Source organism: Enterovibrio coralii, assembly GCF_001559595.1.
GTDB lineage: Bacteria > Pseudomonadota > Gammaproteobacteria > Enterobacterales > Vibrionaceae > Enterovibrio > Enterovibrio coralii.
In genome coordinates, this window is record NZ_LNTY01000015.1 from 1 (window position 1) to 57671 (window position 57671).

Sequence of the window (57671 nt, forward strand, 5' to 3'; positions counted from 1 at the left end):
GCCATCAGTGCCGCCATCAGTGCCGCCATCGGTGTCCGCATTCACAAATGCGACATCTGCGATCTGGAAGCTGCCGTTTTCGGTCAGTACTACTGCGAAGGTTGTAAGGTCTGCAAAGTCAGGCAATGGAATTTCCATTTGTACCCAACCACCCGTCAACGCGGTTCCATCTGTCAGTGCGTAGTCATTCGCTTCTTCTCCATCCGTGACATCTTGGATAGAAACACGAACTTGAGCAACATCTGTCAGTAGTTTAAAGCGAGCGTGAGTGTAAGACGTGGCATCAATTGGATTCAAGGTGCTAGACCAAGCCAATGCGCCCCAACCATCAGTCACTGTCAACTCAAGTACTGGGTCGTAAACATCGCTGTCAGCGTCACCTAGACCCGCGCCGTTCCAAACTTGTACATCATCAAACACAAGGTTAGTGTCCTGACCTGTGTACATGATGTAGCCAGTTTCCGGCGCTGTAGAACCACCGTCTTTGTTAACGTAAGCAACGTCTGCAATGTCTAACGTACCGTTTTGACCCAGTACCATTGCAAAGACTGTCATGTCTGTGAACGAAGGTAATGGCACTTCCATTTGCACCCAGCCGTCAGTCAGGGTTGTGCCCAATGACAATGCATAGTCATTCGCAACTTCATCCTGTGAGAGGCTTTGGATAGACAAACGGATCTGGCTTGCGTCAGTGCGTACTTTGAATTGCGCATGTGTGTAAGACGAGATATCAATTGGATTCGACGTACTCGCCCATGCTGCTGCGCCCCAACCCTCTGAAACTGTTAGTCTCAAAACAGGGTCGTACAGATCGTTATCCACTTCCGCGAGATTCGCATTGTTCCAGACTTGAATGTCTTCAAAAACAATGTTGGTCTGCTGGCCAGTGTAAAGCACATAACCGATTTCAGGTGCAGAGCCGTCTCCGCCATTGCTGTCATTATTCACAAAAGCAATATCGGCGATCTGCAGTGTTCCATTTTCTCCGAGGGTCAGTGCGAACGTCTTCAGATCTGTGTATGAAGGAACTGGAACACTCATTTGAACCCATCCGTTATCAAGTGATGAACCTGATGACAGTTGATATGGGTTTGCAGTGGTTTCATCTGCTTGGTTGATGAAGGTAACTTCAACACTTGCCGCAGACGTTTTTACTTTGAACTCAGCGTGAGTATATGGCGTCAGATCAACTTGTGTCGTATTGAACAACCAAGCTGCTGAGCCCCAACCACCTGTTACGGTTAGTTCTTGAACTGGCGAGTAAGTGCTGTCATTTCCAGCACCGATAGTCGCGCCCTGTCCATCCTGCGACCAAACTTGAATGTCATCGAAGCTATGGACAGTGTCTCGACCGGTAAACATCACATAACCAGTGCCAGACGTATCAGAACCCGTTTCGTAAGGAATAGCGTGAATCGCATCAATGACGTTTTGCTCAACACCACCATTTGACTTAACGATCTGGTTGCCACCACGAGTGATGCCATCGAATGCACCCGCATCAACAAGATCCCAGATGGCATATTTCGCATTACCATCAATGTCGATCAAGCCAAAGTGCTTCTCAGGATCTTCTGTGTTGTCAGGGCCACCTTTCCAAGGTTCATCAAATGCTTGGAAGAAGAACACAGATGCGCCGTAGTCAATCGCCCATTGAGTCATTGCATCAAAATATTGCTTCTGCTTGTACTCATCTGCAGCACCCGTTCCGCCAGCGCCGAAACCAGTGTTCGACACTGTCGACCAACCCGTTTCACCGATGTGGATTTGTTTGGTGCTATCCACAGCCATAACACTGTCTTTGACAGTATCAATCTGCGTCAGTGCTTTGTTGAACGCGCGCTCCATCGCTTTATCAGCTTGTTCTTGACGAGTAAGAGATTGCTCGGCCTCAGGAACTGGCCAGAAATCACTATCATGGAACGTGTCATGGAACGGATAAACATGCACAGACACATAGTCAACCGCTTGAATCAGCGCTTTGATGTCAGCTTCATGTGCTTGGTAGTAACCATTGTTGATTGACCACACCGCCCAGTTTTCTGAGCTGGTAATCCAGATGTTCTCATTAATCGTGCCGTTAGCTTTAAGTGCTTGTAGCTCATTAACGCGATTCAGGATAATACGTGGTTCAACACGGTAGCTCGTTGCCCACTCAACCATTGCCTCATTACCAACGGCAATGACTTTGATGATGTTTGGATATGTCTGAGCAAGCTCTACCGCTTTATCCATCTCATCTTGGTTGTTAGGGCTTTCTTGCGAACTGTCTATTTCAATATCAGAGAATGCGTTCAGTGCTGAGATCCAAACACCCAACATCACATTCATTTCGAAGCTTGAGTCTTCCTGTTGAAGTTCGCTAATCGCTTGAAGTAAGCGCTCGGTATCAACAAAATCCTGCGTGTTGTATGTGCGGAGCATACGAACACCCGCCGCATGCATAATCTTCAGGTCTTCTTTGACCTCAGCAATGCTAGGCGCGTTTTCGTTCGAACGCACATTCGTACGGAAAGCACCGTAGGAAATGGCTGGCAGTTCAGCTGTCCCTAGTACAGGCTGACCTGGTGCATCGCCACCTGTCACGCTTGAAACTGGGAAGTTACCTGTTGCCGCTGGTTGTGGTGCAATTTCAGGTGCTACTGAGTAGTCAGTGCTGCTACCGCCATCGCCACCATCAGTACCGCCATCGCCACCATCAGTGCCGCCGTCGCCACCATCAGTACCGCCATCGCCACCATCAGTGCCGCCGTCGCCACCATCCGTATCGTTGGTCACCAATGCAACATCAGCGATTTGAAGCGTACCATCTTCACCCAGAACAACTGCAAAAATCGTCATGTCTGTAAATGATGGTACCGGTACTTCCATTTGCACCCAGCCATCAGACAGGGCAGTACCCGTTGACAGTTGGTAATCGTTCGCATCTTCCGGCTGTGTCTGACTGCTGACAGCAACACGTACCTGAGACGCATCCGTCTTCACTTTAAATTGAGCGTGCGTGTAAGCAGAGATATCGATTGGATTAGTTTCCGCGTTCCAACCAAATGCACCCCAACCATTCGTTACCGTCAGCTCAAGAACAGGATCGTATGTTCCACCGTTAATGGTGTTGATAGACGCACCATTCCAAGCTTGCAGCTCATCGAAAGTGACTGTTGGTTCTTGGTCGGTGTAGACGATATAACCCGTACCTGAAGAGTCTGAGCCGCCGTCGCCACCATCAGTACCGCCATCGGTGTCCTTGTTTACCAACGCAACATCAGCGATTTGAAGCGTACCGTTTTCAAGCAGAACAACTGCAAAAATCGTCATGTCTGTAAATGCCGGTACAGGCACTTCCATTTGCACCCATCCATCAGACAGGGAAGTACCCGTTGACAGTTGGTAGTCGTTCGCATCTTCCGGTTGAGTTTGGCTGCTAATAGCGACACGTACCTGAGATGCTGCAGTCTTCACTTTAAACTGCGCGTGCGTGTAAGCAGAGATATCGATTGGATTCGCTTCCGCGTTCCATCCAAATGCACCCCAACCATTCGTCACTGTCAACTCAAGAACAGGATCGTATGTTCCACCGTTAATGGTGTTGATAGACGCACCATTCCAAGCTTGCAGCTCATCGAAAGTGACTGTTGGCTCTTGGTCGGTATAGACGATATAACCCGTACCTGAAGAGTCTGAGCCGCCGTCACCACCATCAGTACCGCCATCGGAATCATTGTTCACCAACACAATATCTGCAATTTGAAGCGTACCGTTCTCACTCAGAACGACTGCAAAAATCGTCATATCTGTAAATGCAGGAACCGGAACTTCCATTTGCACCCAGCCATCAGACAGGGCAGTACCTGTTGACAGTTGGTAGTCGTTCGCATCTTCCGGTTGAGTCGCACTGCTGATAGCGACACGTACCTGAGATGCTGCTGTTTTCACTTTAAATTGTGCATGCGTGTAAGCAGAGATATCAATTGGATTCGCTTCCGCATTCCAACCAAAAGCACCCCAACCTTCAGTGACTGTCAATTCAAGAATTGGATCATAAATTCCACCGTTGATGGTGTTGATAGACGCACCATTCCAAGCTTGTAGCTCATCGAAACTGACATTGGCTTCTTGCTCAGTGTGGAGAATATAACCAGAACCTGTTGTGTTTGAGCCGCCATCGCTACCATCAGTACCGCCGTCGCCACCATCAGTGCCGCCGTCACCACCATCAGTACCGCCATCGCCACCGTCTGTGCCGCCATCGGTTTCGTTAGTTACCAATGCAACATCAGCGATTTGAAGCGTGCCGTTTTCACCTAGAACCACGGCAAAAATCGACATATCTGTAAATTCAGGAACAGGCACTTCCATTTGCACCCATCCATCAGACAGGGCAGTGCCCGTTGACAGTTGGTAGTTGTTCGCATCTTCCGGTTGAGTCGCGCTGCTGATAGCGACGCGTACTTCAGACGCAGCTGTCTTAACCTTAAATTGCGCGTGAGTATAAGATGAAATATCAATTGGATTTCCTTCAGCATTCCAGCCAAAAGCACCCCATCCATCTGTCACTGTCAATTCAAGAACCGGATCGTAAGTTCCACCGTTGATTGTCCTGATAGAAGAGCCATTCCAAGCTTGCAGTTCATCGAAAGTCACATTTGCTTGTTGGCCAGTGTAGAGGATATAGCCAGTACCAGAAGAGTTTGGTCCCCCACCAGTGTTGCCATCATCTGGCAAATCAGAGCCAATTTCACCATCGGTGTTGGTGCTGAAAAATACGTTGCGGAATTCGATAATGCCGCCATCGTCCTGGCTGCCTTGCACATACAATGGCGAAGTGATGTCACTGAAATCGAGAATGTTGTCGCCTACCAGCTCACTGATAGGGATCTGGAACGATTTCCATTCAGTCGAGATGGTACGACCGCCACCATTGAGAGACGTACTACCGCTGTTTGTTGAGGCTCCAGCATTGAAAGCAACACCGTTGCTGCTAGTAGGACGCTCATTATTCTCGTTGCCGGGAATCCCTCTTTCTCGGCCAGATTGAAACCCGATAGTGACAGGCGTTGTTACCGTGCCTTTCACATCAAAGTTCATGTAACCATTTTCGAAACCTGACAGATTGAGCGAATTAGCTCTGTCGCCATCAGTCACAACGCCAGCACCCCAACCCCATGGTGCGCTAGTCCCTGCAGTGGGAGGTGTTGTAACCGTGTAAGTTTGTGTTTTTGGAATAGTAGCGGAATACGCTGTCAGCTCAGTACCATTTTGCCAGCCTATTGCTTGGAGGCCAGTACGCAACTGGCCTTCATGGTATACTGTTGCAACCTTATCACCCGTCGGCGTATCCGAAACAGACTTCCCGCCCGCTTCGTCGCCTCCTCCACATCCGCTCAACGCTACTGAAGCCATCAGCAGCAGTTTTGCAAATAGATTCTTCATAATGTCATCCGTTTTTCTAAATCCTTCGGTAACTCCGCGACAACGCAGTGCCGCTAGAATCAAGTACTCCCCAATCGAAGGGAGAAACGTGTTTGGGTTTAAGGTGTCTTCACAAAAAGAAAGCGCTTTCTACACAGTTTCAAAAAATGGCCGATGCCTCGGCTCAATCGTCGAGCATTAGAGCTCGCGTGACTTGTAAAGATATTGTTAATGAGCAAGAACAAACAAGATGGAACCTGTCTCATTTGGAAGAATGACGAGATCTGGCACACAGAGATTTGCAAACAATGTAACTGGTCTTATATATGAACCTTTAAATCCACTTGAGAAACAGGTGATCAAGTCACATTCAAAATCATCAGAAAAGAGGGAAAAGATGCTGCGAAAACTTGAAAAGGTTGCAAACTGTGTAACAAAGTTAGAGGTGATATATTGCAGCCGAAAGACTGCGTAAAGCTTTTAGAATAATTAGTGGGTTTAAATGGCAGGACGCTGCTCTATGCAAAGCAAGCGACCTTCCAAAACCAAAAATGCAATCAAACTCGTCACTTAGGTCGTTTTTGCCTTTTGGGTGTCAGGCAACACACAACCTAGACCTCGAGTATTTTTTTAAATGTCACAAGAAAGCGCTTTCACGAGTGGGAACCTCAAACTTCTTCATGGAGTGAAAATGAAAAAGTCTACATTAGCGATGGCTGTGTTGTGCGGTAGCACCGCGATGACAGGTGTACCGATTGCCAACGCAGACGTGCTCGACACATTGGAGTTCGAGTTTCATGGCTATTTCAGAGCTGGCTATTTTGTAAGCAAGGAGAACGATTACAAAAAAGCGACATTGGTGGTCAAAAGGAACAACTCGGGCGATTAGGACTTGAGTCTGATAACGACGGTAATCTAATTTTCATCACTCGCGCCAATATTTCTGAGGAACAGCAACTCAGTATTCATGTTGGTATTGGTGATACAGAATTTGACGACTTGGTAGGTTTCGTCGAAATGGATGGTGTTTTGCCGACAGGCAAACTGTGGGGCGGTAAACGGAAAATCGGTGAAGAGAATTACATCTTCATGACTGACTTCTTTTATACCGACCTTGAAGGCTATGGGGCCGGTATTCAGGACTACGAAATTGGTGACGCATTTCTTGATGTCGCATACATCTTCAGTGAGCGTAACATCAGTGACAGCAACGACTCCTATGATGATTTTATCACCAACGCATCAACCCAATCTTCAGTGATCAGCGCACAAAACACGCGTTTAGTACCTGAAAACCAACGTGCCTATGTCAATGACAACCAAAACAACCCAATGCACACGTTTCATGTTTCCTATACGTTGGGTGCGTTGACATTGCAAGGTAACTACAAATACCTCCCTGACAACTTTGACCTCGCAGGTAAAGAGTGGGCGGAATACGGTTACGACGCCACTGCCATTTATCACATGCTGGACTTCTTTGGCCTGAAGGGTAATGCCTTCTCTTACGCCATTTTGCAAGCGGGTGAAGGTCTAGGTTCAGGTAACCTTCTTGGCGGCACAATCACTGATTACGCTGCGCTACGTCCAGGTTCACTGACCCAAGGCTACAAGGTTAATGACGATAATTACGGCCCTATCTTTGGCGACCCGTACTACCTGATCACTCATCGTGAAGAAGATGCAAAATCTGTCCGCGCCCTTTTGTGGGGTGGTTACACCATGGATAACGGCATTGGTTTCTTCCCATCAGTGCAAGCGCAATACAACGACGAAGGCACTAACGATGAAGGTGATGATGCAGGATACAACTATTGGGTATCTGTCATGATGCGCAATATTTTCCCGGTCAAAGACAACTTCATTGTTCAGACGGAAGTGGGTTACTACGAAAACGTACAAAACGGCGGTCACTGGCACCAGTCGAAATTTACTGTGGCACCGACTTACGTTTTGTCTGATGGCCTATCCACCGCTGAAATCCGATTCACGGCAACTTACTTGCCGCTGTCTTGGACAACAGGTGAAGAAGGTAATAACCGCATTCCGCTCAAGGACGACATCGTCTTTGGTATTCAGGCTGATGCTTACTGGTAAGAGGTAAAGGAGCGAAGTTGCTCCCTACTTCTATGCTTTGAATAAACAAAAACAATGCAGAAAAGCCAGAAACACCAGGATGTAAGGATACGACAATGAACAATTTCCCTTATCGACGAGCGATCGTAACCACAGCGATTGTGGGAGCTCTCGTCGGCTGTGAATCAAAAAACTACGCGCCCGTAAGCCAAGGGCCAGATACCAGTGCAGACATCGTCAGGCCAGACTCGTCTTGGACACTGGTATGGAACGATGAATTCAGTGGCGATGCCATTGACAAGAGTAAATGGAGCCACGAAGTAAACTGTTACGGTGGTGGTAACAACGAGCGTCAATGCTACACCAAGCGTAAAGTGAACTCGTTTGTTGAAGACGGCAAGCTTCATATCGTTGCCCGCGACTACCAGTTCACTGGCCCATCAGACCCAGAGGGTAAGAGCCGTCATAAAGCGACACTGCCATTCACTTCTGCGCGTCTGCGCACCATGAACAAAGGCGATTGGAAATACGGTCGCTTTGAAGTGCGTGCGAAACTGCCATTTGGTCAAGGCACTTGGCCTGCGATTTGGATGCTTCCGACAGACTATGTCTACGGTGGTTGGGCTGCTTCGGGTGAAATCGATATCGTCGAGGCTGTTAACCTTAAAGCACCAACAGATGAACTGGGTGCGGAGCCGGGTAAGGAAGAAGCACGTATTCACGGTACCATTCACTATGGTCGTGGTTGGCCAGATAACGTCAGCACTGCGGCTGAATACCACTTACCTGACGACGTAAACCCAGCAGATGGCTTCCACACTTATTCGATTGAGTGGGAAGAAGGTGAAATGCGTTGGTACATAGATGATATTCACTATGCCACGCAACGTTCAGACGGTTGGTATAGCCAGTACAAAGAAGGCGGCAAATGGGTTACTGGCCCAAATGATGCACCATTCAATCAACGCTTCCACATGATCTTGAACCTCGCGATTGGTGGTTCTTGGGCTTCAAACGCGAATGAAGGCGGAATCGATCCTGATATCTTCCCGCAAACCATGGAAGTTGATTACGTTCGTGTGTACGAGTGTTCCAAAGATCCCGTCACTGGCAAGGGCTGTGCGACCGTTTCAGACGACGCGCAATTCGTTGCGGGCACGCCGGCTCCTGAAATCATTATTCCGGGTCCAGACTACGCAACCGGTCCAGTGTTCACACTGTATGAAGACAGCTTAGACAAGCACCTTCGTTCAAAAGAATACGATCCACAGTTCAAGGTCTACACCGAAACCAAACAAGTTGACGGGCGCGGCAACGTGCTTGCCATCAAGAAAACAGGCGATACAGGTAACTTCTACTTCGAGACCCCAGAAGTCAACATGGGCGAATGGATGAGCGGCGGTGACCTAGTGTTTGACCTGCTTGTTGAGGAAAGTGCGCCAAATGCTGGCTTGATGGTCAAGATGGACAGTGGCTGGCCTAACACCAGTGACATTGATGTTGCTCTACCGCCAAAAGGCCAATGGAAACAGGTACGTATCAACGTGGCTGATTTGATTGAGAACGGCAACCGATTCGCACCAGGCGCGAAAGCCAACATCGAAAGCATCAAAAACATCTTCGTTATCGAACCTACAGGCCCAATGGTACTGAACATCGACAACGTAAGATTTGAGAAGTAATCCCCTCTCGCAATGTTGCGAACGTAAGTAAAGAAGAGGCGTTTGCCTCTTCTTTTTTTCGTTCTGCATCGGATATTACTTAGACAATCCACACGAATCGTTGATCAGAAATGGCATTTGAACGCCTTTACCTATGATTAATACTGGAAATCCCTTGTGAGTGGTTGATAAAATCGCTGCCACTTCAACAATCGTAAATCAAAGAGAGTGATTCCCCATGGGACGCAGTTTCGAAGTTCGCAAGAATGCAATGGCGAAAACCCAAGGCGCCAAAGTTAAGCTTTACTCTAAGTACGGCAAAGAAATCTACGTTATCGCAAAAAATGGCGGTGGCGACCCTGACACCAACCTGACGCTGAAGCGCATGATCGAGAAAGCGAAGAAAGATCAGGTTCCTTCTCACGTTATCGAAAAAGCGATTGAGAAAGCAGCTGGTGGCGGCGGTGAGAACTATGAAGTTGCGCGCTACGAAGGTTTCGGCCCAGGTGGTTGCTCAGTTATCGTTGATTGTTTGACCGACAACAACAACCGTACCTACATGGAAGTGCGTCAGTGCTTCGTGAAGACACACGCTAAGATTGGTGGCCCAGGTACTGTTGCTCACATGTTTGATCACCAAGCGGTATTCCAATTTGCTGGTGACGATGAAGAAGCCGTTCTGGAAGCACTGATGATGGCTGACGCAGACGTGACTGATATCGAGTGTGAAGACGGTGTTATCACTGTATTCGCACCAACGACTGAATTCTTCAAAGTGAAAAATGCCCTGGCTGAAGCAATGCCAGAAGTGACGCTAGATGTTGAAGAAATCACTTTCGTTCCACAAACAATGACCACCGTTTCTGGCGACGACGTTGCTACTTTCGACAAGTTCATTGACATGCTGAACGATTGCGACGACGTACAAAACGTATACCACAACGCGGAAATCGAAGAGTAATCACTCTTTCACGCGTAAAAATGCCCGGTTCAACCGGGCATTTTCTGTTATAAACAAGACGAATCAATAACTTGATGAGTCTCATGCAATAGGTTGGATTCCATCATGGAACAACAAGATTTTGAAACACTGGTAAAAGCACTGGCTGAAACCAAAGGTCTTCCAGAAGCTCTGGACATGCTGAAAAAGTGTGAAGACGAAGAAGTTGCGGCAGCGGCGGAAGCAATGACTGGTCAATTCTCACTGGCTGAGATCGACGGTGAAAACCGCGTTTACCACGTCACCACCGAAACCAATGACAACGGTGAAGAAGAAGAATTCGTTGAGCACGTGATGAACGTTGGCGACGAAGCTCTGGTTTTCGTAGCTTGGTTCTTCTACACCCAGTTCGAAATCAAAAACCGCGACACTTATGCAGCGGCGGGTCGTACTTACAAGCAACCTAAGAGAAGCTAAGTCCCCGAATGAATATGAAAAAGCCAGGATTAAGTCCTGGCTTTTTTTATACCTTGGCGGAGAGCCAACTGGCTGCTTTTCGGACTTGCGGCAATACCGTCAAGTTCAATATGAAGGCGCAAGGCCATGCGATTTGAAAACTGTCTAACCAAATGGCAGGCCAATCAGAAGAAAAGCCCATTTTGTACCCCGAGATGACGCCAGACATCATCATCGCCATGGTTGCGGTACTAATCGTGGTACTGATCCAAAACTGTTTATTCTTCATTCTTCTCTCGTTTTATTGGCGGTGACTGCTTGATGTGGGTAAGATACTTCACAAGCAATATTGGAAACCAGAAGCAAAATTAGAATGAACCATTCCATATATGGAAACATTGACGACATCTACTTGTTTGCCCAAGTGATCCAAGAAGGCTCTCTATTAGCGGCGGCTAAAAAGCTCTCATTGCCTGTCTCAACCATGTCACGACGGGTATCGGCACTCGAGAAAAGATTGAACATTCGACTGCTAGAAAAACAGGGGCGAGAGTTAGTCGCAACGGAGAACGGTAAGCAAGCTTATGAGCTTTTCTCCAGCAGCTTTGAACAACTGGAAACCGCTTTTGAAACCCTCATTACGGCGCGAAGCGGCGTGTTTGGAAATCTCAAGGTGGTCATGCCTCACAACTTCTATCGAGGTTTTGTCGGCAACGTATTACGCGAATATTTGACCTCCTACCCCAAGGTCAAACTCGATATCGTTCTGAGCCAAGAACAACAGCCACCAGCGACGGATCGCGATTTATTGATGACCTTTGATCTCAAAGGGCTGGATGATTTAATTGCAAGACCGCTTTTCCACGCTCAGCATGGCTTTTTCGCCAGCCCCGATTACCTTCGCCAATTTGGTGAGATAAACATCCCTGAAGACATAGTGAACGCCGACTGGATAGCGGTCGATAAAGCGTGGGACATCAACTTGTTTCGCGACAACCAACTGGAGCAAACAATCTCTGTCCGCCCAAAGCTTGTGGTCAATGACATCGCAGCAGTGATGGATACCGTAAGGATGGGGTTAGGCGTTGCATCGCTGCCACTGAGACATATCGGCGAAGCGGATGGCCTCGTTCGCGTATTGCCTGAATACTTGAGAAGTGATCGAATGGCTTATCTTGTCTATCGCGAACGCAAACATCAGCCACAAGCACTGTCGCTTTTGATCGACGCACTGATTAACGCATCAGAACAAATAGAAGCAGGAGTGCTTATTCATAAAGCGGGTGACGTGTAAACGCCACCCTGTAATTATCGAAGGTTACTCGTCAGCGACTAACTCAACAGAGCATCGTCCAAAACCCTCAATATCGAGCTCGAAGCCGCCTACCCCCAGATCATTCGTTGCCCCCAACAGTACGCGGGATAACCCATCTAAAATTTGCTCTGGCCCCAAGTCCATTTCTACGCATTTATCTGCAATAAAGTCAGAGAGCATTTGTGCTTGTTGTTCTGAAATTCGCTCACCCATCGTCGTATCCTTAGCACGATTAACACACATGTTTTAAATCTATTAATCAGAGCGTTATGCAAAAGAAGATTGCAATAGAGAAAAGTTTTCGCTCTTTTATTTAGCGTAAACGTGGTTACAGAAAATTGCCTGTCGCGGATGAAATAGATGTGCGTGAAAGTGATGATTTTCTGATGCTGTACTCGACAAACGGCGCGAGAGAAAAACTCCGATTGTCAGTCAGAATCTATCGGCAGTAAGATGTACTCTACTTCCTATGGGAACTGACGAAAATGGAATTTCTGCTTATCATCGCCAATGTTGCCGTGATTTGGGTGCTTGCCGTCATCACACCCGGTGCCAACGTATTACTCACCATCAATACCGCATTGAATTACAACCGCCATACGGCATCCTTCTCCGCATTTGGTGTCGCAGTTGCCGTCGCCTTGTGGGGATTATTTGGTGGCTCTGGGCTCATTATTCTGTTTTCTCTCTTTCCCGAAATACTCACTGCAATGAAAGTGCTGGGCGGTGCCTACCTTGTCTATCTTGGACTGCGTCAGCTTAAACAAATTCGTGAGAAGAAAAAGCTTCATATAGACCCACAAGCGTTGAGCTCGCTCCCTTCACCCAAACGTGTTTTCCTGACCGCCTTTTTCACTAGCATCCTAAACGTGAAGACTGGTTTCTTCGTCGTCAGTGTGTTCAGCGTTTCTGTCACGCAACACATTACCTTGCCGCTCATTCTTGCCATCATGTTCACCATGTCCGGGATTACGTTGGTATGGCACCTCTTTTTGTCGTTCGCTTTTTCACGCCATTCCGCAAAATCTGCCTATGAAAAAGCTTCTCGCCTGTTCGATTTTCTCACGGGGGGGTTATTTACACTGTTCGGCATTAAAGTGATGGCGTCGTGAGGTGGTAGACACCTAATTTTGTAGCATTTTAGACGGGCTTCAATTCTCGATAAGTACAATTACAATAACATCTAGCAATCTACTGATTATTAAGTAATAAAAGACTTAGTATTCATCCAACGCGAGTGCGAAATGGACATTAGCGAGAAGATTCATAGCTGTGAAATATTCATTCCCAGTGACCCAACTCTGGTCGCCGAACAAACTCGCTGCCTCGAAATTCTCTATGACTTTAACCACTCCAGGCCGAGCGAAACAGAAAAACGAAAAGCCATTCTGAAGAGGTTTCTCGCTGAAATTGGCGATAACAGTCATATTGAGCCACCACTCCATGCAAATTGGGGAAAACACACGCATTTGGGAAACAATGTATATATCAACTTCAATTTAACGCTGTTGGATGATACCCATATCTACATTGACGATCATGTATCCATCGGGCCCAATGTCACGATAGCCACAGCAGGACACCCTATTGATCCAGAACGCCGTAAGCAAGGTGCTCAATTCAACGTATCCGTTCATATAAAAAGCGGCGCATGGATTGGTGCGAACACAGTGATCGTTCCCGGCGTGACCATAGGAGAAAACACCGTCATAGGTGCGGGCAGCGTTGTAACAAAAGACATTCCATCTGGTGTCGTCGCCGTTGGGAATCCCTGTCGGGTTTTAAGAAAAATAGGCGAGCATGACAACGTGTTTTACTTCAAACAGCGGCGTTTTAAATAAACATCACCGCCTATTCATTAAACAAACTTCGCATCTATTTTTTCATGCCGCAAAGAGTTAGATTCCGCTCAACATTCTGATTTCTAAAGTCCGTTATTATCCCGCCAATATCCAATTATCGGACCCTACCATGACAATCAGAACAAAAATGCATAGCCAAGACGTGTACTTCTGCGACGATGAAAGCTTGGCAGCAGAACAGACCCAATGCCTTGAAATTTTATACGATTTCAACCACACAAGACCCAGTGAAGCCATAAAACGAAGAGAGATTCTTGAGCGTCTTTTGGCTGAAATTGGTAAAGACGTATATATCGAACCGCCACTTCGCGCGAACTGGGGTAAACATACCCATTTTGGTGATTACGTTTATGCCAACTTCAACCTGACATTGGTAGATGACACACACATCTATATTGGCGATCACGTCATGATAGGGCCAAACGTCACCATTGCCACCGCAGGTCACCCGGTCGATCCGGATCTTCGCAGAAAAGTGGCGCAGTTCAACGTACCCGTCCATATCGGCGCAAATGTTTGGATAGGTGCAAACTCAGTGGTGCTTCCCGGAGTCACCATTGGAGAAAACACTGTGATAGGTGCAGGCAGTATCGTCACCAAAGACATTCCTGCCAATGTCGTTGCGGTTGGCAACCCGTGTAGAGTCTTACGCGAAATCGGTGAACACGACAAGGAGTTCTACTTTAAGAACCTGCGTATTCAACGATAAGGTCTTCTGATCTTAGGGATTAATCGGACGATAAGGAGGCGACAATGCCTTTCAACAATAAACATCTATCCGCATTGTTGCTGGCCGTTGTTGCCACATTCAGTCACGCAAATACGCTGGATTTGGACAATCTACAGCCACCAGTCTGGCTTTACCAAGATGGCACTGTCGTCCCACAACACGTACTCGAAAAAATCTCGAGCGAATGCGGCATTGAAGACGCCGCCAATAAGGTGGCGAATGCCAAAAGTGGTGAGTTTGAATCTGCATTCCAAGCATTGCTCACGGCTGCCGAATGCTTCAATGCACATGGATTTGAGCGAGAAGCTAACAAACCACTTTGAAATACAACGTCTTATTTACTTTTCTGGAAATCTTACGTCAATGAGCGACAACTACGATTCACGCACAGCACATCATTACGCTGCCTTTCGTCCACCGCTGCACAGCCTTATTCTGTCTAATGCAATTTCAGGTCGCAGTGATTATTCACTGGGTCTCGACGTTGGATGCGGCACTGGATACTCTAGCCTTGCCCTAAAAAACCATTGTGCCAATGTCATTGGTGTCGAACCAAGCGAGGCAATGCTAACGCTTGCAAAAGCACAGCAGCCTGATGGTATTCGTTATCTCCATGGTGCAGGAGAGGCGATTCCTGTTGAAGATAACACCATTGATATCGTGACCTTTGCGGGCTCGCTTTTCTATGCAAAGTCACAGCAATTAGTGAATGAAATTAAGCGTGTTTGTCTTCCTAACGCAACTGTGGTCGCCTATGACTTTGATGTCGTACTTGATGATGCACTGAACATGCTTGGCGTAGACCTGAAATCATCATCTGGTGATTATGACCACGCCATCAACTTTTCTGACTACGCGGAATTTGCTGAACATGCTGTGGTAGCAGAAACCATCCAACTAAGCGTCAGTGCGCAAGAACTTGCTCACGTATTGCTGTCTTCAACGGGTCGATACGACGCGCTGGCGAATATCTTTGGCGATGATGATCTTCATGAGAAAGTCGCCCGCAGAATAGAACAGGGATACGACGCGCCTAGTTTGCCAGTAAATACCTACTACTCAACATACCAACTTTAACTAACGCCCAAAGATAAAGGCGGCACACTCACTGGTGTTGCCGCCTTTTTTAATTGTTGTCTATGCCGCGTTTAATCATGTTTCAGGTGCTTGAGATAGGTGTAAAAGTCCACATCCTTTTCGTAACCGTTTTTCTCGTAAAGATGCTGTGCTTTTACATTGTCTGTTGCCGTACTCAACATAATAAATGCTGAATCCGTTTCTTGCGCCAATTGGTCGGCGCGCTCAAGCAACAATTGTCCAACACCTTCTTTTCGGAACTTCTCATCCACAAACAAATCATAAAGCAGCCAAGTACGCTTCATTTCTAGCGAACAGTACAGAGGATAAAGCTGCGTAAAGCCCGCAAACTCATTGTCATCCGTCGTGGCAAAATAGATGATGGACTCATCGTTTTTCAGACGTTCTTGGAGGTAAGCCAGAGGATTTTTCCCCGTCCTGTCTACTTCATAAAAATCGAGGTATTTTTCGTATAGTTTGACGATTTCATCCAAGTCGGACATGTCGGCGCGATTGATAGTAAACATAGCGTTTTCCTTTGAACTTCGAACATTCAATGAGTGTGTTCGTTGAACCCTACCCTAAGCACTCTGAAGGTGACGTTCCCTAATACGTATAAGATTTTCTTTGAGGAGGTAACGCCGCCAATAGCGATGATCACTGAAAATGGCATCGCTGTGCGCGCTGAGCCCAGCACCTTAAGATAGCTCAGGGACAAATTTGATTGGCCCCTAATAGTATGCCTATGCCTTAAAAAGTACAGCCAACCGTAAAACGAGCCTGTTTATTCAATATGACACGTGATGGCAAACAATCCGTACAGCTCAAGAAAACATCATCAACCACTTTGCGGCTTCACTCCCAAAACCGTTGATATCACAATGAAAACCACCGATTCCGCAATGGAATATTTCCTCAATAAATCAACGTATTGGTATTCTCAGAGCGAGATGAAACAGGGAGTGAATACCGATATGATGGATAGCGAATACATCAAACATCCGATTAACTGTGAAACCTGTAATGCGCTAACGCCGCACCGTCTTCTTGCCAAAGAGGAAGAAGCAAAGCCAGAACAAGACAAACCGAAAACCCAACTAGAAATGGTTTTCAGCCATCTCTTGTCTTTCTTCACCAGCGACCATTCTCAGCCGATTCAAGTATGGGATGATGATGAAGACGACTACCAATGTGAAAAGTGTGGAACCATCACGAGACAGTAACCGGTAATCAAAATCAGCACAGTTGCTCTTTATCGCCTTCTACTACACTGATTCAAAATCCAGTAGAAGGCGATTTTATGAGTGAGATCCGCAAACAACAGATCCATGATTTACTGAAGATCGGCATTGAGACAGGCGACGCAAAGGTCGTTACCGTCGTCGATGAAACCCGCTACGTACAGCACAACCCAAAAACAAAAGAAGGCGACATCGGCCTTGCTGAACTCTTTGCAAAGCTCGCTCTCACTCACCCTCACGTTCAAATCATTCGCATTTTCTCAGACGGTGATTACGTCTTTGCCCACAACGAATACGATTTCAGCAGCGTCAAAATCTGCTTCGAAGTCTTCAGGTTTGAGGGTGACAAAACCGTCGAACATTGGGACAACCTGCAAGCCAAACAACCGCCTAATCAATCCGGTCGAACCATGGTGGATGGTAAAACTAAAGTCAAAGACCTAGAAAAAACGGAAGATAACCGCGCGTTCATCAATCGGTTCGTGAATGAGGTATTAATAGAAAGGCAGCCCTTTGAACTCTCCAACTTCTTTGATACCGCTCATTATGCGGAACACAGCCCCCACTTTAGTGATGACCTGACGCAACTCCATGCCGCGCTGTCCATGCTCAACGAACACAATGCACCCGTGATTCACTATCAAACCCATCATAAGACATTAGCCGAAGGTAACTTTGTGCTGACGCTCTGTGAAGGACATCGTGGCGGGTCTCATGTTGCTTTCTACGACATGTTCCGTCTGGAAGACGGACTCATTGTTGAGCATTGGGATACGATAGAGGAAATCCCGCCCAAATCGGAATGGCAAAACCACAACGGTAAGTTCTAAACCGCAAGGATTAGGGTATGTTGAGAGAGAAGTACAAAGCCTATATCCGCCCCATGCTTGCCCGCGATCGAAGCGGACATCGCGCGGCGACCGAACTGGAATTGCTATTTGATTTGGTGTTCGTGATTGCCATTTCACTCTCTGCGGAAGGGCTTCACCATGCAACTGCCGAAGCCCATTATCTTGATGGTTTGACCAAATTCCTCATCGCCTTCTTTGCATTGTGGTGGCCATGGAAGCAATTCACTTGGTTTGCATCGGCCTTCGACAATGATGACGCCGCTTATCGCATTTCCACTCTAGTCATGATGTTTGGTGCTTTACTCATCGCGGGCAGCCTTCCCCTCTTTTTCAACAACTTTGACATCCGCCTGATGTCGATTGGCTATGTCGTGCTGCGCATTCCGCAGATTTATCTTTGGTGGCGCGTCGGCAGAGATAACTCAGACTATTGCGTGACCGCACAACGGCACATGGTCGGTATGTTGATACTCCAGCCCTGTTGGCTGATCCTCGCGTTTCTTACCGATTTGGGTAGCGCAGCGTTTGTCACACTTGTTGTCATCGGCATGGTTTTAGAATGTGCAGTCCCGATTTACGCAAACAATGCAAAGTCCATTCCTTGGCACAAACACCATATTGTTGAACGCTATGGGCTACTTAACATCATCGTGCTAGGCGAAATACTGGTCAGTGCTGCATTGGGCGTTCAGAGTATGACAAGCGAAAGAGGGTTAGATCTTGGGCTTGGCATGATTGCCCTTTGCGCAACCATTATCCCGTTCACACTGTGGTGGCTCTACTTCAATGAGGAGGAGCACTTAACGTCCGAGAAAGCACCTCACGTCCTGCTTTGGAGTTATGGTCACTTCTTTATTTTCGCGTCAGGTGCAGCGATTGGCGCAGGATTCTCGGCACTTATTGATGCGCAGGCTGATTCAGCAATGAGTGTCGAAATAGCCGGAAAATGGGTGGTCAGTATTGCTGTCGCTACATATTTGTTTGGCCTTTGGCTAGTAAGAGATAGGCATCTTATTCACCTTACAGCGGGCTTTACCATGCTTGGCTTCGCTGCTCTCATTGCTTTCTCCCCCATCGTACCCTTTGCTCAGTTGCCGATTATCACCGTGTTATTGGTTGCTGTTCTCTTTTTAAGGCTTAACGCACCATCAAAATAACTTTAGTCAAGACAACCGCTTACGCTTAATTCGTAGAAACGAAAATATCTAGCAAGGTCGAGTGCATCAGTTTGATTATTTTGATAATTTGAATGTTCGACGTTCTTACGAGAGTACACACCTTTGCCGTCAAACGTATCTCCCTTTAGCCTGCCCGCACAGAATGCCATTTCGCTGTTCCAACGACGTTCTAAAGGTAACCCCGCGCCGTGTCCTTTTGATGTGACCATCAATTTTCACCCTGACAGAATGACGTCAGATAACCAACCTTTGCTTCTCGCGATCGCGCGGGATGGCTGCTTGAAATCCCAGTTTGAGACGGGAACCAGCAATGGTGGACTTTCCGCCTTTGTCGGCGGCGATCGCTGGTATTGGGAAAGCCGCGTGTTTGATGGCGTATATGATGAAAGTGAGCCGCCACAACGGCCAAAATACGGTGCGCTGAATATTAACGACTTTGAATTTGGTGCATCGCCGCGTTTTGGTTCTTCCCATTTCAGGCTAAAGCCTTCGGTGCTCGCGCGAACCACATTGTGCTATCCAGATAGCTACTACCAACCAAAAGACTTTGCGACCCCCGAGTACGCGCAATCGCTCATTCAATTGCTTGAAAGTGATGATGTCGAGCCGTTAGATGCTTACATCGAAGCGCAAATTCACGACGTCATAGACCTCGAGAAAGACATTGATGCCCTCGTCCTCGATCCGTCATTTAAAGGCACAGAGATTGAAATCTTTGCTTCTAATCTTCCTGTTAAAACCGAATGGCACCGCGGGTTTGCCCTAGATTTACGTTGTTTCGCACTGCCAGAAAACTACAGAGGCCAACACATAGTCGCCTTAGCCAGTGAAATAGCTCAGGACCGTTTACTCACGCCACGAATCATTGGCGCGGCATTGCAATCTGACAATCATGATCCGCAAGACATCAAAAAAGTTTGGCACTACCTGGCAAGATTTGGGTATCAGCAGACGCACCTTAGCACTTAAGTGCGTTACCAAACGTGTCTTCAATGTGTTCGAGCAATGCACGTACTTTGGGAATTTTGGCGCGATGCTGCGGATAAAGCGCATAGATATCGACAGGTTCCATGCCCCACTCTGCGCAAAGCTTAACAAGCGTGCCGTTTTCTCGCTCTGTCGTACACATATAATCAGGTAAGGGTGCAATCCCAAGTCCTTCAATAGCGGCTTGCTTTAGCGTTGCGAAATCATCGGCTCTAAGTCGAGGATTAACTCTCAATGTATGCGGCTGCCCATCACGAATCAGTGTGAGCCGATTGCCAGGCGCGATTCTAGGCATGATAAGAAAATCATCGCTCTCGATAGCTTCCAATGTGCTTGGGCACGCTCGGCGTCCAAGATACCCGCGACTCGCATACAAACTTCTGGTGGCAACGCCAAGTTTTTTGCCCACCAAGCGAGAGTCATCAAGCATGCCGACTCGAATCACCATGTCAAAACCACCTTCAATCAAATCAACCCGCTCATTGACGAAGTTCAAGTCCAAAGACAGGTCGGGATACTTTAACAAGAAAGGGCTAATCGCAGGCTTTAGAATTCTCTGCCCTAAGGTCACTGACGCCCCGACCTTAATGTTCCCTGTGTATTGCGTGAGCACCTCAGAAACAGCCGCCGAAGCAAGTTCCATCTCTTCTTGAATCCGCTTGCAGTGCGACAAATAACGCTTACCCGCTTCCGTCAAATGTTGAGCACGTGTCGAACGCTCCAACAAAGTAACGCCCAATTGCCTTTCAAGACGAGAGACTTTTCGACTGACATTGGCTTTTGGCATTTCTAAACGCTCAGCAGCGAGTGTGAAACTGCCCGATTCAACCACAGCCAAGAACACCATCATGTCATTCAAATCCTGCATGCCAACACTCCATTGTTGTTGAATTTGAAACAGAGTTATCAAAGTATGTGCATTTATTAAACAATAACAGAAATCTATTCTCTCCTTAACAGCGAATAACAAGGAGAGTGACATGCAGACACTACATAGAGATTCCCTACCACTTGGCGGTTTTGCAGGGCTGCGAGAACACCGACTGGTGACGGACAGCCGAGTCTTTGGCTCACGTAAGTCGCCACAAACTTTTGAGGGGCTCGGTAACTTTATTTATCTGGCGGATGCCCGTTTCAACCCAAATGGCGAAACAGGAATGCACCCGCATCACGAAGTGGATGTTATTTCGGTAATGATCGAGGGTCGCGTCTCGCACGAAGGTTCTCTTGAGCACGGTAAGAGCCTCAATGCCGGAGACGTTCAGGTTCAACGGGCTGGCGGTGAAGGATTTTCGCACAATGAAGTGAACCCTGACGCCACAAAAAATCGCATGATCCAGCTTTGGGCACTTCCAGATACGTCAGGTCAACCCGCAGGCTACAAACATTACTCCCCACAAAAATATGGCGTCACGCGAATATACGGTGGTGATGAAAATCAGCCTGAGACGTTTGATAACCAAACGCACATCAACATTGTGAAATTGGCCCAAAGCGAAAAATACCGGCTGAGTCGTGACTCGTTAAGTTATGTCACTGACGGTTCAGCACTTTTCTCAAAAGACGGTGAATATGTTGAAGCGACTGACGGCAGTTTAATTCGAGGGGAACAACTCGACATCGAAGCCAAAACAGACGTTCAGATCATTGTTATCAGCCAGTAGGACGGCACCCCAAACATTAAGGAGAACACCATGAACAAGTTCGCAGAAACACTCACACCCGACAATGCAGTGTTGGCCATGATTGACCACCAGACAGGTCTTCTGGTGAGCTGTAGAGACCAAGACCCACACTTGATGACCGCAAATATTAAAGGTCTTAGCATGATGGCAAAAACAGTGGGTATGCCATCGGTGATCACCGCCAGTATGCCGGAAGGGCCCAATGGTCCCATCATGCCAGAAATCACTGACATTCTTGGCGATAACATCATAAATCGAGCAGGCGAAATCAATGCATGGAAAAGCCCAGAATTTCGTCATGCTATTGAAGCAACGGGTCGCAAGAAAATCATTATGGCGGGTATCGTCACGGATGTTTGTCTGATGTTTCCGGCTATTTCTGCTGTCGCTGAGGGGTATGACGTATACGCCGTCGTAGACGCCTCTGGCACATGGAACAGTGCGGTGGCTGAAGCGTCTATTCACCGTATGACACAAGCAGGGGTAAAAGTCGCCACATGGGCATCGGTTCTCGCTGAAGTTATGGATGATTGGCGCAGTGAACACGGGTTGGCACTTGGCGGTGTTTTGGGTGAGCACACAAGCTATCGCTGGGTGTACAACAGCTTTCTTCAGGCAAACAGTCAGTGATAAATAAATAAGGCCGCGGTGGCGGCCTTATCTCAGAAAAAGGAACTAAGATGAATCAGCCTTCCCCACCTAACCGACATGTACTCGCTTTAGTGACGTTTTTAGCGTTAGTGCCGCTTGTCTATTTCATTCCGGATGCGGTAGCACACGCATTCCCACAAAAACTGATGAATGTCATTATCAGTGTTGGCGTTATCGTTCCAATAATTTCCTATGGAGTCATGCCAGCCTTTTTGCGACTAAGAGCTCTGTGGGTCAATAAGAGAAGTTAAAGGCGTTCAAACCGCCTTTCTATATCAAACTGCCTTTCTATAAATGCAAACTTCCCGTTGTTCTCCGCGCGCTACGAAAGGTTGAGTTTCACAATATGCCGCGCCCAGTTTGAGAATGACAGACTTTGAGCGGTCGTTACCTGCTAGGTGGGAGACTTCTATTTCTTTCAATCCATGGTGTTGTTTGCAATGGGCGATGAGTCCTTTGGCGGCTTCGAGGGCGATCCCTTTGCCCCAACAATCCACAGCAACCCAATAGCCGAGCAGACCAAATCCATCTTCCAATTTAGGGAAACTGACTGCACCCACAATATCGTCTGATGGCTTTAGGGTAATGGCATAGACAAGTCCCGTCCCTTCCTGAAATCGCAAGTGATGGGTATTAATCCATTCGACAGCCATTTCTGGCTCGTACGGGTGCGGGATGTCTGGCACCATCTCCGCGATGGCTTTGTCTCCGGCAAGCGTCGCTACACGTTGACTGTCTTTGACGCTAAAAGGGCGAAGTATAAGTCGTTCTGTCTCAATATTTTCCTGCATGTCTTTTTGCCCTTAACTACGTGGGTTAACACGTAAACACGTAAGCGAGTAGATGCTTAGCACCTTCCTAGCTACTTTTTGAACTTGATATCGACGTTGTTGCGCAGGTACGCAGGAATGGCGAGTTTTTCCTCAAGGCTCGAAAACTTGGACGCGGGCATGTTTTCAATGATTTTGTTCAGCTCCTCGTAGCTAATTCCAACCACACGAGATGCGGTCATTAAGCCATTAATAAAGTGCTTCTTATCGCGTTTTAGGTCCAATTCCGATTCTGGAATCAGACAGTAGGCATCACATTCTTTAGTGAGTAAATCCAGCAGAGCCTTTTGTTGTTCTTCCATGTGCTTATCTCGATATACCGATAAGAATAAATCTATCAACTTACAGAGAGTGTTTGTCTAACATATTGATCTTACGAATTTAAATTCATGACGTGCGTCAAAAAACAGCCTATCCCAACCCTACCCTTGCTCACTAACACGCACGCTAACGCGGCCAAAGCCTGTTCATTCATACAGTTTTTTCATCTAACCTATTGACCTTACGTGCTCAGAACGCTATTACTGTATATGCACACAGTGCTTTAGGAGGTGTATTATGGACGTGAGAGAATTTGATAAGTTGCTTGAGCGTGTTAATCAAAGCCGAAAAGCAGCCTTGAAAGACAATTCATTCATCGAGCAGGCAGAGATGCATGCGAAAGAGTTGGCAAGAATTGAAAGCATGAGAGCTGAGCCAACCAAGAAGCGTAGAAACAAGGTGAAAGCCCCTAAACGCTTCTCAAATGTTTACGAGGGCTTTGCAAGCAATCGTGAATTGGATTTCCACTACTAATTTAATTTTCCCAGCTGCGTATTGCTTGTTCACCGGCTTTGACGCCCAGATGATACGCAGCTTCCAATGTCGCCGGGTCTCGACTCAATCGTTTTAATTTGAAGGATTCCGGCGGACAAATCTGAATAATCTCAACGCCTTCAGGCGGGTTTTCAATCAGAGCCAATGTATCGTTGTAGCGTGTATGTCGCGTCAGCATTGGCTCAATTAACGCGGGATACGCTTTCAACAAACGTTTCGTCAGGCCTGTAAACGCCGGTTTTGATTTTCGGTAATTAGCTGGTCGACTGCGGAGTACCATGATTTTTGTCGCCCCGCGACGAATCGCCTCTGCAACAGGAATGGCATCTCTGACGCCGCCATCAACATAGGTATGCTCACCCAGTTTCACCCCATGTCGATACATAATTGGAAGCGCACTGCTGGCTTTCATGGTCTCAACTAACGCATCAACATCTGGGGTTAAATACTCTGCTTCACCCGTATCTTGACGCGTGACACCAAGGAAGAATGGACGCTCATCCGCCTGAAGCACCTTCTTGTCGATGCCAAGTTCTTTGAGTGTGATATTCCACATCCAGTCGAGATCCATCAGATCCCCACCTGATACAAACTTGCCGAGTGAAAAGAACTCTTTTCTCAGACTGTAATCGAGATAAATCTTGAGGTTCCTACCGGGCATTTTTGCCAAGAAAGCAGCGAGATTACTCGCGCCCGCCGACACACCCCAAAAGCTGTCAAACGGCGAGAACTCCTCGTTCATGAAATGATCGAGCACACCACAAGAGAAGACGCCGCGCATCGCACCGCCTTCCACCACTAGCGCATTTGGGCCAATGCGATCGCTCATGCCTGCTCTCCTGCTTCAATAACAGAACCACGCTCCATGACAGTTGGCTCAAGCTCAACAATCTGCGGTGGATGCTCACCATTACCAATGCGTGCTATCAGCGCATCGACGGCAGCTTTCCCTAAGCGATACTTGGGCTGGTGAACTGTCGTTAGAGATGGCGTCATGTATTTCGCGATATGAATGTCATCGTAGCCCATCACTGATAGGTCGCGCGGCACGGAAATGCCTTGCTCATTCGCCGCATTGATAAGGCCCATCGCCATCATGTCGTTACCAGCGAAAATGGCGCTTGGCAGGTCGCCGTTTTTATTGAACGCGGCGAATGCTTGATAACCGCCTTCACACTCGAAATCCCCTTCCACAACCCATTTGGGATTGATCGGTAGACTCGCCTCTTTCATGGCACGCTTAAAGCCTTGATAACGCATTTGTGCTTGGTGTTTTACCAACGGACCCGTGATACAGCCAATGGCGGTATGGCCTTTGTCGATAAGGTGTTTGGTTGCGAGATAGCCACCGCGAAGAGAGTTATCTTGGATCTTGTCACAAGGCAACGAGATTGGGCCCCAGTCCATGACCACGACAGGTACGCTTTTCAGCTTTTCGAGAATATCGGAGTATTCACCTTCCATTGTTGAACACATCAGAATGAAACCATCGACGCGCTTTTGCATCATGGTGTCAATCGAGGCTTTCATTCGCGTGGCATCCCCTTCTGTATTGCAAAGAATGAGGTTATAGCCTGCGTGGTAGCAACTACGCTCTACCCCTTTTACCACCTCACCAAAGAAAGGGTTGGTTGATGTGGTCACAATCATGCCGAAGGTGTTGGTGCGATTGATTTTGAGGCTACGTGCCAAAGCAGACGGCGCGTAGTAGTTGAGTTCTTTTGCTGCATTGTTTACGCGCTCTGCAATTTCATCACTCACAAAGCGCGTTTTATTGATGACATGGCTGACGGTTGAGGTTGAAACACCGGCTAACTTCGCGATGTCTTTCATTGTTGCCATGTCATCTCCTTATCAGACGCGGTTTTTAGGGTCTATTGCCCTAGGAATGCCTCCACTTCCTCACGAGTAGGAATAGAGGTTTGCGCACCAAAACGGGTAACAGAAATTGCCGCCGCAGCATGTGCAAACTTAATGGCTGATTCTAAAGGCATTCCTTCCATTAGACCAGTAACGAATGCACCGTTGAACGTATCGCCAGCCGCCGTTGTATCTGTCGCTTCCACACGGAATCCCGGAACGATTTTTCCTGCATCATTCTGGCTAACATACACACCTTTCGCACCCAGCGTGATCATCACGGTTTCAATGCCTTTGGCATGAAGTTTCGTCGCCGCTTCGCCTGCTGTCGCTTCGTCTTCCACCTTCACGCCCGTCAGCACTTCGGCTTCGGTTTCGTTTGGCGTGATAATGTCGATGCATGCCAGCAAGCTTTCCGGCAGTTCACGCGCAGGTGCTGGGTTTAAGATGACTTTGGTATTGTGCGCTTTGGCTTCTTTTGCGGCGTATTCAATACCGTCCATTGGCGTTTCAAGTTGCATCAGCAGAAAGTCTGCTTGGCGAATGCGCTCAAGCTCTGGTTCAATCACTTCTGCCGTCAGCTTGGCATTGGCTTCTGCAGAAATACAGATGCTGTTTTCACCGCTATCCGACACTTGAATCATCGCAATGCCCGTTGGGCAATCCGCCTGCATTTTTACGCCACCGATATTGATGCCGTCACATTTGAAACTCTCGCGAATATTAATGCCAAACGGATCATCACCTACACAGGCAATAAAACCAATGTCTGCCTTTAAACGCGCAGCGGCAACGGCCTGATTGGCACCTTTGCCACCAGGGATCACTTGATAATTGCGGCCATGCAGGGTTTCACCTGGACGAGGGAAAGAAGGCACCTGCAATACATGGTCAGCGTTAACGCTCCCTAAAACCACTAACTTATTCATCGAGCTATCCTCAGCCTCTAAAGAGACCTTGTTGTTGTAAATACGGTCCCCGCGCTTCGTTACGTTGTTAGCTTGGGGTGAAAAGCGAATTGATTTAGGCTCTTTATCAAGAATTCCTATCTAAACAGCCTAAAGCAGTCAGCTTTTGGGGCTCCCTCGTACGAGGGAGCCGATTTGCATTATTGAGTAACGACTTTCAGAGGTACAGGGATAGACTTCTCAACTGCCTGACCTTTAAGCATTTTGTCTGCAACTTCAACACCAATCGCACCAATCAGCTCAGGCTGTTGCGCAATGGTCGCCGCTAGCTTGCCACGGTTAACCGCTGCGATGCCGTCCTCGGTGCCATCAAAGCCGACAATCATGATGTCTTTACCTGACGCTTGAACCGCACGAAGCGCACCCAGAGCCATTTCATCGTTCTGCGCGAATACGGCTTGAACATCAGGGTTTGCAGCCAGCATGTTCTCCATCACGTTCAGACCTTTGGTACGGTCGAAATCAGCTGGTTGGCTTGCCAGCAGTTCCATCTCGCCACCGTTCACAACGTTCATGAAACCTTCACCACGCTCACGCGCAGCAGACGTGCCCGCAATACCTTCAAGTTGGATAACCTTGGCTTTCTCACCCACTTTTTCCATGATGAACTTGCCTGCCATCTCGCCGCCAGCAATGTTGTCTGACGCGATATGACTCACGACGTCACCACGCTGCGCACCGCGATCTAGCGTCAACACAGGGATTTCGCTGCGGTTCGCAATACGAATGGCATTCGACACTGCAGCAGAGTCAGTCGGGTTAATCAAAATCGCCTTCACACCACGAATGGTCAGATCTTCCACGTTAGAAAGCTCTTTGCTTGGGTCGTTTTGTGAGTCCAGAACGATGAGGTCATAACCCAGCTCTTTGGCTTTGTTCTCAGCACCTTCTTTCATCGTCACGAAAAATGGGTTGTTCAGTGTAGAGACGACAATCGCCATGGTGTCCTGCGCCTGAGCAGCAACAGACACCGTTGAAGAAAGCAGAGCAGCAGAGATAAGCATGGATAGTTTTTTCATTGTCTTCATCCTTTTGTTTTTGGTGCGCCAATGAAGGGGGAACATTGGCGCGTTCTACACGTTGTTTAGGTTGTTACTTCGTAGGGTTACTTGTTTTTGTTGTCGACCATGACCGCCGCGAGAATCACCGTCGCTTTAGCAATCATTTGGTAGTAAGAGGACACATCAAGCAGGTTCAGAGCATTGTTCAGGAAGCCGATGATCAGTGCACCAATCAGGGTTCCCATGATGCGACCTTTACCACCCATTAGGCTGGTGCCGCCAAGTACAACGGCTGCAATCGCATCCAGTTCATAGCCCATGCCCGCAGTAGGCTGAGCAGAAGAAAGACGAGAGGTCACGATGATGCCCGCCAGTGCAGCCAACAGACCACAAATCGCGTAAGCACCAATCTTCACTTTATCGACATCAATACCTGAAAGACGGGTTGCAGACTCATTGCCGCCCAATGCATAGATGTAACGACCAAAGCGGGTGTGATTCAGCAAGTACCAAACCGCGGCAAACACAATCACCATCAGCCATACAGGCACAGGAATCCCCAGCGCGTAGCCCGTACCGAACCAAGCAAAGGCATCAGCCGTGCCAGTGAAACCAGTAGAGATAGGACGGCCTTCGGTGTACACCATGGTGACACCACGAAGCAGCGTCATGGTGACCAAGGTCGCGATGAACGCCTGCACCTTGCCTTTGGCGATGATGATGCCGGAAATCGCACCCAATACCGCACCTGCGAACAATGCTGTCGGTACTGCCACTAGCACAGGCACTTCCATCGCAATCAGGGTTGCCGCGAATGCGCCACACAAAGCGAGGACAGAACCCACGCTCAAGTCGATACCCGCAGTCAAAATAACCAGCGTCATACCAACCGCGATAATGGCGTTAATCGACGTCTGACGAAGGATGTTCAGGATGTTGTCGACGGTAAAGAAGTTAGGGTTTAAAAACGACACCACAACAATCAGGAACAAGAGTGCAATCAGCGACTTTTGTTCAATCAACCATTCCTTGCTGAACAGCTTTTTGCCTTCTGCTTTTGATGGTGTTACTGCGTTACTATTCATGCTGCATCCTTCTTAACGTTTTTACCTACAGCGCAGGCCAGTAATGTTTCTTGATCGGCGTCTTTTGCATCGAATTCGCCAGTAATTCGGCCTTCATGCATCACCATGATGCGATCGCTCATTCCCAGCACTTCTGGCATGTCAGAAGAAACCAAAATGATGCTCATGCCTTCCGCTTTGAATCGGTTGATCAGTTGGTAAATTTCTTTCTTTGCACCCACGTCAACACCACGCGTTGGTTCGTCGAGGATCAGGACGCGCGGTTTGGTCATCAGCCCTTTTGCAATTGCCACTTTCTGCTGGTTACCGCCAGAAAGGTTGCCAATGAGCTGCTCGCGGGTTGGGGTTTTGATATTGAATAGATTGATGAAGTCATCAACGGCCATCACTTCATCCGCATGACGGATTTGCAGCCCTTTGCTGAGCTTGTCGAGAGAACAAATCGACATGTTCTCTTTGACTGACAGACCAAGGATCAGGCCATCGCCTTTACGGTCTTCAGAGATATACGCGATGCCGTTTAGCAAGCCATCTCGTGGATTAATTGGGTTAACCGCTTTGCCGTTCAGTACGATATCGCCACTTTCACGGGGTAACGCGCCGTAAATCACTTTCATCAGCTCAGTACGACCGGCACCCATCAAGCCTGACACGCCAAGGATTTCGCCGCGCTTTAGCGTAAAGCTCACGTCCTTAACACCAGAGCCAGACACGTTTTTCACGTCAAGACAGATATCGCCATGCGTCACGGCAATGCGTGGGTATTGCTCCTCCAGCTTACGGCCCACCATCATTTCTATCAGGCGGTCTTCATCAATGTCTTTTACCTGACATTCACCAATGAACTTGCCATCGCGAAGCACGGTGATGTCATCACAAATGGTGAAGATTTCTTTTAGGCGGTGAGAGATATAAACGATGCCGCAACCTTCATCACGAAGCTCATTGATGACGTTGAACAGGGATTCAGTTTCAGTGTCCGTCAGCGCATCTGTCGGTTCATCCATGATGATGACCTTGGATTCAAATGACAGTGCTTGGCAATTTCCACCATCTGCTGCTCACCCAAACTCAGTGAGCCCAATGGTGTTTTTGAACTGTGTTTCACATTCAGGCGCGCTAAAAGCTTATCGGCTTCAGCATACATTTTGTCCCAAAGCACGCGGCCAAAGGGGCCTGTAAACTCACGGCTAGGTAGATGTTTTCCGCAATGGTCAGTTCAGGGATCAGGTTCAGTTCCTGATGGATGATACTGATCCCCGCTTGCTGAGAATCGCGTGGGCCTTTGAATGCCGCTGGCTGTCCTTCGTAGTGAATCGAACCGCCATCCAATGGATGAATGCCAGTCAGCACTTTCATCAAGGTGGATTTGCCCGCGCCGTTTTCACCCATCAAGGCCATGACGCGGCCTGGGTAAACATTGAGACTGGCTTTATCGAGGGCTTTCACACCCGGAAACGCTTTTTCAATCTCATTGAGTTGTAATATTGCTTGAGTCATAGGACTACCCTCGTCTCACTCAATCCGTAAATGCCGTTAAAAAACCACGCCCGCTTTGAAAATGACATTGGCGTAAGGGGTACATTCGCCCGTGCGAATCACGGCATGACTGTCGTGGGTGCGCACTTTGAAGTCTTCGTGGGAAACGTATTGGATTGAGATGGATTTGCCGCTGCGAACTTCTTCTTCGAGGATTTCTTGAATCAAGCTTCGTGGCACTCAGGCTTGCTGTTGCAAACTCTTCCGCCAACACAATGCCTTCGATTTGAGATTCAGAGAGTACGACACGCACCGTGTCGAGAAAGCTTGGAACGCCATGTGTCAACGCCAAGTCGATACGTTGTACATGTTGAGGAATTGGTAACCCCGCATCACAAATAACGTACTCGTCTGTGTGTCCAAGGGTAGAAACCAAATGCGCGATCTCTGAATTCAGTAGGGTATTTTTTTTCATTATTTAACCTTCTTACAGCGGCTAATTCTCGATGGCGTTTTTCGTTCACAACTCTTATGGGGTGAATCGAACATACCATCGAAACGTTTCGCTCATTCTTATCGAAACGTTTCGATGCGTCTTTACGAGAATACCGAACTCGTGATTTTGCTCTCGATTTGCAAGGATCATTCGGCGCAAAACATGAACTGTTTCACTTAAATGAGCGAAGTGTCATTAGCAAAGAAAGGAAGTTGTGGCACAAAAAGCCCGTTAATTGAGGTAAGACAGCACCAAGAGTGTTACGCTTGGTGTCATTACGGGTGTTCGTCGCCTAACGCCAAAAAGGCCTGAAAAAACAATATGCAAAACAACTTACAAGCCCAAGTCGTCTCCGGCCTTTATCCATTGACTGAAGAATGGTCACTTCACCTCCCTTCCGAATTTAACGTCACGATGGAAGACGAAGATTTGGTGATTTGGCATGAGGGATTCACCATCTGGTGTTCGGTATGGAGCATTGACCCAGAAGAATCCCCTGAGGAAGCGTTAGAATGGATCGTCGAAGAACGTGCAGACGATGCCTTCGATATCCAAAAAGGCGAAGACAAGGGTTTGGTTTTCTATCGCTACCGTCTGTTCGAAGAAACCAATGACTTTCGCGTTGCTTCGCTCTACAACTTCAGCTTCAGCCATTCCAGCTACGTGCAACTTGGCGTCTATTTCGATGATGAAGCCGCCTTTGAAACGGCGAAGTCCATCTGTCAAAGCCTCTCGTTTAAAAACGCCATGCTACTGCACTGATGCGCGCCTATGTCGGTATCTGTGCCCTAACTGACGCATCCTGAATTTAACCTCACACCAAGAAGATTTAGGCACAGTGCCAAACCCCACTAAATCAGTACCAGTCTCGTATTCACGACACACCTCAACCACTTAACCCCTTTAGGCTCTAGGAAAACCCTGTCTGGTTTTATTGCAAGACAGGGAACAAAAAGCATGTGTGCGTTCTACACGAACTGAGAAACAAAGTTCGGATAGTTGGGTTTCCAGTGAAGGATACGATCACCCTCCAAGAAGCTTGCCATTTCTCTCTTCACCGAGACGGAATGACCCCTACGCGTGCCATTAGAGCCGCTTTCCCACCAACGATGAACATTCCATTGGACTCCACGGTTTAGCGGCCTTCAGTCAAAAGTGTAAACAGTCGGAGGTAACATGCAGACTGACATACCTGAAGGTGCCCGAGCACCCCATTTCTGGGAGGCGATAATCTCCCTACTTTCCCTCGTTGTAGGTATCAGTATTTCAATCGTTTTATACGGACTCGACCCTCAAGTTCCCATGATGCTCGGCGTTGTCGTCGCCAGTGTTGTCGCATTGCGCTGTGGATTTGCGTGGAAAGAGATCCAAGGCGGTATGGTTGCTGGTATTTATAACGCCCTCCCCGCGATGATCATCCTAATGATTGTGGGATCCTTAATCGGCGTTTGGATCCTCGCCGGTGTCGTACCCACACTGATTTTTTACGGCCTCAAAATTCTCGCCCCCGAAATCTTTCTCCCTGCCTGTGTCGTCATTTGTGCCATCACCTCTTTGGCAACGGGAACAAGTTGGGGGACAACAGGGACAATCGGTGTCGCCTTGATGGGTGTAGGCGGCGGCTTGGGTTTCCCTCTCCCCATCGTTGCGGGTGCTGTGCTTTCTGGCGCGTACTTTGGTGACAAGATGTCACCGCTCTCCGACACCACCAATCTTGCGCCCGCCATGGCTGGGACAGATCTCTTCACCCACATCAAACACATGTCCTACACCACCAGTGTCAGCATAGGGCTAACGTTAATCATAGAGATCGTCATAGGCCTTCAATACAGTGCTTCAAGCAGCAACATCGAACGCATCAACACCATACTAACCACGCTAGAGAGTACCTTTTTCATTAACCCCGTTTTGCTCTTGCCGTTAGTGCTTGTGTTATTTGTCTCTTACAAAAAAATGCCTGCGATTCCGGGAATTGCACTGGGTGTTATCGCGGGTGCTATTTGTGCGGCAGGGCTTCAAGGGGCGGATTACAACGCCATCGCAAATGTCGCTTTTGGTGGATACACCTCAGGCACAGGCATTGAAGATGTTGACTCACTACTGTCTCGTGGTGGTATGGACTCGATGATGTACACCATCAGTTTGATCATCGTGGCCATGATGTTTGGTGGCGTCATGGAGCGAACCAACCAACTCAAAGTCATCGCTGACAAGGTTTTGGCCGCCGCGAAATCCACCGGCTCTTTGATTGTATCGACGGTACTCACAGGGATTGGCGCAAACCTCATCTTGTGTGACCAATACATGGCAATTGTCATGAGTGCACGAAGCTACGCCGAAGCCTACCGAGAGCGGGGACTGGCCCCAGAAAACCTCTCTCGTGCCGTGGAAGACTCCGCCACGGTGACGGCAAACCTGGTTCCTTGGAACTCTGGTGGTGCTTATCAAGCAGCCACACTGGGCGTCGCAACCCTCGCTTATCTGCCATTTAATTTCTTCTGTTGGCTCTCACCACTGGTCACCATCTTGTTTGGTGTCATGGGTTGGACCATTTGGAAAACCGGTGATGACGAGCCGCGCGAAGCGAGCGTCGAACGAAATCTTTAAACTCCTTCCTAAAATCCCCGCGTTGGTTGTGAATGCAACCAACGCTTTATTGACCCAAACAACCTGAATGTGCAGGATTCAACGCGCCTCTTCTGGTTGTTTGGATATATTCACTTTCTCTCATATTCGCATTGCTAACCTATTGCGAAAGCTTTGTGAGAATTCCGAGAGGTTTTGTCGCTAGATTCTCCTTTATGTCGCCACGCTAACCATTTTGAGGTTGCTTGGCTCCGTTGACACAAGGAGAGTAAATTGTGACCGTTTCGCTCAATTCCGTATTATTTCCTCCGTCACCTTCTGAGCAACCTTCCTCGCAAGGCTGCGTTTTCAATCTTGCGCCCTTGTCGGGACTTTCAACTGAAGACAGACGCAAGTTCGTGACATATGGTCGAGGTCGTTCAGAGACACCTGCATTCAGCACCTTGACGCAAGCATTCGAGTATCACGCTGAACGCTCTCCTCACGCCATCGCTGCCATGCATGGCAATCGTGCCATCTCCTATGGCGAATTGAATCAACAAGCAGAAAAGCTCGCAACCTTGCTGCTGAAAGTCGGAATAAAGCAGGGAGATTCGGTTGGCATCTTTCTCACTCGCTCAACACAGATGCTTGCGGGCATGTTGGCGTGTTTAAAGATTGGTGCGAACTATGTTCCTCAACACGCGGGCGTCGCACCCAGTGAGCAACTAGAGCACATTGTTGACGTGGCGAGAGTCAAAGTCATCTTTACCCTTTCTAAGCACAGAAAAGATCTCCCTAAATTTGAGGGTGTCGTGCTTTTAGAACTAGATACCTTGATGAAATCCTTTGAGTTCCGCTCATTGGCGATTGAAGGTAAGCGGACAACCAAACCCGATGATCTGAGCTTTATTCTTTTCACCTCAGGCACCACAGGCAAGCCAAACGGCGTTCAGGTAACTCATCGTAACGTGTGCAATATTGTGCTGACTGCTCCGGGGAATCTCGGTGTCCGACCGGGCATGCGCGTCGCGCAAATTCTCAGCATCGCGTTTGATATGTCTGCATGGGAAATCTACGTTGCACTTTGCCATGGTGCGACATTGCTGATCCGTGACAGCGTCATTGAGCACACAGCCAGTAACGCCGATGTCATTATCGCTACACCGTCGGTGCTGGGGCAGATTGACCCTGATAAGTGTCACGATGTAAAAGTGGCTGCTGTTGCTGGTGAGCCCTGCCCTCGCCCATTGGCAGAAAAGTGGGCGGCGCAGTGTCGTTTTTATAACTCTTGTGGCCCGACTGAAACGACCATAATCAACACCGCAAAATGGTTTGAACCTGGCGGTGCGTTAACGATTGGCAAGCCGACGCCAAATAACACCGTTATATCCTCAACGAGCGGTTCGAACCTTGTGAGATTGGCGAAGTCGGTGAAATGTGGGCAGGCGGTGATTGCGTGACCAAAGGCTATCTCGCCAATGCTAACTTGAGCCAAGAAAGATACCGCCCCGATCCTTTCCTTGGGGACGGACATGTGATGTTCCGAACCCGTGATTTGGGACGCTGGACGGAAGACGGCGAGCTCGAACATTATGGCCGTACCGACGATCAGGTGAAGGTAAAAGGCTTTCGCGTTGAACTCGATTCAGTCTCCGCGGTATTGGAGTCCATGCAAACCTGCCGACTCGCCGTGACGCTGAAAGTCGACAACGAACACCTCGCTTCTTTTGTCGTTCCCGCAACCGTTGACGAACACGCTGCCATAAACCATGTCAGTGCTTCACTGCCCTACTATGCCGTGCCTGTCAGCGTGATGGCGTTTGACCAATTGCCACTAACACCACGCGGTAAGATTGACAAGAGAAAGCTGCTAGAGATTTATCATCAAAGCCAAGAAAACGCTGAAACAGCTAGCCCTGACATTCATACCGGAAATAAGGGGCAAGCATCATGATGGCACCGTATTCCGAGGCAGAACTGCCAGAAAAACAAAAGTTTCTTCAGCGCGTTTGGAAGAATCCTGCTCTGGAACACTATGTGCGTTTGGTGTTGTTGGTCTCGACCGTCAACCTCGGTTGGCTGATTTATGGGATAACCGAAGGAGACTGGTTCGCATCGTCAAACATCGACCTGACGGCACTCAGCAGCATGGTGATTGCCAACTTCTTTGTCGCCATCATTGTTAGGCAACAATACACCATCAATTTGCTGTTTTGGTTGGCAACACGGGCTCCTGTCACTTGGCCACTCTCCATTCGCTGGCATTTGGGCAAGGTGTATCACCATGGCGGACTGCACAGTGGCTGCGCCATAAACGGCACCTTGTGGTTCGCGTTGTTCACAGGTGGTTTGATCTACCAATACACGCATGCCGCTGCCACCATTTCGTCCACCAGCTTGGTCGCGACGATCGCCATCATCGTTTTGTTGATCGTGATGCTCGCAATGGCAATGCCTAACATTCGCAAGAAGTTTCACAATGCCTTTGAAGCCACGCACCGATTTGCAGGCTGGTCAGTGCTGATTCTTTTCTGGGTGCAGACTGTTTCAATCGCACAAGACACACATCCAGAATTAGGAGCATGGTCGCTGTTTTCTGAGACACCTGCATTTTGCTTCTCTCAATCATGACCTTCAGCATCCTGCTTCCTTGGCTGAGATTACGCCGCGTGCCTGTGGAGATTAAGACACCGTCCAATCATGTCGCGCTACTGAAGTTTAACTATGGCGTCACGCCCTTCGCTGGCTCCTCGATGGCAATCAGCCGTTCACCTCTGATGGAGTGGCATCACTTCGCCAACGTACCTTCGCCAACAGAGCCGGGATATAGATTAACGGTCTCTCGCGCTGGTGATTGGACAGGCCGTTTGATTGACGACAAGCCTTCACATTTATGGGTGAAGGGCATTCCGACCGCAGGCGTTGCCAACATCGAAGTCTTGTTCAAACGCGTGGTTTATATCGCCACAGGCAGCGGTATTGGTCCGTGCATACCTCATCTACTCGCCAAAAAGTTGCCCATGCTGCTGGTCTGGTCAACCCGAGACCCACGCAAAACCTATGGCGATGAACTGGTTGATGAAATTCTAGAAGCACAACCAGATGCCTTGATTTGGGATACCGACAAAGATGGCAAACCTGACATGGTGCAATTGGCGTATGCCGCTTACAAAGCGTTTGATGCAGAAGCCGTAATTTGTATCTCCAACCAAAAACTCACTCGACAAGTCGTTTATGGCATGGAAAGTCGCGGTATTCCTGCCTTTGGCGCGATTTGGGATTCGTGAAGGAGTAAGGAAATGATGATTCAAACAGAAAAAACACAGGGCGTAGTGATTTTCCGTCTGCACAGACCCAACAAACGCAATGCGCTTTGTTCGGAATTGATGGTTGAACTCACCACAAAACTCAACGCCTACGACAACGACCCTGACGTGGGGTGCTTTGTTATCACTGGCTCAGAGCAGGTCTTCGCGGCGGGTGCCGACATCAGTGAAATGGCTGACATGTCTTATCAGGAAATGGTAGCGACTGATTACTTTTCTGGCTGGGAGGCATTAAGTCGCGTCAGAACACCGATAATTGCTGCGGTAACGGGTTATGCGTTGGGCGGCGGCTGTGAGCTCGCATGATGTGCGACACCATCTTTGCCGCAGAATCCGCGCTATTCGGGCAACCAGAACTGACCATTGGTGTCATTCCGGGCATGGGTGGTTCTCAAAGGCTGACCCAATTGGTCGGAAAATCAAAGGCCATCGACATGATCCTGACGGGAAGGATGATGGACGCGACAGAAGCAGAGCGAGCAGGTTTGGTGTCACGCGTGGTGCCAGACGAGCAACTGATGCAAGAAACCATTGAGGCTGCGAAAACCATAGCAAGCTACAGCAAACCAGCGGTTATCCTTGCCAAAGAGTGCGTTCTCAACGCTGAAAAGCTGTCCGTTGAAGATGGAGTTAGGTTTGAACGTCGCGCTTTTCATGGTTTGTTCGCAACCGAAGACCAGAAGGAAGGCATGCACGCGTTTATGGAGAAACGAAAACCCCATTTTACCGGACATTGAATGGTTAAATTTGAGAGGGAAACATTGCTTTCCCTCCCCTTTCCCCGCTGGATCCCGCGCTATTCCAGTAATTGCTAATTTGTTCCATCAAAGTGTCTAAATTTAGACAACTTACTGCATAGCCTTTTCTTAAAATTACCCTTCTGCGCCGTCGCGCCCACCAAATATAAGCAGATAGAACCCGCTGTAAGCGCGTGATGAATGAAGGGATAACAAGAATGAACGACGTCAATTCGCCCGCCGAGAACGAAGACAGCCAGCCACCTCAGGTTGAAGCAGCAAACAGCGCACGTCGTGTCACCTATTACCTCATTGCGGCGGCATTGGTACTTTGGCTCTACACCCTGTGGGCGGACAGATTCACGCCCATGACCAATCATGGTCGCATCAACGGTCAACTCATTCGAATCACACCTCAAGTATCAGGCCCAATATCGAACATCTCCGTGCTAAATAATGCCGAGGTGCGACAGGGCCAATCACTTTTAGACATTGAACCTCTGCCTTTTCAGCTGGAAGTCGATGCAGCCAAAGTCTCTTTGCAGCAGGCCGCACAGTCGGTAAAGTCTGATTCAGCCGCGATTGAAGCAGCCAAAGCCAACCAAGTAGCTGCGAGAGTTAAGCTGGTCAACGCGACGCAACATGCGCAAAGAAACAGAACTCTCGCGAGACGTAACGTCATCAGCAAAGCCACATTGGATGACAGTATCGCAGCACAAAACAGTGCAAAAGCAGCACTGGCTCAAGCCACCGCAGATTTAGTGAAAGCTCAACAAGCTTTGGGGCCGAAAGGTGAAAACAACCCGCAGGTGAAATCCGCGCTCAATCGGCTAGACCAAGCCCTGCTTAACCTCTCCTATACCAAACTCGATGCGCCCGCTTCTGGTGTTATCACCAACATGACCTTGGCGACAGGCGACTATGCCTCTCAAGGCAAGCCACTTCTCACCTACATCAACAACCATCACTTATGGTTGACCGCGATGGTGCGTGAAAGCTCGTTAGTGTATATCGATAAAGGCACGGTGGTAAAAGTGGTGTTGGATGCTTATCCCGGCCAGATATTCCACGGAGAAGTGACCTCAATTGGCTGGGGAAGCAGTGGTAACGGCAATTTGCAAATTGATGCGAACAACGGGCTGTTTGACTCTCCCAATGGCTTGCAACACGCACAGCGATTCCCTGTGAACATTCGCTTTTTCGACCTCCCTAAAGACGTCAATCTAAGATACGGCGGTCGTGCAACCATCAGTTTCTATCCCGGTCAGGCTCCTCTAGGTGAAAGACTATTGGACGTGTGGACATGGGTCTGGAGCTACCTCAGCTATGTTTCATAGCCGTGGCAATGGCATACTGCGTATCGCGTTGTTCCCGATACTGTTGTTGTTCTGGCAGTACGTGTTTGGCACATCCCTGCCTTTGATTGCGCCAGCCATCTGTGCTGTATTCCTAAGTTCCTCGGTAAAAGCACCGCCGTTAAAGATGGTCTTACTCATGGCCATCATGCTGTTCCTTGCGGCATGGCTTCAGGCATTTTTGAGTAACTTCCTCATCGACCAGCCCATCATCTATTACAGTTGCTTATACATCGTTTTCTATTGGTGCATCGAACGTTCTCGTTCTAATCCGCAAGATTTGCTCGCCACCATGCTTTTACTGTCGACAACCTTGGTCGCCGTCTTTACGCAGCAAAAAGGGTTAGATGTCAGCCAAATCCCCCTCGCGCTGCTTAAAGAAATTCTGCTGGCCGGTTTAGTATCTTATCTGGCATTTTTCCTTTTTCCGGGCGGTCATCCCATTGCAGACACCTCCCCGCCCCCTGCGTTTGGCGCGGTTCACACTGAAATCTGGCACATCGTGTTTAAAGCCTCGGTTGTTCTTGTCGTGCTCATCAGTGCGATTCATCTGAAGTTGGTGCAAAGCACCATAGTGACACTGACAGTGGCCCTGATTCTAAAAGACCCTAACCCTGCGAGCGGCAAACAATATGGATTGAGACGGCTGTTAGCACCTATGCTGGTTTTTTGTTTTCCATGCCCGTATTACTTGCCAGTGCATTGGAAACCAACTTGATTGGACAGCTTAGCGCAGCACTTAGCTGTGCCCTTCTCATGGGGGTTTATGCGTCGAAGCGAATGGCCAGTTTCAGTGCAATACAGCTTCTGTACTCAGGCTTTGTTGTTCTTGTCTACTATGGCCTGACACAGGGTGCTGGCAGTGCGTTTGTTGACGATGGTAAACGCCTACTTTCCATCCTCGGCGCAGTGTTACTGGGTTCTCTGGTTTTAGTGATTTTACAGCCAAAACAGCCCCTTCGAGACTGATGTGATATTCATCTTCTAAATAGATTGAAGAGGCTGTAAATTTGTCGGTACGTTCTCACTTTGATATTTTTTGAGATGACCAATCATCATGTGCTATAGATAATAATATCGTTAGCTTGAATTATTCGGTTTCAGGTTGGTATTTATGGACATCATTAACGAAATGAACCACTGGATCACGCTCGATTATAAAATCGCTTTTTTCTTCCCTGCATAATCATATTTAACGCAGTTTCTCGCGTTAGATACATTCTCTTATATTCGCAAAATAAATGTATGGCTTATTAAAGCCACGGGTTTCTTTTGCCAAAAACAATCAAATACTCACTTTAAGAAATTTACATTTCTGACGGAGATTGTTCGCGCTTAATTATTTGCGAACGAACCTTGCCGTCCGAAATAAGGAAAAGGCATACAAATGGAAAACTTTAAACATATCCCTGAACCGTTCCGTATTCGTGTTATTGAACCAGTAAAACGTACTACTCGCGCTTATCGTGAAGAAGCCATCGTTAGAGCGGGCATGAACCCATTCTTGTTAGACAGTGAAGACGTCTTTATCGACCTGCTGACGGACAGTGGCACAGGTGCAATCACTCAGGACATGCAAGCGGCTATGCTACGCGGCGATGAAGCTTACAGCGGCAGCCGCAGCTACTATGCCCTATCAAATGCAGTCAAAGATATCTTCGGTTATGACCTGACAATTCCTACTCACCAAGGCCGTGGCGCAGAACAGATCTATATTCCTGTTCTGATCAAAAAACGCGAAAAAGAAAAAGGCTTGGACAGAAACAAAATGGTGGCACTGTCTAACTACTTCTTCGACACCACCCAAGGGCACACCCAAGTGAACTGTTGTGTCGCGAAAAACGTGTACACCAAAGAAGCGTTTGATACTTCAGTCACCGCTGATTTCAAAGGCAACTTCGACTTAGAAAAGCTGGAATCTGCAATCTTGGAAGCGGGTCCAGCAAACGTGCCATACATTGTCAGCACCATCACCTGTAACTCTGCAGGTGGTCAGCCGGTTTCGATTGCCAACCTAAAAGCGGTTTATGAGATTGCCAAGAAGTACGACATTCCGGTGATCATGGACTCCGCTCGCTTTGCCGAGAACGCCTACTTTGTTCAACAACGCGAAGAAGCGTACAAAGACTGGACCATTGCCGACATCACCCGTGAAGCCTACAAGTATGCTGACGGCCTCGCGATGTCAGCGAAGAAAGATGCCATGGTGCAAATGGGCGGCCTGCTGTGCTTCAAAGACGACACCATGATGGACATTTACCAAGAATGTCGCACCCTGTGTGTGGTTCAAGAAGGATTCCCAACCTATGGCGGTCTGGAAGGCGGTGCCATGGAACGTTTGGCCGTTGGTCTGTATGACGCATGCGCCAAGAGTGGTTGGAATACCGTATCAAGCAAGTTCAATACTTGGTTGATGGTTTGGAAGCGATTGGCGTTATCTGCCAGCAAGCCGGTGGTCACGCCGCATTTGTTGATGCAGGAAAACTCCTTCCGCACATTCCTGCGGGCCAATTCCCTGCGCATGCGTTGGCTTGTGAGCTCTACAAAGTCGCCGGCATTCGTGCAGTAGAAATCGGCTCTCTACTTCAAGGCCGTGATCCACAAACCGGCGAGCAGTACCCATGCCCTGCAGAATTGCTGCGCCTTACCATTCCACGCGCTACGTACACCCAATCTCATATGGACTTCATCATCGAAGCCTTTGAGGAAGTGAAGAAGAATGCAAATAACGTGAAAGGCTTAGAGTTTACTTACGAGCCAGCGGTACTTCGACACTTCACCGCACGTTTGAAAGAGGTTGAGGTTTCTCCGGTTATAACTAAAAAAAAGCCTACGGCTAAGCCTGAATTAGAACCTACTTTGTAAACAACTTTAAGAGCGCAATTTATATTGCGCTCTTTTTTTACTTTTATTCACACCTAATCAATCTGAAATTAAATAATTTCAGATCGTATGGCTGTGTCCAATATTGTGAAATCGGAGAGTTACTATTATGGAAAAAAGCCCTTCGTTAGTCGGGGGAGCCTGTATCATTGCCAGCGTTTGTGTTGGTGCTGGTATGTTAGGTCTCCCAAGTTCAGGAGCGGGAGCCTGGACGGTCTGGTCAATTCTTGCAATTACTGCCACGATGATAGTGATGACTATTTCTGGCTGGATGTTGCTTGAATCTTTTAAGCATTATGATCTTAAAGTCTCTTTTAATTCCGTCACCAAAGATCTCCTTGGCAGCAAAGTAAACCTTTTTAATAACATCACAGTGTATTTTGTTGGCGGTATTTTGCTATACGCTACATTACTTCTTCAGGTTTAATTCTTCAGGAAATTACAGGCCTAAGCAGTAAACTAACGTCTATCGTTTTTGTCTTCGTTTTCTCCTTGTTTGTTTGGCACTCAACACGCGCTGTTGACCGCATCTCCATTGTGCTTATTGCTTTTATGGTACTGAGCTTCGTATTTGGTGTTTCAGGCATGGCGATCAACGTAGATCCAAGCGTGCTGTTCGACGCAGCAAATGAAGATCGCAAGTATGCGCCCTATGCCATGGCAATGTTGCCCGTTGCGCTAACATCGTTCGGTTATCACCATTCGGTCTCTTCCATGCGTGCTTATTACGGTGAGGAGCGCAAAGCCAAATACGCCATCCTTGGCGGCACGGTTATCGCTCTCGCGCTTTACTGCCTATGGCTCATCAGTATTTTTGGCAACTTGCCTCGTCATGAATTTGGCCCTGTTATCGAGCAAGGCGGCAATGTAGATGTACTGCTGAAAGAGTTGGATGCGGTAATTGCTTCAGAAAGTGTATCTAAAGCGATCAATGCCTTCTCTATGGCTGCGATACTTTCGTCTTTCATTGGTGTCGGTTTGGGTGTGTTTGACTTCCTCGCAGACTTTTTCAAGTTTGAAGACACGCGCCAAGGCCGCACCAAATGTTGGTTGGTAACCTTCCTTCCACCATTGGTGATGTCATTGCTGTTTCCATTCGGCTTTATTGTCGCGATCGGTTACGCAGGTGCAGCGGCAACCGTGTGGGCATGCATTATCCCGGCTCTGCTAGCGCTGAAATCTCGTTCAATGGCAGGTGGCGACCAAGGCTTTAGAGCACCGGGTGGCAATGCAATGATAGGTGCGGTGATTCTGTTCGGTGTGCTGACAGCACTGTTCCACTTCCTTGCCATGGCTGGAATGTTGCCTGCCTTCTTAGGGTGAACGTAATCAGCTATTAACGATAAGGCCGCGTTCGCGGCCTTATGTTTTATCCTTGGGTGGCGTTGCATCTTTGGGCTCTTCATTGGTCGCTTCACCCAGTGCATTGAATGAGGGCAAACCACCCTTTCCTTCCGCTTTTTCCTTCGCGTAAACATGCAACTCGTCAGGCACTGCTGCGTTTCCTTCATCAACCAGTTGGGCTTCTTCAGCGTGTACATGGGGCAGATTGGACTTTAGTGGTGGCGCATCGTCTTCCCATTGCTGAGGAACCGTATGTATTTGCGCGACTTCATGTGCGATACCCGAAAGCTCGAACGTGGCCATGTACTGGTTTCCATCAGACACGTCGGTTTTCAGCGAGCTTTGGTGGAGGCTCAGAATTGCTTCAACAATCTTGGTTCCCATCCCCAATGAGCCTGAAATGCTGTTGGTATCTATGCTGTTCTCAACACTAAATACCACACGCGTTGCGCCTTGCCGTTTTCCCTCAATCAAAATCTGGCTTTCCGCAGGGCTGTGGCGAATCGCGTTTTCAATCAAGTTGTCGAACACGCGGTTTATCAACTGGCTATCTGCATGATGGTTGCGCCCGCATCAGACAACACAATCATTTCAATATGCTTTTGACGAAGCGATAGCTCAAAGCGCTTTTTAACGTCGGACAGCAGCTCAGCCACATCGATTTCCTGATACGACAACACCACCTTTGCAGAGGGCGAACGCGCCGCTTCCAACTGGTCTTTTAAGTGTTGTTGCAGTCGCAAGGCATTGTGGTAGGCCGTATCAATCATTCCCTGGCCTTCTTTGTGCTGAATCCGCCACGTTTCTAAATAACCCAGAATGTTTGCCAACGGCGTTTTCAAATCATGACTCAGTTGCACCAAGTATTCTCGACGTTGTGCCTCTTGCACTCGCAATTGAATAAATTGCTGCTGGATTACCGCCATCATACGACGGTATTGCGAGGCCATATCCTGCAGCTCCGCAGCATTGAAGTTAAGAGGCGGTGTAATACGAAACTCGGAGAGTGCAGCATCTTCAATTTGCTTCACCATAGTGCGGCCCGGCCTGATGATCTGGCGATAAACCATGCGATAGACCACCAGCGCAAACAGCAAAATCACAATCAATGCGCCCGCCACAACAGGAACATACTGCAAAAGGGATTGTGGGTCAGATAAGGCAATACGTTGCTGACTGCCGATAACCACATAGAGGTATCCTGCTACCTTTCCGCCGTCATCAATCTGCGCCGCGGAAAACACTTTCTCTCTGCTCGGCATCAATGGATCTTGACCGAGAATCGGAAACGGCTCTCCCGCCAAAAACTGCTTGATGGGCGTTGTATCAATCTGAGTGCGCTGAACATTCTCTATCGGCGGGCCAGACGTAGTGATATTCCCATCAGGGTCGAGGAAATAAATTTCGAAGTCTGGGCCGAGCAACATCAAGGTATGAAAAATAGAAGACAGGGCTTTGGGGCTGTAATCGTCCCCCACCATCAGCGGGTTGTCATCCCGCATGTGTAACGCCAATTCCCGATGTAAGGATTGTTGAGTGCGCAGTTCGTTTTCTTCCCAAACCCGCACACTCAGCGTTGTGAGCACGGCTGCACTCACCAAAAACCACAACAATGTAAACAAAAGGAGCCGATGCTTAAACGCCAAGATCAACCTCTCTAAAACTGATTACTTCATCGGAGCGGATTCTCTGAACTTGTATCCCACTCCCCAAACAGTATGGATGTATTTTGGCACATTGGGTCGGCTCTCCAATTTGCTTCTCAGTCTGTTCACCGCACAACACACTGTGTGACGATAACCGTCATAGTCGGTGTTCCACACCCGACTTAACAGCTCGTCTTTGCTGAATACACGATCCGGTCGTTTTGCCAAGCAACAAAGCAGCGAAAACTCCGTCGGAGTTAAATCAATCGAAGTGCCGTCCAAGGTCACACGGTGAGTTTCCTGACAGATCTCAAGGTGTTTAAAAATCATAGAAGGCGACGCATTCACTGACTCTACGGTCGCGACCTCTGGTGTGTCTTCCGTCCACTGTCGATGTGTCATACGGCGCAATAACGCACGGATCCTTGCTTGAAACTCAATCACACTGAAAGGCTTCGCGAGATAATCATCTGCGCCAGATTCAAACCCTTCCACCATGTCCGTTTCAGTATCCATCGCGGTCAGGATCAGAATGGGCAAGCCATTTTGTTGCCTTCTGAGTTGCTGACAAAGCTCAACACCGTCTCCGTCTTCAAGCCCTCTATCAAGAACAATAGCGTCAACGGAGCAGCTATTGAGGATCTCAAACCCTTCTTGCAATGAAGAGCCTTTCAGCACATCAAAGCCCATGACTTTCAAATGAAGCGAAATCAACTCTGAGATATCACCATCGTCTTCCAGTACCAATACTGTCTGAGACATAGCATCACCACGTAATCGGTCGTTATTGACTGAGTGTTAGAACCTAGAGATATGCAAAAACTTTCAACAGAATCAGCATTTCGGCGAAGAAAAATGGAAATTCTCTCTGGCGTTATCTATTTCTTACTTTTCAGACGGTTTGAAAAATTTCTTTATCGCAAAAGCATATGAAAACCCTACAACACGGGGTGATTTTATGCGCATAAAAATCAATAGGTTACGAAAGGCGCGATGACTACTCGAGCACCAATAAATACTTAGAACGCAAAGCAATTCAATTTCAAAATGTAACTTGTACGGAGAAATAGTGATGCAAATTTGTTATCATTAATCCTGTTGCGCTCAAAACAATCAGTCAGTTAAACCGCTTTCTTATGTTTTGCGTAGTAGAAAGCTATCGTGAAAATATGATTAGAGATGTATTCATTCACCCTAGCTATTTTTAATGAGAGGGAACTTCCATGAAAAAACTTTTAACCACGTCGTTGCTGTTGCTGGCTTCCGCTCCTATGACAAGCTTGGCTTCAGACTGTGGCAAGGTAACAATCGCGGATATGAACTGGAACTCCGCAAGCCTCATCGCAAACGTTGACCGCTTTATCCTCGCCGAGGGCTATGACTGCGACGCAGAACTTGTCCCAGGCGATACCATGCCTACTGGCACCTCAATGATTGAAAAAGGCGAGCCTGATGTCGCACCTGAGCTGTGGAGTAACTCCCTGAAAGCAGCGTTGGATCGTGGTGTTGAAGAAGGTCGTCTGCGCTTTGCCGGTGCTGTGTTGTCTGACGGCGGTGAAGAAGGTTTCTGGGTGCCAAAATACTTGGTCGACAAGAAACCTGAGCTGGCAACCATTCAAGGCATTGTTGCGAACCGCGAGCTGTTCGAACACCCAGAAGACCCTTCTAAGTCTGCATTCTATGGCTGTCCGGCTGGCTGGAACTGCCAAATCTCTTCAGGCAACCTCTTTAACGCAATGGGTCTTGGCGACGCCGGTTTTGAGCTGATCGATCCAGGTTCAGGTGCAGGTCTGTCTGGCTCAATCGCGAAAGCGTACGAGCGTGGCGAAGGTTGGTTTGGTTACTACTGGGCACCGACAGCGGTTCTTGGTAAGTACGAGATGGTGAAAGTCGACTTCGGTTCAGGTGTTGATTTAGAGCACTTCAAAGCGTGTACCACCAATGCTGACTGTTTAGAGCCGAAAGTGACCATGTACCCACCTTCAGCGGTAGATACCGTGATCACCGAAAGCTTTGCAGAAACGTCACCTGACGCAGTGAGCTACCTTTCTACCCGTTCATTCACCAACGCACAGCTAAATGGCTTGCTGGCATGGATGGAAGAAAACCAAGCAGACGGTGAAATTGCTGCTCAGCACTTCCTCGAAAATCACGAGGACATCTGGGGTGCATGGGTAAGCCCAGAAGTTGCGAAGAAAGTAAAAGCCGCGCTTTAACGCCTCTCCAAAGATGCGGGCTGACATTCCTCAGCCCGCGCTAATTCACATAAACGATAATTATTTTGCGACCCACGTTAGTAAAGTCTTAAATAAGGTCGCGCACGCCTCACGTATTGAGGGTGTATAGTTTCAAATAACTAAGGACGCAGAGGACGCAGTACTGTTATGGCTGACAATTCTTGGCTGACTGAATTCCCAGAGATGTCTCGTTCAGACCTTCTGGCAATTCGTAAAACGCTTGATGGCGCATATCGCGATTTTTCACGTGAATACGGTGAAACCATCGAATCATTCTTTGATCCCCTTCTTCAATTTCTCATCTGGTTTGAAAAACTCCTCCTCGGCACACCTTGGTGGTTGATGATCGCGATTCTTGCGGGGATTTCCTACGTCGCCAGCCGTTCATGGAAGCTTGCTGTCGCCGTCGTATTGTCTTTCCTGGCTATCGGCTATTTCGGCATGTGGGAAGACACCATGCGCACCATGAGTATCATCTTAGTGTGTACCATGTTGGCAATATTCCTCGGCATACCGATTGGTATCGCCATGGCGCGCTCTAATCGCGTGCAATCCACCGTAACGCCAATGTTGGATGTTATGCAGACCATGCCTGCATTCGTTTACCTCATTCCAGTCGTGATGCTGCTGGGTATCGGTAAAATTCCTGGCGTGATTGCGGTGGTGATTTACGCCATTCCGCCAGTCATACGACTGACCAACCTCGGTATCAGGCTGGTTGATAAAGAAGTGCTGGAAGCGGCCACGGCATACGGTGCCAGTCCCATGCAGCGCTTATTCGGTGTGCAGTTACCGCTTGCGATGCCAACCATCATGGCGGGGATCAACCAAACCATTATGATGGCACTGGCGATGGTGGTTATCGCTCCATGATCGGCGTAAAAGGTCTGGGTCAGCCCGTCCTTAAATCCATCACAAACCAATACTTTACGCTTGGCCTGATTAACGGCCTGGCTATCGTTGCCTTGGCAATTATCTTTGACCGAGTATCACAAAGTTACGCAAAACGTTCACAGCAGCATTTGAGCGGAGGCCACGATGAGTAACGCAGAAAACAACACGCCACTTATTCAAATTAAGGGCCTCTACAAGATCTTCGGCAACACCCCACAAAAGGTGCTGCCGGAAGTGAAAGCAGGCAAATCCAAAGACGATATTCTTGCCGCCACCGGACACACCGTCGGCCTGCAAGACATCAACCTCGACATTGCCCGCGGTGAAATCTTCGTGATCATGGGTCTGTCTGGCTCAGGGAAATCCACGCTGATCCGTCACTTCAACCGTTTGATTGAGCCAACTGAAGGCCAAATCATTGTGGAAGGTGAAGATGTCATGAAGCTGGACGACAAAGGGCTTCAAGACTTCCGTCGCCACAAGATGTCGATGGTATTCCAACGCTTTGGTCTGATGCCGCACCGCACCGTTTTGCAAAACGTGGCGTACGGCCTGCAAGTGCAAGGCGTCGAAAAGGCAGAGCGTGAAAAGAAAGCCACTGATTGGCTTGATACCGTAGGCTTGGGTGGTTATGAAAAACAATACCCTTCTCAGCTTTCAGGCGGTCAGCAGCAGCGTGTGGGTCTTGCTCGCGCCCTGTGTACTGACGCAGAAATCCTACTGATGGATGAAGCGTTTTCGGCACTCGACCCACTGATCCGAAGCGAAATGCAAGATCAGTTGATTGGTCTGCAAGAGAAACTACACAAGACCATCATCTTCATTACGCACGATTTGGACGAAGCCCTACGCTTGGGTGACCGAATTGCGATTCTGCGTGACGGTAAGCTTGTGCAGCAAGGTCGCCCTGTCGACATTCTGTTGAATCCAGCCGACGACTACGTTGAAGCCTTCGTGAAAGACGTTAACCGTGCTCGCGCACTCACGGTAGACACAGTGATGAAGCCGCAAAGCTTGCGTATCAGTGCTGAAACCGTGGGTGAAGCGATTGCGCAGATGCGTCAGGCGAAAGCGCAGCACGGTTACTACATGAATGACGACGGCTATCAAGGTGCCCTGTGTCGCGAGAAGCTGGAATCGGTGGAAGAGTCACGTCACGACGACGCGATTGATGATTCGGTTCTCGAAAGCGTGCCGGGTATTCCATCTGATGCGCTGTTGGAGCAAGTCATCCCAGACACCTTGGAGCACGAATTGCCTCTGCCTGTTCTGGATGAAGACGGTGAGCTACAAGGTGAACTGTCGCGAGCAAACTTGGCTGAAGTCTTGAGTGAACAATCAGCTTCCAGCGAAGAAGCTTCGTCATCCGACGACAAACCGGATGAAATGAAAGCATCTGCTTAGTGACTATCACCAAAGATCAACAACCTCAAGAAGCGCTTCATCACGAAGCGCTTTTCTTTATCTGCCGTTATGCCACACTTCGCTATACTAACCTTAGACTTATCATTCCTGAGACAGACACGTGTTTGCAACCAATAGCAAAAGCTCATATGCGCACAGTGCCTTCGGCCTCAAGCTAGCGACGATAAACTTATTCAACTTTATCGAACCGCCCGGTGCGTTTTATGAATTCAGCAACATCTACAGCGAAGACCAATGGCGTCAAAAGCGCGCTTGGTTGAATCGCTATATTGGCAGCTACGAGCCTGACATCATCGCATTTCAGGAAGTATTCAGTGCCAATACACTAAGATCGTTGCTTGAGCCTCTCGGCTATCGCTTCTTTTCCGTCGTTGACGAGCCAGAGCCGCTGGACGAATACATCTACAAAAGCCCTGTGGTGTGTTTAGCGTCCCGTTACCCGATATTGAGTGCGCTCCCACTGCGTGCCGACCCTGAACTCTCTGTAAAGCTTGGGCTCACTGAAGATTTCGAATACAGCCGTTTACCCTTGTTTGCCACGTTGGAACTGCCGTCGATTGGCCAAACCGACGTTTACGTGGTGCACCTGAAATCCAAGCGTCCTATCACTGAAGAGAAAAGCGAGCAGGACAAGAAAACACTGCACGATTCAATGCGCGAGGAAATCGCAGGTTCATGGGCGTCGTCGATCCAGCGTGGCTCTGAAGCCTGTCACCTGATGGCCTCCATCATCGAAAGACGCTCTCACACCAACAACCCAGCGATCTTGATGGGTGATTTCAACGACGATATCAACTCAGAAGTTTTGCGTGCATTCCACGTCACAGGATTGCGCTCAATCACTGAGGACATGGCAGACATGCCGCTCTCCCACTATCAGTTGCATGACAGTTGGGACCTTTACGTAAAAAACATTGGTGAATCAGGACTGGAACGGCCTTCAACCCATTATTTCCACGCAAAAGGGTCAGTGCTGGATTACATCCTGCTCTCCAATGAGTTCAACAGCACAGATCCCGCAAGCATTGCGGAAGTGGGCGATTTTCACTGCGAAGACAAACACCTTGTCGACCCCAAATTCGATCAAGACACCTATTCCAGTGACCATGCCATCATCTGTGTCACCATTTCATTGAGACGCTAACACACAATAAAAAGCCGAACTCAGCAAAGCAGTATCGCGGAGGTTCAACGTAAAAAGTACGGTTTTATGGGGAATACCATCATGTATGGTGCAACATCATTGAGGAGCGCAGCCACACTGCTGCTGGTTACAGTCGCGTTGTTTTTTTCCGCACTCTCCTTTGCAAAGACACTACCCAATCGTGAAATCACTGTGATCAGCGAACATTGGGCAGATGCGACAGAAATAGACGGCAGCGGCCTCTACTTTGAAATTATGCGGCGCGTCTTCGAACCGCTCGGTTACACCGTAAAAACGCAAACCACCACCTATTCCCGCAGCGTCAAGCTCGTTCAACTGCAAAAAATGGACGTGTTTCTTGGTTCTTACATTGATGAGCAAGAAGACGTGATCTATCCCAAATGGCACTTTGATGCGGAGCAAGTCGCGGCGGTCTACAAACCCAATGTCATTTCAAACTGGCAGGGTGAAGGAAGCTTAGAAGGCAAAACCGTTGCTTGGGTAAAGGGATATGACTATGACGAATATCTGGAGACGGAGTTTAACAAGCGTGAAGTGAAGTCCCGCAGACAAGGTCTCTCGCTACTCGCTTCGGACAGAATCGATGCCCTTTTAGACGCGCATGACGAGATACTCGAAGAGCTTGAAGCGACCACACCTGAACCGGAATCCCTGACCATATCGATCGTCAAAGATCTTCGTCTATACCCTGCCTTCTCAGACTCGCTTCGTGGTGATGAGCTCAGACGAATCTATGACAAACGCTTCGAAAAGCTGCTGATCAATGGAGAAATCAAGCAATTGTTTGATGAGTATGAATGGGATCGCTTCCCCTTCAGCCAGTAGGTGTCGAAAACGTGAGGTACCGGATAACCAAGTCACGTTCGCGACGATACAATCGGTAGAAACGAAAAACGCCAATCGAGATTGGCGTTTTTTAATGTTCTTTTAGCGGCGAGGATTATCGACGGTCTGTCACGTCCTGATAATCACCATCAATGGTTTGGCCTTGATGTGGCTGCTTCGTACCGAATGGCGTTTCTTCAGCTTGCGTGTATTGCTGTTGATAAATGCCTGCTTGCTGCTCCTGCATTTTTCGTAATTTCTTCATCACGAATGGTTTGGCAATCAACGCGCTTAGGGAAACAAACAATCCAAGTACTGTTGCAAATACAAGCGTAAAGAAGCCTAAAATAAGTGTCATCACACCGATTAGGATTTGTCTCATGTCGATTCCTCGTGGATAAAAATCGTGTTGGCTTCAGTTCGCAGTCATTGCGCTACCCAACTAAAATGCGCCCTCGGCCTTACTTTTTCAACCCCACTTTACAGAATTTTACATTCCACTTTCATTCCCAGTCACCACAACATGCCCTAATTGCCGATAAGTGCTTTGATTTCATTCACCAAAACCGGCACGTTCTGCCACAACACAAAATGCCCCTCATCGGGTAACATTTTGAGTTCCGCCCCTTCCAGTTTTTGTTTAGCAAAAACAGAATTACGCGGATCGGCAATGTCATCTTCCTCTCCGTGCACCAAGACGATCGGCATATCCAAGGTTTGCCAGTCTTGCTCTGACAGCTTTTCCAACTCACTTTCCAAGACCATCATCTCTTCATTCGAGCGGTTCATGTCTTCCGGCAACACCCATTTCGCGACGATAGTGTCCGCCAGATAGTTATACCACTTGGGGTCTTCCAGCACAGGGTCAAAAGCCGATGCAATCAGCAATAAACCGCTGACTTTCTCTGGCTTAATCAGAGCGACTTGCAACGCAATTGGTCCTCCCAGAGAGTGCCCAACCAAAAACGTCTGCTTATCGCTGTTTTCAAGCAAAGGAACAATGGCCATCGCCTGACGATGAAGCGAGGTTTCGACTTCTGAGCCAGATTCGCCAAACCCCAATCGATCAACAGAAACTAAATCCAGAAACTGAAGCGCGGGGTGTCCAAGATAATCGTCGTACGCTTCTTTGCTGCCGGGCGAGCCATGAATGAATATCACCCGAACGGGCGACGCACTATTGCCGCCCTGTTTAATCACGACGGCGGGTTCACTTGTGTCTTTGGGCGTTTCTGCGCACGCCGTTTGAAGCCCCAGTATTGTGATCAGCAAAATGCCTATATTTCTCAATCGCCACATATCCATTCCCGTCCAAAACATCCTGTATCACGTTCCCTGAATCAAAAGACCGTGCAACAACATATTAAATAACGATAAAAGCGTAGATTTTGATGACATTTGTATTGTTAAGAAGATTTAACACCACGAGTTAATTATGAGACGAAAAACTCAGCGCATTGGGTTGTAGCCTATGCGCATGTCAGTAAGAGGATGTATGACATGAAATCAATACTCAACCCCCTGCTTTGCCTGTTACTTTGTCTCGGGTTTATCTCAGGTTGCTCTCAAACCCGCCATGATTCGCTATCTGATCTTGGCTTCGCTACGCCTTATCTAGAGGGCTATGACGATGGCTGTCACAGCAAAGTCACGTCAGCAAAAACGCACATAGACGGATTTCGACAAGACCCAGAAAGAATGTTCAAAGAACCTCGTTATGCTAACGGCTGGAACGATGGCTTCGAGCAGTGCTTTGTCGCAAACAAAGAGTTCTATTAAAAATCCTGCAAAGGTGCAGGATTTCGATAGTCAGACGCTCAATAGAAAGACGTGTCGTAGACTCAGCTTTTGTGGCTTCTTGCAACATAACGCGTTGGGTAACCACTCGCCCATCTGAAAGTGTCGCAGACACTTCACCAACACGGGTTCCGGCTGGATCAGACTGCACAAATACGATGCCGTTTTCTGGTGTGATATAAGATGACTGCGCGCCAGAAAGCACAACATTTGCCCCTTGAAGCGGCTCGCCTGACTCGGAAATAGACACCCAAAAGCCTTGCTCCACCGTGGTGACACGCATATCCACATCGCTGATATCAGCAAACGCAGAGCTGGAAAATGCCGCGGCTATCAGTGCTATTTTCAAATTTTTCATCGTCAATCTCCTTGTTCAATGAAGCAGAAAAACATCACTGCCATTTCAGAATAGGAGTAATTCGTTGTCAGCGACAGCAGGCCCATCATCTCACTCCCTTTTAACCGTCCGTTCTTTAAGCACTTTTCGGTATTTATTTTTCTAAACCCCGTCAAATAGAGCCTTAAATCTCACTTTGCTCATTCATTGAAATATTTTTGCAACATTTTTCGCGAGCAAAATCAAAATTGACCTATATTTAAGACAATATGTGTATGAATTAACCAACAAACATAATCTGTTCAACCGGTTACGTTGAGATTAGGAGAATCCATGCGTCACTTTTTGCCCAAAACCATCAAAGCGCAGCTGGCCAGTGTGGCTGTATTGATTTTGCTGTCTGTCGTTGTTTTCGCTGCCACTTTTTACACCTCTTTTAGCCAGCTAGACAAACTTGATCAGGCATCAATGGACATACTGAAAAGCCAAACGTCGGTATTGATGTTGCGCCGACATGAAAAAGACTTCATGGCGAGAAATGACGTCAAATACAAAGACAAGTTTGAAAACGAGTTCAATACATTAAGTGGCCGACTCTCATCGGCAAGTGCTGTGCTCGCCTCTTTGAACATGGAAAAACAAAGCGACGTGCAAGCCATGCTTAACAAGCTAGAGAAGTACAAATACGACTTCGAAGTCTTAGTGGAGCAGCGTCTCACGGTTGGTGTGTCCCACGATAAAGGGTTGCAAGGTGTGGCGCGCGAAGCTTCGCACCGCATAGAGCGAGAAATTCAGCGTATTAAAGATGACAGCATCTACAAACAATTGCTGATGCTAAGACGTCATGAGAAGGACTTCTTGTTGCGCTCAGACGAGAAATACGTCGATGCCTTCAATCAACCTTTGGCGGTGTGAAACAGGCTATTGCAACCAGCGACATGCCAGCGAGTAACCGCCTTATTATGGAATCTGCGTTGAAAGAGTATCACGATGCCTTCAATGCGCTCGCAACGGGTCTTACTTACATTGGGCTTACCCCACAAGAAGGGCTTCACGGTAGTTTACGTGCCTCTGTTCGTGAAACAGAAACCCAGATGAAAACCTTGAGTGAAGATTTGGTCTCTGCAATTAAAGACCGAGAAACCAGCGTAATGACACAACTGGTACTCATCGGAGCCGTTCTCGCCACCGTACTTTGCTTTACAATCTTGCTTATCTCTCACCACGTGACTCAGAAAGTCTCTACCGCCAACCAACTGATGCGCAAAATCGCCAGTGGCAGCACCTCGTTAGACGTACGTATGCGTTTGCCGGGTAACGACGAGCTCTCTCAGCTTGCCGTTCACTTCAATACCTTTATCAGCAAGCTGCAAACCACGATGGAGAAAATCGGTTCAATCTCCGGTGAGCTTTCAACCAATGCGCGACACAGTTATTCGCTGGCCGAGAAAACCGCCAGTAACGCAGACAAACAGCGTGCAGAATCTGAATCTGTCGCCACAGCAATGAACGAGATGACAGCGACCAGCAAGGACATCGCTCAAAGCGTGGCGCAAGCAGCAACGGTCGCTAATGAGCTGCAAGAGTCTGCACAAACCGGCCGCAACGTGAACAGTGAAACCTCGTCGCAAGCTAATGAGCTTTCAGAAAGCATGCAGCTTGCCAGTCAGAACATGCAGCAACTGAATACCGACAGTGAAGAAATTGGCTCAGTGATTGACGTGATTCGCTCTATCACCGAGCAGACCAACCTCTTAGCATTGAACGCAGCCATTGAAGCTGCCCGCGCAGGCGAGCAAGGCAGAGGCTTTGCCGTCGTTGCCGATCAGGTGCGTGAACTGGCGATGAAAACCCACCAGTCGACCGATGAAATCACCAAAATCATCGAACAGCTTCAGCTTGGTATTAAGCGCAGTGTGGAAGTAATGACGCAAAGCAGCGAAATGGCTTCTCGCAGTGTGAATCAAGCACTGGAAGGCGCATCAGTGATGGTACGAATGGTGGAGCAAATCGAGAACATTGCGGGTCAAAACATGCAAATCGCCACCGCATCGGAAGAACAAACCGTGGTGACCGAAAGCGTAGACAGAAACATTGTCGTTATCGCGGAGCTTGCAGGCCAAACAGCGAGCGCAGCAAGAATTCTCACCAATCCGCGAATACCATTGAATCCCTCTCTAAAGAGCTAGATTCACTGGTAAGAACCTTCGCGGGCAGCGGCGGTTCAAGCAGCTCGGCAAAGCAAAGCTCAGACTTAGGTTCTGCGCACGGCGTTGCCCCGCAGCCCTCGTAATTCACGCCTAAAAAGCACGTAAACAAGCGCGAGATGCAACGCTGCACCTCGCGCTTTTTTCTCACTCTGACCCGCTTTCTGCAAACCCGCAGACCTACCGCTATAGTAATAAAAGCAGCTGAAAGAATTGGAATTACTATGAAATCGCCAACTTTTCCGCCCAATGAAGAGCTAAGATAGAAGCGTTGCGGCATCTGAACGTTTTGGACACCAGCGAAGAAGAACGCTTCGACCGCTTAACGCGGCTCGCGAGACAGATGTTTGCCACCAAATTCGCGCTTATCAGCTTTATCGATAAAAATCGGCAGTGGGTAAAATCCTGCTCCGGCGATAAATGGGAAAAGAGCATTCCTCGCGATCTGTCTTTCTGCGGACACACAATTTTGGACGACGATGCCATGGTGGTATGCAACGCCGAGAAAGACCCGCGCTTTTTCGACAATCCTTACGTAACAGGCGCGCCAACCATCAAATTCTATGCTGGCTACCCTATTCGCCATGCCAACGGCTCCGTCATGGGCACGCTGAGCCTTATGGACAGCGAACCACGCTCATTTGATGATGGCGATATTGCCGCCCTCAAAGACATTGCGGATTTGGTGGAGCGCGAACTGACCGCCATGCAGTTCACCACCCAAGACCACCTCACGGGGCTGCTCAACGAGCAAGGGTTCTGGGTATTGAGCCAGAACAGCTTAAACATGTGCGAGCGTCTCAATGCGCCTGCGACGTTGGCATACTTTGATGTTCGTGGGCTGAAAAGCATCAACCAGCTTTATGGATTGAAAGAAGGTGACAACGCACTTGCCTTCTTCGCAGAATTGCTTCGCTTTGGATTTAGAGAATCTGATGTGATTGCGCGGTTAGACTGCGATCGCTTCGCCGTACTGCTAAACAACACGCCGATTTCGAATACTCAAGAAATACTCAAACGCTTTAAGGAGCGCGTGGAAAGGTATTCGTCAGAAAAGCGTCTGCCCTACATGCTGGATTACTGCGTTGGCTTATCGGGTGTGGAAGAAGAGGGAGATTACGATTATCACGCCTTGCTGGATGTCGCTAAATCTCTCGCGTTACAAACCAAAAGTTAACGGGAAGTCAGGATATAAAGTGGGGAGTGGCTAAATTGCTCCCCACCCTACGAAATTAGTGCATCACTGTCGAAAACAGGTTGATGACAACCACACCGACCACAATCAGCAACATGCCAATGATGGCCGCAAGGTCCAACTGCTGACCGTGCCAAAGCCAAGCCACCAGAGAAACTAAGACTATACCTGCTGCACTCCAGATCGCGTATGCGATGCCCAATGGCATCTCTCTGACAGTAATCGACAACAGATAGAAAGAAATTGCATAGCAGCCGAGAACGGTTGCCGTTGCGAGCGGATTGGTAAAGGAATTTGTTTTTGGCATCGTCGAGGTCGCGATGATTTCGAAAAGAATAGCGACTGATAAGGTGACGAATGGCGGCAATGTATAAAGTAACTTGAGCATTTCACTCACTCCTATAAATAGAAGTTTCGCGTCCAATCCACTGAATCCGCCGAACCGAGTCCTGGTAGGCGGTAGATACGACAGAGCCCCACATAAAGCAGGCTCATCGTTGTAAAACTGAATTAAACGCGGTTTGCTGCGTATTCGTTCAGTTCTGCAACTGCCACTGAAGTGATGAATTCGTCGTTCAGGTAGAAGTTAACCATCTCGCCTTCTTTCTCACCACGTAGAGTTTGCACTGTACCATCCGCGTAAGCAACTGACATTTCCAGAGATTTGTCGTTCAGTTGTTTAACGTCTGCAGAAGAAATCTTGATAGGTGCAGTTGTCAGGTCGCTGTCCAGGTTCTGGTTGATTTTGATTACAGCGCTCATTGGCGTGTCTGCAACCGCAGGAGATTTACCAGAAATTGGGTTAGTACCGGTCCAGAATTCGATGGTGTTGAAAATGAACAGGTCAGCAGTTGCTGCAACGCCGTATACTGGGCTCATCAGTACGTACAGGCCCGCACGAGCGTAACGGTTGTCTACAGCAGACAGGTTCAGTTTCATAACGGCACCAGAGGTAGCCATTTGACCAATACAGCCAGTCAGAGACACAGTCAGGACAGCAGCTGCTACAGCTTTAATCGCAAATTTTTTCATCGTTTTTCACACTGTGAACATAAAAAAGTCGACGAAGTATACAT

General features: G+C 48.2%; 53 protein-coding genes and 8 pseudogenes. 39 read left to right on the plus strand and 22 right to left on the minus strand.

Translation table 11 applies throughout. The features are described 5' to 3' along the window. On the minus strand, nucleotides 1-5430 hold a 5430-nt coding region (locus ATN88_RS04600; RefSeq protein ID WP_067412120.1), incomplete at its 3' end, for a glycoside hydrolase family 17 protein. 670 nt (nucleotides 5431-6100) lie between these two features. On the opposite strand from ATN88_RS04600, the gene ATN88_RS26760 reads away from it, so the two are divergent. From ATN88_RS26760 to ATN88_RS04620, 5 genes are all read left to right on the plus strand, one after another. Beyond that, entirely contained in the window at nucleotides 6101-6298 is a 198-nt protein-coding gene (locus ATN88_RS26760; RefSeq protein WP_232312803.1) for a hypothetical protein, read from the plus strand. Next, nucleotides 6265-7506, plus strand: a complete 1242-nt coding sequence (locus tag ATN88_RS04605; protein WP_232312811.1) for a carbohydrate porin — start codon at nucleotides 6265-6267, stop codon at nucleotides 7504-7506. Before ATN88_RS26760 ends, ATN88_RS04605 begins: the two co-directional genes overlap by 34 nt. A gap of 95 nt (nucleotides 7507-7601) precedes the next feature. Continuing rightward, complete coding sequence (locus ATN88_RS04610) at nucleotides 7602-9167, plus strand: glycoside hydrolase family 16 protein (protein WP_067412123.1); 1566 nt, start codon at nucleotides 7602-7604, stop codon at nucleotides 9165-9167. A gap of 217 nt (nucleotides 9168-9384) precedes the next feature. Next, nucleotides 9385-10107: a YebC/PmpR family DNA-binding transcriptional regulator gene (locus tag ATN88_RS04615; RefSeq protein WP_067412126.1), complete on the plus strand. Its 723-nt coding sequence runs from the start codon at nucleotides 9385-9387 to the stop codon at nucleotides 10105-10107. 105 nt (nucleotides 10108-10212) lie between these two features. Beyond that, complete coding sequence (locus ATN88_RS04620; RefSeq protein WP_067412129.1) at nucleotides 10213-10563, plus strand: hypothetical protein; 351 nt, start codon at nucleotides 10213-10215, stop codon at nucleotides 10561-10563. Between the two features lie 46 nt (nucleotides 10564-10609). On the opposite strand, the gene ATN88_RS04625 is transcribed toward ATN88_RS04620, so the two are convergent. Then, nucleotides 10610-10831 carry a DUF2798 domain-containing protein gene (locus ATN88_RS04625; RefSeq protein WP_067412132.1) on the minus strand — a complete coding sequence of 74 codons (222 nt, stop codon included), beginning with the start codon at nucleotides 10829-10831 and terminating at the stop codon, nucleotides 10610-10612. 84 nt (nucleotides 10832-10915) lie between these two features. Here ATN88_RS04625 and ATN88_RS04630 point away from each other — a divergent pair, with 84 nt between their 5' ends. Then, nucleotides 10916-11836 carry a LysR family transcriptional regulator gene (locus ATN88_RS04630; RefSeq protein ID WP_067412135.1) on the plus strand — a complete coding sequence of 307 codons (921 nt, stop codon included), beginning with the start codon at nucleotides 10916-10918 and terminating at the stop codon, nucleotides 11834-11836. A gap of 24 nt (nucleotides 11837-11860) precedes the next feature. On the opposite strand, the gene ATN88_RS04635 is transcribed toward ATN88_RS04630, so the two are convergent. Then, nucleotides 11861-12070 (minus strand): hypothetical protein, encoded by a 210-nt coding sequence (locus ATN88_RS04635; protein ID WP_067412138.1) that lies wholly within the window; start codon nucleotides 12068-12070, stop codon nucleotides 11861-11863. A 272-nt stretch (nucleotides 12071-12342) separates the two neighbouring features. Between ATN88_RS04635 and ATN88_RS04640 the strand changes: the two genes are divergently transcribed. The 5 genes from ATN88_RS04640 to ATN88_RS04660 all read left to right on the plus strand — a co-directional run bounded on the left by ATN88_RS04640 (nucleotide 12343) and on the right by ATN88_RS04660 (nucleotide 15526). Continuing rightward, complete coding sequence (locus ATN88_RS04640) at nucleotides 12343-12969, plus strand: LysE family translocator (protein WP_067412141.1); 627 nt, start codon at nucleotides 12343-12345, stop codon at nucleotides 12967-12969. Nucleotides 12970-13101: 132 nt separating this feature from the next. Then, entirely contained in the window at nucleotides 13102-13698 is a 597-nt protein-coding gene (locus ATN88_RS04645) for a sugar O-acetyltransferase (protein ID WP_067412144.1), read from the plus strand. A gap of 130 nt (nucleotides 13699-13828) precedes the next feature. After that, entirely contained in the window at nucleotides 13829-14428 is a 600-nt protein-coding gene (locus tag ATN88_RS04650; RefSeq protein WP_067412146.1) for a sugar O-acetyltransferase, read from the plus strand. Nucleotides 14429-14472: 44 nt separating this feature from the next. Further along, nucleotides 14473-14772, plus strand: a complete 300-nt coding sequence (locus ATN88_RS26050) for a hypothetical protein (RefSeq protein ID WP_067412149.1) — start codon at nucleotides 14473-14475, stop codon at nucleotides 14770-14772. Nucleotides 14773-14812: 40 nt separating this feature from the next. Beyond that, nucleotides 14813-15526, plus strand: coding sequence for a class I SAM-dependent methyltransferase (locus ATN88_RS04660; RefSeq protein WP_067412153.1), 714 nt, complete (start codon nucleotides 14813-14815; stop codon nucleotides 15524-15526). Between the two features lie 71 nt (nucleotides 15527-15597). On the opposite strand, the gene ATN88_RS04665 is transcribed toward ATN88_RS04660, so the two are convergent. Next, a complete protein-coding gene (locus ATN88_RS04665; RefSeq protein ID WP_067412156.1) occupies nucleotides 15598-16053 on the minus strand; it encodes a GNAT family N-acetyltransferase in 456 nt (151 codons plus the stop codon). Nucleotides 16054-16407: 354 nt separating this feature from the next. On the opposite strand from ATN88_RS04665, the gene ATN88_RS04670 reads away from it, so the two are divergent. The 4 genes from ATN88_RS04670 to ATN88_RS04685 all read left to right on the plus strand — a co-directional run bounded on the left by ATN88_RS04670 (nucleotide 16408) and on the right by ATN88_RS04685 (nucleotide 19765). Then, complete coding sequence (locus tag ATN88_RS04670) at nucleotides 16408-16749, plus strand: hypothetical protein (RefSeq protein ID WP_157490654.1); 342 nt, start codon at nucleotides 16408-16410, stop codon at nucleotides 16747-16749. Nucleotides 16750-16826: 77 nt separating this feature from the next. After that, nucleotides 16827-17597, plus strand: coding sequence for a nuclear transport factor 2 family protein (locus ATN88_RS04675; RefSeq protein ID WP_067412162.1), 771 nt, complete (start codon nucleotides 16827-16829; stop codon nucleotides 17595-17597). Nucleotides 17598-17614: 17 nt separating this feature from the next. Continuing rightward, nucleotides 17615-18775 (plus strand): low temperature requirement protein A, encoded by a 1161-nt coding sequence (locus ATN88_RS04680; RefSeq protein WP_067412165.1) that lies wholly within the window; start codon nucleotides 17615-17617, stop codon nucleotides 18773-18775. 123 nt (nucleotides 18776-18898) lie between these two features. After that, entirely contained in the window at nucleotides 18899-19765 is an 867-nt protein-coding gene (locus tag ATN88_RS04685; protein WP_083539417.1) for a DUF3626 domain-containing protein, read from the plus strand. Here ATN88_RS04685 and ATN88_RS04690 read toward each other — a convergent pair. Next, the gene (locus tag ATN88_RS04690; RefSeq protein ID WP_067412168.1) at nucleotides 19755-20651 is read right to left on the minus strand and encodes a LysR family transcriptional regulator; all 897 of its coding nucleotides are present in this window, start codon (nucleotides 20649-20651) and stop codon (nucleotides 19755-19757) included. The genes ATN88_RS04685 and ATN88_RS04690 overlap by 11 nt on opposite strands. A gap of 112 nt (nucleotides 20652-20763) precedes the next feature. On the opposite strand from ATN88_RS04690, the gene ATN88_RS04695 reads away from it, so the two are divergent. From ATN88_RS04695 to ATN88_RS04705, 3 genes are read left to right on the plus strand one after another with little or no spacing between them, the layout of a single operon-like run. Beyond that, nucleotides 20764-21447 carry a pirin family protein gene (locus tag ATN88_RS04695; RefSeq protein ID WP_067412171.1) on the plus strand — a complete coding sequence of 228 codons (684 nt, stop codon included), beginning with the start codon at nucleotides 20764-20766 and terminating at the stop codon, nucleotides 21445-21447. Nucleotides 21448-21477: 30 nt separating this feature from the next. After that, nucleotides 21478-22098, plus strand: coding sequence for an isochorismatase family protein (locus tag ATN88_RS04700; protein ID WP_067412175.1), 621 nt, complete (start codon nucleotides 21478-21480; stop codon nucleotides 22096-22098). 50 nt (nucleotides 22099-22148) lie between these two features. Continuing rightward, nucleotides 22149-22370, plus strand: coding sequence for a hypothetical protein (locus ATN88_RS04705; protein WP_067412178.1), 222 nt, complete (start codon nucleotides 22149-22151; stop codon nucleotides 22368-22370). A gap of 24 nt (nucleotides 22371-22394) precedes the next feature. On the opposite strand, the gene ATN88_RS04710 is transcribed toward ATN88_RS04705, so the two are convergent. Together ATN88_RS04710 and ATN88_RS04715 are read right to left on the minus strand one after the other, a co-directional pair. Then, nucleotides 22395-22910, minus strand: coding sequence for a GNAT family N-acetyltransferase (locus ATN88_RS04710; RefSeq protein WP_067412181.1), 516 nt, complete (start codon nucleotides 22908-22910; stop codon nucleotides 22395-22397). A 71-nt stretch (nucleotides 22911-22981) separates the two neighbouring features. Continuing rightward, nucleotides 22982-23251, minus strand: coding sequence for a hypothetical protein (locus ATN88_RS04715; RefSeq protein WP_067412185.1), 270 nt, complete (start codon nucleotides 23249-23251; stop codon nucleotides 22982-22984). A 256-nt stretch (nucleotides 23252-23507) separates the two neighbouring features. Here ATN88_RS04715 and ATN88_RS04720 point away from each other — a divergent pair, with 256 nt between their 5' ends. Next, nucleotides 23508-23744 carry a hypothetical protein gene (locus tag ATN88_RS04720; protein WP_067412187.1) on the plus strand — a complete coding sequence of 79 codons (237 nt, stop codon included), beginning with the start codon at nucleotides 23508-23510 and terminating at the stop codon, nucleotides 23742-23744. A 1-nt stretch (nucleotide 23745) separates the two neighbouring features. Here ATN88_RS04720 and ATN88_RS04725 read toward each other — a convergent pair whose 3' ends face one another. From ATN88_RS04725 to rbsD, 7 genes and pseudogenes are all read right to left on the minus strand, one after another. Next, nucleotides 23746-24594: a patatin-like phospholipase family protein gene (locus ATN88_RS04725; protein WP_067412190.1), complete on the minus strand. Its 849-nt coding sequence runs from the start codon at nucleotides 24592-24594 to the stop codon at nucleotides 23746-23748. Continuing rightward, entirely contained in the window at nucleotides 24591-25607 is a 1017-nt protein-coding gene (locus ATN88_RS04730; protein WP_067412193.1) for a substrate-binding domain-containing protein, read from the minus strand. The genes ATN88_RS04725 and ATN88_RS04730 overlap by 4 nt, the downstream gene beginning before the upstream one ends. Before the next feature lie 32 nt (nucleotides 25608-25639). Next, the gene (gene rbsK / locus ATN88_RS04735) at nucleotides 25640-26554 is read right to left on the minus strand and encodes a ribokinase (RefSeq protein WP_067412196.1); all 915 of its coding nucleotides are present in this window, start codon (nucleotides 26552-26554) and stop codon (nucleotides 25640-25642) included. Between the two features lie 179 nt (nucleotides 26555-26733). After that, a complete protein-coding gene (gene rbsB, locus ATN88_RS04740) occupies nucleotides 26734-27612 on the minus strand; it encodes a ribose ABC transporter substrate-binding protein RbsB (protein WP_067412199.1) in 879 nt (292 codons plus the stop codon). A gap of 86 nt (nucleotides 27613-27698) precedes the next feature. Further along, nucleotides 27699-28679 (minus strand): ribose ABC transporter permease, encoded by a 981-nt coding sequence (rbsC, locus tag ATN88_RS04745; RefSeq protein WP_067412204.1) that lies wholly within the window; start codon nucleotides 28677-28679, stop codon nucleotides 27699-27701. After that, nucleotides 28676-30179: pseudogene (gene rbsA, locus ATN88_RS04750) on the minus strand (ribose ABC transporter ATP-binding protein RbsA). Before rbsA ends, rbsC begins: the two are co-directional and overlap by 4 nt. A gap of 36 nt (nucleotides 30180-30215) precedes the next feature. Next, nucleotides 30216-30633: pseudogene (rbsD, locus tag ATN88_RS04755) on the minus strand (D-ribose pyranase). Nucleotides 30634-30975: 342 nt separating this feature from the next. Between rbsD and ATN88_RS04760 the strand changes: the two are divergent. The 11 genes and pseudogenes from ATN88_RS04760 to ATN88_RS04800 all read left to right on the plus strand — a co-directional run bounded on the left by ATN88_RS04760 (nucleotide 30976) and on the right by ATN88_RS04800 (nucleotide 42846). Continuing rightward, nucleotides 30976-31416, plus strand: a complete 441-nt coding sequence (locus ATN88_RS04760; RefSeq protein ID WP_067412208.1) for a hypothetical protein — start codon at nucleotides 30976-30978, stop codon at nucleotides 31414-31416. Nucleotides 31417-31830: 414 nt separating this feature from the next. Continuing rightward, a complete protein-coding gene (gene nhaC / locus ATN88_RS04765; protein ID WP_067412212.1) occupies nucleotides 31831-33261 on the plus strand; it encodes a Na+/H+ antiporter NhaC in 1431 nt (476 codons plus the stop codon). Nucleotides 33262-33515: 254 nt separating this feature from the next. After that, nucleotides 33516-34682, plus strand: coding sequence for an AMP-binding protein (locus ATN88_RS28540; protein WP_332308856.1), 1167 nt, complete (start codon nucleotides 33516-33518; stop codon nucleotides 34680-34682). Beyond that, the gene (locus tag ATN88_RS28545; protein ID WP_332308857.1) at nucleotides 34679-35176 is read left to right on the plus strand and encodes an acyl-CoA synthetase family protein; all 498 of its coding nucleotides are present in this window, start codon (nucleotides 34679-34681) and stop codon (nucleotides 35174-35176) included. Before ATN88_RS28540 ends, ATN88_RS28545 begins: the two co-directional genes overlap by 4 nt. Then, nucleotides 35173-36509: pseudogene (locus ATN88_RS28805) on the plus strand (hypothetical protein). The gene ATN88_RS28545 and the pseudogene ATN88_RS28805 overlap by 4 nt, the downstream one beginning before the upstream one ends. A 15-nt stretch (nucleotides 36510-36524) precedes the next feature. Further along, nucleotides 36525-37285, plus strand: a pseudogene (locus ATN88_RS04780) (enoyl-CoA hydratase-related protein). A gap of 218 nt (nucleotides 37286-37503) precedes the next feature. Then, complete coding sequence (locus ATN88_RS04785) at nucleotides 37504-38622, plus strand: HlyD family secretion protein (RefSeq protein ID WP_067412215.1); 1119 nt, start codon at nucleotides 37504-37506, stop codon at nucleotides 38620-38622. Further along, nucleotides 38612-39609: pseudogene (locus ATN88_RS04790) on the plus strand (DUF2955 domain-containing protein). Before ATN88_RS04785 ends, ATN88_RS04790 begins: the two are co-directional and overlap by 11 nt. Before the next feature lie 145 nt (nucleotides 39610-39754). After that, nucleotides 39755-39826 carry a tryptophanase leader peptide gene (gene tnaC, locus ATN88_RS28810; RefSeq protein WP_157490657.1) on the plus strand — a complete coding sequence of 24 codons (72 nt, stop codon included), beginning with the start codon at nucleotides 39755-39757 and terminating at the stop codon, nucleotides 39824-39826. 201 nt (nucleotides 39827-40027) lie between these two features. Beyond that, nucleotides 40028-41505 (plus strand): annotated as a pseudogene (gene tnaA, locus ATN88_RS04795) (tryptophanase). A gap of 127 nt (nucleotides 41506-41632) precedes the next feature. After that, nucleotides 41633-42846 (plus strand): annotated as a pseudogene (locus tag ATN88_RS04800) (aromatic amino acid transporter). 39 nt (nucleotides 42847-42885) lie between these two features. Here ATN88_RS04800 and ATN88_RS26775 read toward each other — a convergent pair. From ATN88_RS26775 to ATN88_RS04815, 3 genes are read right to left on the minus strand one after another with little or no spacing between them, the layout of a single operon-like run. Then, on the minus strand, nucleotides 42886-43410 hold the full coding sequence (locus ATN88_RS26775) for a histidine kinase (RefSeq protein WP_067412220.1): 525 nt from the start codon (nucleotides 43408-43410) through the stop codon (nucleotides 42886-42888). After that, complete coding sequence (locus ATN88_RS04810) at nucleotides 43407-44513, minus strand: sensor histidine kinase (RefSeq protein WP_067412223.1); 1107 nt, start codon at nucleotides 44511-44513, stop codon at nucleotides 43407-43409. Before ATN88_RS04810 ends, ATN88_RS26775 begins: the two co-directional genes overlap by 4 nt. Before the next feature lie 21 nt (nucleotides 44514-44534). Further along, complete coding sequence (locus tag ATN88_RS04815; protein WP_067412226.1) at nucleotides 44535-45275, minus strand: response regulator transcription factor; 741 nt, start codon at nucleotides 45273-45275, stop codon at nucleotides 44535-44537. A gap of 461 nt (nucleotides 45276-45736) precedes the next feature. Here ATN88_RS04815 and ATN88_RS04820 point away from each other — a divergent pair, with 461 nt between their 5' ends. The 5 genes and pseudogenes from ATN88_RS04820 to ATN88_RS04840 all read left to right on the plus strand — a co-directional run bounded on the left by ATN88_RS04820 (nucleotide 45737) and on the right by ATN88_RS04840 (nucleotide 51059). Next, nucleotides 45737-46729 (plus strand): ABC transporter substrate-binding protein, encoded by a 993-nt coding sequence (locus ATN88_RS04820; protein WP_067412230.1) that lies wholly within the window; start codon nucleotides 45737-45739, stop codon nucleotides 46727-46729. Nucleotides 46730-46897: 168 nt separating this feature from the next. Continuing rightward, nucleotides 46898-47796 (plus strand): annotated as a pseudogene (locus ATN88_RS04825) (ABC transporter permease). Continuing rightward, the gene (locus ATN88_RS04830) at nucleotides 47789-49048 is read left to right on the plus strand and encodes a quaternary amine ABC transporter ATP-binding protein (protein WP_067412233.1); all 1260 of its coding nucleotides are present in this window, start codon (nucleotides 47789-47791) and stop codon (nucleotides 49046-49048) included. Before ATN88_RS04825 ends, ATN88_RS04830 begins: the two are co-directional and overlap by 8 nt. A 121-nt stretch (nucleotides 49049-49169) precedes the next feature. Continuing rightward, the gene (locus tag ATN88_RS04835) at nucleotides 49170-50213 is read left to right on the plus strand and encodes an endonuclease/exonuclease/phosphatase family protein (protein ID WP_067412236.1); all 1044 of its coding nucleotides are present in this window, start codon (nucleotides 49170-49172) and stop codon (nucleotides 50211-50213) included. A gap of 81 nt (nucleotides 50214-50294) precedes the next feature. After that, nucleotides 50295-51059, plus strand: coding sequence for a substrate-binding periplasmic protein (locus ATN88_RS04840; protein WP_157490655.1), 765 nt, complete (start codon nucleotides 50295-50297; stop codon nucleotides 51057-51059). 115 nt (nucleotides 51060-51174) lie between these two features. On the opposite strand, the gene ATN88_RS04845 is transcribed toward ATN88_RS04840, so the two are convergent. Then, on the minus strand, nucleotides 51175-51441 hold the full coding sequence (locus tag ATN88_RS04845; protein ID WP_067412241.1) for a hypothetical protein: 267 nt from the start codon (nucleotides 51439-51441) through the stop codon (nucleotides 51175-51177). Between the two features lie 146 nt (nucleotides 51442-51587). Further along, nucleotides 51588-52379 (minus strand): alpha/beta fold hydrolase, encoded by a 792-nt coding sequence (locus ATN88_RS04850; RefSeq protein ID WP_157490656.1) that lies wholly within the window; start codon nucleotides 52377-52379, stop codon nucleotides 51588-51590. Between the two features lie 180 nt (nucleotides 52380-52559). Between ATN88_RS04850 and ATN88_RS25465 the strand changes: the two genes are divergently transcribed. Then, nucleotides 52560-52838 carry a hypothetical protein gene (locus tag ATN88_RS25465; protein WP_198158332.1) on the plus strand — a complete coding sequence of 93 codons (279 nt, stop codon included), beginning with the start codon at nucleotides 52560-52562 and terminating at the stop codon, nucleotides 52836-52838. Here the strand turns inward: ATN88_RS25465 and ATN88_RS04855 are convergent. Continuing rightward, nucleotides 52780-53214 carry a hypothetical protein gene (locus tag ATN88_RS04855; protein ID WP_067412247.1) on the minus strand — a complete coding sequence of 145 codons (435 nt, stop codon included), beginning with the start codon at nucleotides 53212-53214 and terminating at the stop codon, nucleotides 52780-52782. The genes ATN88_RS25465 and ATN88_RS04855 overlap by 59 nt on opposite strands. Before the next feature lie 312 nt (nucleotides 53215-53526). On the opposite strand from ATN88_RS04855, the gene ATN88_RS26780 reads away from it, so the two are divergent. The 3 genes from ATN88_RS26780 to ATN88_RS04870 all read left to right on the plus strand — a co-directional run bounded on the left by ATN88_RS26780 (nucleotide 53527) and on the right by ATN88_RS04870 (nucleotide 56577). Further along, the gene (locus ATN88_RS26780; protein WP_067412250.1) at nucleotides 53527-54108 is read left to right on the plus strand and encodes a hypothetical protein; all 582 of its coding nucleotides are present in this window, start codon (nucleotides 53527-53529) and stop codon (nucleotides 54106-54108) included. After that, a complete protein-coding gene (locus ATN88_RS04865) occupies nucleotides 54105-55382 on the plus strand; it encodes a methyl-accepting chemotaxis protein (RefSeq protein ID WP_067412254.1) in 1278 nt (425 codons plus the stop codon). Before ATN88_RS26780 ends, ATN88_RS04865 begins: the two co-directional genes overlap by 4 nt. A 289-nt stretch (nucleotides 55383-55671) precedes the next feature. After that, nucleotides 55672-56577 (plus strand): sensor domain-containing diguanylate cyclase, encoded by a 906-nt coding sequence (locus ATN88_RS04870; RefSeq protein WP_232312809.1) that lies wholly within the window; start codon nucleotides 55672-55674, stop codon nucleotides 56575-56577. 55 nt (nucleotides 56578-56632) lie between these two features. On the opposite strand, the gene ATN88_RS04875 is transcribed toward ATN88_RS04870, so the two are convergent. Together ATN88_RS04875 and ATN88_RS04880 are read right to left on the minus strand one after the other, a co-directional pair. Continuing rightward, nucleotides 56633-56962, minus strand: a complete 330-nt coding sequence (locus ATN88_RS04875) for a DMT family transporter (RefSeq protein ID WP_408607698.1) — start codon at nucleotides 56960-56962, stop codon at nucleotides 56633-56635. A gap of 143 nt (nucleotides 56963-57105) precedes the next feature. After that, complete coding sequence (locus ATN88_RS04880; RefSeq protein WP_067412259.1) at nucleotides 57106-57627, minus strand: DUF3332 domain-containing protein; 522 nt, start codon at nucleotides 57625-57627, stop codon at nucleotides 57106-57108. Nucleotides 57628-57671: the final 44 nt, after the last annotated feature.

Excerpts from the sequence above, each read along its gene's own strand:
- ATN88_RS04855 (WP_067412247.1), bottom strand. The coding sequence starts at position 53,214 with ATGAAAAATTTGAAAATAGCACTGATAGCCGCGGCATTTTCCAGCTCT.
- ATN88_RS04725 (WP_067412190.1), bottom strand. The coding sequence starts at position 24,594 with ATGAGCGATCGCATTGGCCCAAATGCGCTAGTGGTGGAAGGCGGTGCG.
- ATN88_RS04730 (WP_067412193.1), bottom strand. The coding sequence starts at position 25,607 with ATGGCAACAATGAAAGACATCGCGAAGTTAGCCGGTGTTTCAACCTCA.
- ATN88_RS04705 (WP_067412178.1), top strand. The coding sequence starts at position 22,149 with ATGAATCAGCCTTCCCCACCTAACCGACATGTACTCGCTTTAGTGACG.
- ATN88_RS04700 (WP_067412175.1), top strand. The coding sequence starts at position 21,478 with ATGAACAAGTTCGCAGAAACACTCACACCCGACAATGCAGTGTTGGCC.
- ATN88_RS04635 (WP_067412138.1), bottom strand. The coding sequence starts at position 12,070 with ATGGGTGAGCGAATTTCAGAACAACAAGCACAAATGCTCTCTGACTTT.
- ATN88_RS04815 (WP_067412226.1), bottom strand. The coding sequence starts at position 45,275 with ATGTCTCAGACAGTATTGGTACTGGAAGACGATGGTGATATCTCAGAG.
- ATN88_RS04880 (WP_067412259.1), bottom strand. The coding sequence starts at position 57,627 with ATGAAAAAATTTGCGATTAAAGCTGTAGCAGCTGCTGTCCTGACTGTG.
- rbsC (WP_067412204.1), bottom strand. The coding sequence starts at position 28,679 with ATGAATAGTAACGCAGTAACACCATCAAAAGCAGAAGGCAAAAAGCTG.
- ATN88_RS26780 (WP_067412250.1), top strand. The coding sequence starts at position 53,527 with ATGCGTCACTTTTTGCCCAAAACCATCAAAGCGCAGCTGGCCAGTGTG.
- ATN88_RS26760 (WP_232312803.1), top strand. The coding sequence starts at position 6,101 with ATGAAAAAGTCTACATTAGCGATGGCTGTGTTGTGCGGTAGCACCGCG.
- ATN88_RS04625 (WP_067412132.1), bottom strand. The coding sequence starts at position 10,831 with ATGAAGAATAAACAGTTTTGGATCAGTACCACGATTAGTACCGCAACC.
- ATN88_RS04715 (WP_067412185.1), bottom strand. The coding sequence starts at position 23,251 with ATGGAAGAACAACAAAAGGCTCTGCTGGATTTACTCACTAAAGAATGT.
- ATN88_RS04840 (WP_157490655.1), top strand. The coding sequence starts at position 50,295 with ATGTATGGTGCAACATCATTGAGGAGCGCAGCCACACTGCTGCTGGTT.
- ATN88_RS04645 (WP_067412144.1), top strand. The coding sequence starts at position 13,102 with ATGGACATTAGCGAGAAGATTCATAGCTGTGAAATATTCATTCCCAGT.
- ATN88_RS25465 (WP_198158332.1), top strand. The coding sequence starts at position 52,560 with ATGAAATCAATACTCAACCCCCTGCTTTGCCTGTTACTTTGTCTCGGG.
- ATN88_RS04695 (WP_067412171.1), top strand. The coding sequence starts at position 20,764 with ATGCAGACACTACATAGAGATTCCCTACCACTTGGCGGTTTTGCAGGG.
- ATN88_RS04650 (WP_067412146.1), top strand. The coding sequence starts at position 13,829 with ATGACAATCAGAACAAAAATGCATAGCCAAGACGTGTACTTCTGCGAC.
- ATN88_RS04620 (WP_067412129.1), top strand. The coding sequence starts at position 10,213 with ATGGAACAACAAGATTTTGAAACACTGGTAAAAGCACTGGCTGAAACC.
- ATN88_RS04820 (WP_067412230.1), top strand. The coding sequence starts at position 45,737 with ATGAAAAAACTTTTAACCACGTCGTTGCTGTTGCTGGCTTCCGCTCCT.
- ATN88_RS04690 (WP_067412168.1), bottom strand. The coding sequence starts at position 20,651 with ATGCAGGATTTGAATGACATGATGGTGTTCTTGGCTGTGGTTGAATCG.
- ATN88_RS04710 (WP_067412181.1), bottom strand. The coding sequence starts at position 22,910 with ATGCAGGAAAATATTGAGACAGAACGACTTATACTTCGCCCTTTTAGC.
- ATN88_RS04610 (WP_067412123.1), top strand. The coding sequence starts at position 7,602 with ATGAACAATTTCCCTTATCGACGAGCGATCGTAACCACAGCGATTGTG.
- ATN88_RS04680 (WP_067412165.1), top strand. The coding sequence starts at position 17,615 with ATGTTGAGAGAGAAGTACAAAGCCTATATCCGCCCCATGCTTGCCCGC.
- ATN88_RS04615 (WP_067412126.1), top strand. The coding sequence starts at position 9,385 with ATGGGACGCAGTTTCGAAGTTCGCAAGAATGCAATGGCGAAAACCCAA.
- ATN88_RS04830 (WP_067412233.1), top strand. The coding sequence starts at position 47,789 with ATGAGTAACGCAGAAAACAACACGCCACTTATTCAAATTAAGGGCCTC.
- ATN88_RS04660 (WP_067412153.1), top strand. The coding sequence starts at position 14,813 with ATGAGCGACAACTACGATTCACGCACAGCACATCATTACGCTGCCTTT.
- ATN88_RS26050 (WP_067412149.1), top strand. The coding sequence starts at position 14,473 with ATGCCTTTCAACAATAAACATCTATCCGCATTGTTGCTGGCCGTTGTT.
- ATN88_RS04640 (WP_067412141.1), top strand. The coding sequence starts at position 12,343 with ATGGAATTTCTGCTTATCATCGCCAATGTTGCCGTGATTTGGGTGCTT.
- rbsB (WP_067412199.1), bottom strand. The coding sequence starts at position 27,612 with ATGAAAAAACTATCCATGCTTATCTCTGCTGCTCTGCTTTCTTCAACG.
- ATN88_RS04630 (WP_067412135.1), top strand. The coding sequence starts at position 10,916 with ATGAACCATTCCATATATGGAAACATTGACGACATCTACTTGTTTGCC.
- ATN88_RS04845 (WP_067412241.1), bottom strand. The coding sequence starts at position 51,441 with ATGAGACAAATCCTAATCGGTGTGATGACACTTATTTTAGGCTTCTTT.
- rbsK (WP_067412196.1), bottom strand. The coding sequence starts at position 26,554 with ATGAATAAGTTAGTGGTTTTAGGGAGCGTTAACGCTGACCATGTATTG.
- ATN88_RS04850 (WP_157490656.1), bottom strand. The coding sequence starts at position 52,379 with ATGTTTTGGACGGGAATGGATATGTGGCGATTGAGAAATATAGGCATT.
- ATN88_RS04670 (WP_157490654.1), top strand. The coding sequence starts at position 16,408 with ATGAAAACCACCGATTCCGCAATGGAATATTTCCTCAATAAATCAACG.
- ATN88_RS04665 (WP_067412156.1), bottom strand. The coding sequence starts at position 16,053 with ATGTTTACTATCAATCGCGCCGACATGTCCGACTTGGATGAAATCGTC.
- ATN88_RS04720 (WP_067412187.1), top strand. The coding sequence starts at position 23,508 with ATGGACGTGAGAGAATTTGATAAGTTGCTTGAGCGTGTTAATCAAAGC.
- ATN88_RS04675 (WP_067412162.1), top strand. The coding sequence starts at position 16,827 with ATGAGTGAGATCCGCAAACAACAGATCCATGATTTACTGAAGATCGGC.
- ATN88_RS04760 (WP_067412208.1), top strand. The coding sequence starts at position 30,976 with ATGCAAAACAACTTACAAGCCCAAGTCGTCTCCGGCCTTTATCCATTG.
- ATN88_RS04785 (WP_067412215.1), top strand. The coding sequence starts at position 37,504 with ATGAACGACGTCAATTCGCCCGCCGAGAACGAAGACAGCCAGCCACCT.
- nhaC (WP_067412212.1), top strand. The coding sequence starts at position 31,831 with ATGCAGACTGACATACCTGAAGGTGCCCGAGCACCCCATTTCTGGGAG.